42 protein-coding genes and 2 pseudogenes are annotated in these 50,123 nt (G+C 67.8%); 26 read left to right on the top strand and 18 right to left on the bottom strand.

Annotated features, from left to right (window positions below; all coding sequences use genetic code 11):
- A pseudogene (locus WS91_RS28950) lies at positions 1-159 on the bottom strand (ubiquinol oxidase subunit II); the annotation flags it as partial.
- A 399-nt stretch (positions 160-558) separates the two neighbouring features.
- On the opposite strand from WS91_RS28950, the gene WS91_RS28945 reads away from it, so the two are divergent.
- Positions 559-984, top strand: coding sequence for a bacteriohemerythrin (locus tag WS91_RS28945; RefSeq protein ID WP_038750756.1), 426 nt, complete (start codon positions 559-561; stop codon positions 982-984).
- Positions 985-1,135: 151 nt separating this feature from the next.
- On the opposite strand, the gene WS91_RS28940 is transcribed toward WS91_RS28945, so the two are convergent.
- The gene (locus tag WS91_RS28940) at positions 1,136-1,621 is read right to left on the bottom strand and encodes an RrF2 family transcriptional regulator (RefSeq protein WP_059647785.1); all 486 of its coding nucleotides are present in this window, start codon (positions 1,619-1,621) and stop codon (positions 1,136-1,138) included.
- A 191-nt stretch (positions 1,622-1,812) separates the two neighbouring features.
- Here WS91_RS28940 and WS91_RS28935 point away from each other — a divergent pair, with 191 nt between their 5' ends.
- Positions 1,813-2,109 carry a DUF2249 domain-containing protein gene (locus tag WS91_RS28935; protein WP_059671504.1) on the top strand — a complete coding sequence of 99 codons (297 nt, stop codon included), beginning with the start codon at positions 1,813-1,815 and terminating at the stop codon, positions 2,107-2,109.
- Between the two features lie 281 nt (positions 2,110-2,390).
- On the opposite strand, the gene sufT is transcribed toward WS91_RS28935, so the two are convergent.
- From sufT to WS91_RS28900, 7 genes are all read right to left on the bottom strand, one after another.
- Positions 2,391-2,939: a putative Fe-S cluster assembly protein SufT gene (gene sufT, locus WS91_RS28930; protein ID WP_059671503.1), complete on the bottom strand. Its 549-nt coding sequence runs from the start codon at positions 2,937-2,939 to the stop codon at positions 2,391-2,393.
- Entirely contained in the window at positions 2,936-3,427 is a 492-nt protein-coding gene (gene sufU / locus WS91_RS28925; RefSeq protein ID WP_059671502.1) for a Fe-S cluster assembly sulfur transfer protein SufU, read from the bottom strand. Before sufU ends, sufT begins: the two co-directional genes overlap by 4 nt.
- Positions 3,424-4,662 carry an aminotransferase class V-fold PLP-dependent enzyme gene (locus WS91_RS28920; protein WP_059671501.1) on the bottom strand — a complete coding sequence of 413 codons (1,239 nt, stop codon included), beginning with the start codon at positions 4,660-4,662 and terminating at the stop codon, positions 3,424-3,426. Before WS91_RS28920 ends, sufU begins: the two co-directional genes overlap by 4 nt.
- A complete protein-coding gene (locus WS91_RS28915) occupies positions 4,655-5,908 on the bottom strand; it encodes a SufD family Fe-S cluster assembly protein (protein WP_059671500.1) in 1,254 nt (417 codons plus the stop codon). The genes WS91_RS28920 and WS91_RS28915 overlap by 8 nt, the downstream gene beginning before the upstream one ends.
- Positions 5,909-5,912: 4 nt before the next feature.
- Entirely contained in the window at positions 5,913-6,683 is a 771-nt protein-coding gene (gene sufC / locus WS91_RS28910; protein WP_059584182.1) for a Fe-S cluster assembly ATPase SufC, read from the bottom strand.
- Positions 6,684-6,712: 29 nt separating this feature from the next.
- Complete coding sequence (gene sufB, locus WS91_RS28905; protein ID WP_059671506.1) at positions 6,713-8,167, bottom strand: Fe-S cluster assembly protein SufB; 1,455 nt, start codon at positions 8,165-8,167, stop codon at positions 6,713-6,715.
- A gap of 467 nt (positions 8,168-8,634) precedes the next feature.
- Positions 8,635-9,831 (bottom strand): NnrS family protein, encoded by a 1,197-nt coding sequence (locus tag WS91_RS28900; protein ID WP_059671499.1) that lies wholly within the window; start codon positions 9,829-9,831, stop codon positions 8,635-8,637.
- Between the two features lie 566 nt (positions 9,832-10,397).
- Here WS91_RS28900 and WS91_RS28895 point away from each other — a divergent pair.
- From WS91_RS28895 to WS91_RS28885, 3 genes and pseudogenes are all read left to right on the top strand, one after another.
- A pseudogene (locus WS91_RS28895) lies at positions 10,398-12,330 on the top strand (methyl-accepting chemotaxis protein).
- A gap of 148 nt (positions 12,331-12,478) precedes the next feature.
- The gene (hemN, locus tag WS91_RS28890) at positions 12,479-13,930 is read left to right on the top strand and encodes an oxygen-independent coproporphyrinogen III oxidase (RefSeq protein WP_059671498.1); all 1,452 of its coding nucleotides are present in this window, start codon (positions 12,479-12,481) and stop codon (positions 13,928-13,930) included.
- 11 nt (positions 13,931-13,941) lie between these two features.
- Positions 13,942-14,631 carry a Crp/Fnr family transcriptional regulator gene (locus WS91_RS28885; protein ID WP_059584174.1) on the top strand — a complete coding sequence of 230 codons (690 nt, stop codon included), beginning with the start codon at positions 13,942-13,944 and terminating at the stop codon, positions 14,629-14,631.
- Here the strand turns inward: WS91_RS28885 and WS91_RS28880 are convergent.
- The gene (locus WS91_RS28880) at positions 14,608-15,927 is read right to left on the bottom strand and encodes a hypothetical protein (RefSeq protein ID WP_059671497.1); all 1,320 of its coding nucleotides are present in this window, start codon (positions 15,925-15,927) and stop codon (positions 14,608-14,610) included. The genes WS91_RS28885 and WS91_RS28880 overlap by 24 nt on opposite strands.
- 234 nt (positions 15,928-16,161) lie before the next feature.
- Between WS91_RS28880 and WS91_RS28875 the strand changes: the two genes are divergently transcribed.
- From WS91_RS28875 to WS91_RS28855, 5 genes are all read left to right on the top strand, one after another.
- A complete protein-coding gene (locus WS91_RS28875; RefSeq protein WP_059584170.1) occupies positions 16,162-17,373 on the top strand; it encodes an NAD(P)H-dependent flavin oxidoreductase in 1,212 nt (403 codons plus the stop codon).
- 88 nt (positions 17,374-17,461) lie between these two features.
- Positions 17,462-18,496, top strand: a complete 1,035-nt coding sequence (gene ubiU, locus WS91_RS28870; RefSeq protein ID WP_059584168.1) for a ubiquinone anaerobic biosynthesis protein UbiU — start codon at positions 17,462-17,464, stop codon at positions 18,494-18,496.
- Between the two features lie 40 nt (positions 18,497-18,536).
- On the top strand, positions 18,537-19,424 hold the full coding sequence (locus tag WS91_RS28865; protein ID WP_059584165.1) for a U32 family peptidase: 888 nt from the start codon (positions 18,537-18,539) through the stop codon (positions 19,422-19,424).
- Between the two features lie 56 nt (positions 19,425-19,480).
- Positions 19,481-19,960, top strand: a complete 480-nt coding sequence (gene ubiT, locus WS91_RS28860; RefSeq protein WP_038750709.1) for a ubiquinone anaerobic biosynthesis accessory factor UbiT — start codon at positions 19,481-19,483, stop codon at positions 19,958-19,960.
- Positions 19,961-20,000: 40 nt separating this feature from the next.
- Positions 20,001-20,450 (top strand): putative zinc-binding protein, encoded by a 450-nt coding sequence (locus tag WS91_RS28855; protein ID WP_059671496.1) that lies wholly within the window; start codon positions 20,001-20,003, stop codon positions 20,448-20,450.
- Between the two features lie 200 nt (positions 20,451-20,650).
- On the opposite strand, the gene WS91_RS28850 is transcribed toward WS91_RS28855, so the two are convergent.
- The 8 genes from WS91_RS28850 to WS91_RS28815 all read right to left on the bottom strand — a co-directional run bounded on the left by WS91_RS28850 (position 20,651) and on the right by WS91_RS28815 (position 31,159).
- Positions 20,651-21,370: an anaerobic ribonucleoside-triphosphate reductase activating protein gene (locus WS91_RS28850; protein WP_038750704.1), complete on the bottom strand. Its 720-nt coding sequence runs from the start codon at positions 21,368-21,370 to the stop codon at positions 20,651-20,653.
- A gap of 16 nt (positions 21,371-21,386) precedes the next feature.
- The gene (nrdD, locus tag WS91_RS37825) at positions 21,387-21,599 is read right to left on the bottom strand and encodes an anaerobic ribonucleoside-triphosphate reductase (RefSeq protein WP_081989811.1); all 213 of its coding nucleotides are present in this window, start codon (positions 21,597-21,599) and stop codon (positions 21,387-21,389) included.
- A gap of 2 nt (positions 21,600-21,601) precedes the next feature.
- Positions 21,602-23,353 carry a ribonucleoside triphosphate reductase gene (locus WS91_RS28840; protein ID WP_059671505.1) on the bottom strand — a complete coding sequence of 584 codons (1,752 nt, stop codon included), beginning with the start codon at positions 23,351-23,353 and terminating at the stop codon, positions 21,602-21,604.
- Positions 23,354-23,959: 606 nt separating this feature from the next.
- Positions 23,960-25,183, bottom strand: coding sequence for an NnrS family protein (locus tag WS91_RS28835; RefSeq protein ID WP_059584160.1), 1,224 nt, complete (start codon positions 25,181-25,183; stop codon positions 23,960-23,962).
- A gap of 144 nt (positions 25,184-25,327) precedes the next feature.
- Positions 25,328-26,467: a hypothetical protein gene (locus WS91_RS28830; protein WP_059584159.1), complete on the bottom strand. Its 1,140-nt coding sequence runs from the start codon at positions 26,465-26,467 to the stop codon at positions 25,328-25,330.
- Positions 26,468-26,500: 33 nt separating this feature from the next.
- Positions 26,501-26,839: a metal-sulfur cluster assembly factor gene (locus WS91_RS28825; RefSeq protein ID WP_038750694.1), complete on the bottom strand. Its 339-nt coding sequence runs from the start codon at positions 26,837-26,839 to the stop codon at positions 26,501-26,503.
- Between the two features lie 75 nt (positions 26,840-26,914).
- A complete protein-coding gene (locus WS91_RS28820; RefSeq protein ID WP_038750692.1) occupies positions 26,915-29,203 on the bottom strand; it encodes a nitric-oxide reductase large subunit in 2,289 nt (762 codons plus the stop codon).
- A 792-nt stretch (positions 29,204-29,995) separates the two neighbouring features.
- Complete coding sequence (locus WS91_RS28815) at positions 29,996-31,159, bottom strand: alkane 1-monooxygenase (RefSeq protein ID WP_059671495.1); 1,164 nt, start codon at positions 31,157-31,159, stop codon at positions 29,996-29,998.
- Positions 31,160-31,579: 420 nt separating this feature from the next.
- Between WS91_RS28815 and WS91_RS28810 the strand changes: the two genes are divergently transcribed.
- From WS91_RS28810 to WS91_RS28725, 16 genes are all read left to right on the top strand, one after another.
- Positions 31,580-33,040: a cryptochrome/photolyase family protein gene (locus WS91_RS28810; protein WP_059584153.1), complete on the top strand. Its 1,461-nt coding sequence runs from the start codon at positions 31,580-31,582 to the stop codon at positions 33,038-33,040.
- 130 nt (positions 33,041-33,170) lie between these two features.
- Positions 33,171-33,821, top strand: a complete 651-nt coding sequence (gene cysC, locus WS91_RS28805) for an adenylyl-sulfate kinase (protein WP_038750684.1) — start codon at positions 33,171-33,173, stop codon at positions 33,819-33,821.
- A 30-nt stretch (positions 33,822-33,851) separates the two neighbouring features.
- Positions 33,852-34,349 carry a hypothetical protein gene (locus tag WS91_RS36500; protein ID WP_156432546.1) on the top strand — a complete coding sequence of 166 codons (498 nt, stop codon included), beginning with the start codon at positions 33,852-33,854 and terminating at the stop codon, positions 34,347-34,349.
- 299 nt (positions 34,350-34,648) lie between these two features.
- Entirely contained in the window at positions 34,649-35,362 is a 714-nt protein-coding gene (locus tag WS91_RS28800; protein WP_038750681.1) for an autoinducer binding domain-containing protein, read from the top strand.
- A gap of 1,016 nt (positions 35,363-36,378) precedes the next feature.
- Positions 36,379-37,422 (top strand): alpha/beta hydrolase family protein, encoded by a 1,044-nt coding sequence (locus WS91_RS28790; RefSeq protein ID WP_059584198.1) that lies wholly within the window; start codon positions 36,379-36,381, stop codon positions 37,420-37,422.
- 95 nt (positions 37,423-37,517) lie between these two features.
- The gene (locus WS91_RS28785; protein WP_059671494.1) at positions 37,518-38,315 is read left to right on the top strand and encodes a 4'-phosphopantetheinyl transferase family protein; all 798 of its coding nucleotides are present in this window, start codon (positions 37,518-37,520) and stop codon (positions 38,313-38,315) included.
- Between the two features lie 737 nt (positions 38,316-39,052).
- On the top strand, positions 39,053-40,576 hold the full coding sequence (hutH, locus tag WS91_RS28780) for a histidine ammonia-lyase (protein WP_038750674.1): 1,524 nt from the start codon (positions 39,053-39,055) through the stop codon (positions 40,574-40,576).
- A gap of 4 nt (positions 40,577-40,580) precedes the next feature.
- Positions 40,581-41,276, top strand: coding sequence for a histidine utilization repressor (gene hutC / locus WS91_RS28775; RefSeq protein WP_059671493.1), 696 nt, complete (start codon positions 40,581-40,583; stop codon positions 41,274-41,276).
- A 41-nt stretch (positions 41,277-41,317) separates the two neighbouring features.
- Positions 41,318-43,006, top strand: a complete 1,689-nt coding sequence (gene hutU, locus WS91_RS28770; RefSeq protein WP_059647749.1) for a urocanate hydratase — start codon at positions 41,318-41,320, stop codon at positions 43,004-43,006.
- Entirely contained in the window at positions 43,006-43,638 is a 633-nt protein-coding gene (locus tag WS91_RS28765; RefSeq protein WP_059647747.1) for a HutD/Ves family protein, read from the top strand. The genes hutU and WS91_RS28765 overlap by 1 nt, the downstream gene beginning before the upstream one ends.
- Before the next feature lie 4 nt (positions 43,639-43,642).
- Positions 43,643-44,866: an imidazolonepropionase gene (gene hutI, locus WS91_RS28760; protein ID WP_059647745.1), complete on the top strand. Its 1,224-nt coding sequence runs from the start codon at positions 43,643-43,645 to the stop codon at positions 44,864-44,866.
- Positions 44,867-44,878: 12 nt separating this feature from the next.
- Positions 44,879-46,261 carry a formimidoylglutamate deiminase gene (locus WS91_RS28755; RefSeq protein ID WP_082717402.1) on the top strand — a complete coding sequence of 461 codons (1,383 nt, stop codon included), beginning with the start codon at positions 44,879-44,881 and terminating at the stop codon, positions 46,259-46,261.
- Between the two features lie 289 nt (positions 46,262-46,550).
- Complete coding sequence (hutG, locus tag WS91_RS28745; RefSeq protein ID WP_038750658.1) at positions 46,551-47,354, top strand: N-formylglutamate deformylase; 804 nt, start codon at positions 46,551-46,553, stop codon at positions 47,352-47,354.
- A 507-nt stretch (positions 47,355-47,861) separates the two neighbouring features.
- Positions 47,862-48,065, top strand: a complete 204-nt coding sequence (locus WS91_RS37010) for a hypothetical protein (RefSeq protein WP_038750655.1) — start codon at positions 47,862-47,864, stop codon at positions 48,063-48,065.
- A gap of 302 nt (positions 48,066-48,367) precedes the next feature.
- The gene (locus tag WS91_RS28730; RefSeq protein WP_059584135.1) at positions 48,368-49,162 is read left to right on the top strand and encodes a gamma-glutamyl-gamma-aminobutyrate hydrolase family protein; all 795 of its coding nucleotides are present in this window, start codon (positions 48,368-48,370) and stop codon (positions 49,160-49,162) included.
- Between the two features lie 32 nt (positions 49,163-49,194).
- A partial coding sequence (locus WS91_RS28725) for a glutamine synthetase family protein (protein WP_197422293.1) occupies positions 49,195-50,123 on the top strand: 929 nt, incomplete at its 3' end.

Below are 50,123 nucleotides of genomic sequence, written 5' to 3'. Positions count from 1 at the left end.
GATCAGCATCGCCCACGTCGACGTGGCGATCAACGCCTTCTCCGCGGCGCCGATCGCGCCCTTCGGATCGAGCACGTGCAGCTCGCTGCATCCGGAAAGACCCGCGACGAGTCCTAATCGCAGGATCGCGGACGCTCTACTCGTTATTCTTCGGATCATTGAATTTGCCTAAGTTTGTGATGAAGCAGGCCTAGCGAGACGCCGAAACGCATTCGTCGCACTCGATGCGACAACCAGTCGCTTTGGCGGCGGAATGTAGCGGAATTTCGCGGGTTGCATGTTGACGATTCGCAAACAACGCATGGGGCGAGGTCTTGATGCATGTTCAGACGAGCCCGATGCACGGCCCAAAATGGGTTGGAAAGACAGTGGCGGAAAAATGAAAGCCGACACGCCGCGCGCCGGCTTTGCGCGTATGGGCGAGGCCGTATGCTCCGAAAAGCTTGTGTTGAATCAACGTGAACGAAGATCGGCGAGCGAAGGGCGAGGGCGGCATGTACCTTCGAAGACGCGATCCGTCAGGTCGCCTATCGAATCACGAACTACACCGCCTTTCCGATGCAAGATCCTTCACCCAACCTGAAGCCCGAGCTGAAGCTCGACGATCCGTTCGTCGATGCCGTTCACACGGAATTCGTCCAGTTGCTCGACGCAGCCGCGCGCGCGGACGACGCGCACTTCCTGCAGGCGTTCGACGTCTGGATCGATCACTGCCGTCAGCACTTCGAACGAGAAGAGCGCTGGATGGCGAGCACGAAGTTCGGGCCGCAGTACTGCCATGCGGCCGATCACGACGAAGTGCTGAAAGTGGCGGCGTCCGTGCGCGACAAGATCGCGCGCGACGCGCAGTTCGAACTGGGCCGCCGGCTGCTGGCGGAAGTATCGGATTGGTTCGATCATCACGTCCGCACGATGGACTCGATGATGGTCGCCCACCTGAAGATGCTCAACTTCGCGATGCTCGACGAGCGGACCGAAGTCTGACGCGGCTTCGCCGCTGTCGGCCGGGCGCCGGCGGCGGCGCGGAAGCGACTGCGGAAGAGGGCGCGGCCGATTCAGCCGCGCGACGATCGACTGCCGCATTCGTGAGAAGCGGGCGCGCGGCGGCGCCCGTTCGCGTGCGAACGCGAACCCGTCATCGCGTTCGCGCGGCCGCTTTCGCCGGCATCGCGATCGCGAATTCGTGCATCTTCTCGGCCGCGCTCAATCCATTCTTCGGTGGCGGGCCGACGAGATCCGCGAGCGTCGCGCCGTCCAGTTCCTTGAAATATGCGCGCAAGGCGCGGTCGAGCAGCCGCTCGAGCCGGCACTTCGCCGCGAGCATGCACGTATTCGTGTTCCGGTCGAAGCACTCGACGAGCCGAAAGTCCGTTTCGGATGCGCGAATCACGTCGCCGATGCCGATACGCTCGGGCGGCAGCGCGAGACGCACGCCGCCGCCCCGGCCGCGCGTCGTCTCGAGCGTGCCTTGGCGCGCGAGGCTGTTGACGATCTTCGTCAGGTGATTCTTCGACACGTGGTGGCGCTCGGCGAGCTCCGCGATCGTGATGAGGCGATCCGGATTCGACGCGCAATACATCAGCACGCGCAGCGTGTAGTCCGTGTATTCAGAGAGTCGCATACGTGGCAAAAAGATGCATATTCAATGTTGCTATCGAGGGTGGCGCGCTATAAGATGCGCAATACATGCACTTTATATAGCTAACGGCTGCATGTTGCAAGCCGGGCAATCGCCGACGGCACTTCCCGGCGGGTGGCGGGCGTTCCACACGGGTCGCGCGCCGCGTCTTTCTCCTTTTCAAGGGCTATGCCATGAGCGAGCAGTACGCATCCGTCATCGACGTTCGTAGGATTCCTCATCACAAGCGCCATGCACTGATCTTCGGCACCTTCGATGCGTTGCCCGGCGGTGAAGCGCTGCAACTGATCAACGATCACGATCCGAAGCCGCTCTATTACCAGTTGGAGCAACTCGCGGCCGATTCGTTCGAATGGACGTACCTGGAGGCGGGACCGTCGCAGTGGCGCGTGCAGATCGCGAAGCGCGACGGCGCGCTCGGGCACGATGCGGGCGACAGCTGCTGCTCGGGCGGCGGCTGCGGCGGTTGAATCGCACGGCTTGACGCGGCGCGACGCAACATGGCGCGGTGTCCGCGCTTGGCGTCGCGTCGCTCCGCATGAACGGCGGCGGGCGGGAATGCGCGGCGGGCGTCGTTCGCCGGATGTCCGCACGGATGTTCGCACGGATGTTCGGCGCGTCGCGTCATGTCGCGCCGCGTTACGTCGGCGCGGACAGCGTCCGCGAAAGGAAACGCCCGCAAGCGCGGGCGTCACGGCGCTTTCGGCCGGCTTTGACAGCTCATGCTTCGCCGCGTCGCAGCGCCGTTTCTTCAAAGACCGAGCGCGAGCATCGCCGTCTCCGACATCCGCGACCGATCCCACGGCGGATCGAACACCATGTCCACGTTGACCTCGCCGACGAACGGCAGCGCGAGCACCTTGTCGGCGACTTCGTCGGCGAGCGCTTCTCCCATTCCGCAGCCGGGCGCGGTCAGCGTCATCCTGATCGATACCTTCAAGCGATCGTGCTCGGCGGGCTCGATCATGCAGGCGTAGATGAGGCCGAGCTCGACGATGTCGACTGGAATCTCCGGGTCGTAACAGGTCTTCATGGTCCGCCAGACGAACGCTTGCGCCTCGTCGTGCGAGACGGGGCCGTCCGGCGCTTCGATCTCGTCGGGCGGTGGCCGGCCGATCGCGTCCGCATCCGCGCCGCGCAGCCGCACCATTTGGCCGCCGACGACGAGCGTGAAGTTCGTGCCGAGCGCCTGCGTGACGTCGGCGACCGTGCCCGCGGGCAGGTCGAGCGGCGCGCCGGACGGCACGCATTCGACGGCAACCGGCCGTTGCAGGACGACCGTTTCTTTCGGACGTCTCATGATGCGTGCGCCTCGTGTTCGGACGCATCGGTCGCGCGCGTGTCGAGCGCGTGCGCGAGCGCGTGCCAACCGAGCAGCGCGCATTTGATCCGGCTCGGATAGCGCCGCACGGCGACGAGGCTCGCGAGCTTGCCGAGATGGGCCTCGTCGTGCTCGGCCTGGCCGGTGAGCACCGCGCGGAATCGCTGCTGGAGCTGCCGCGCGGCTTCGACGTCGCGGCCGATCACGGCCTCGGTCATCATCGACGCGGACGCGATGCAGATCGCGCAGCCGTGGCCTTCGAAGCGGATGTCGCCGATCCGGCCGCCTTCGATGCGCAACTGCACCTTCAGATCGTCGCCGCATTGCGGATTGTGCCCACGCGCCTCGTGCGTCGGATCGGCGAGCTTGCCGAAGTGACGCGGCGCGCGCTTGTGCTCGACCACGAGTTCCTGATAGAGCGTGTTTCGCGCGTCGGCGGGCGCAGCGAGGGAGAGTGTCGAATTCATCGCAATACCTCGAGTGCATGCGCGACGCCGGCCACGAGTCGTTCGACCTCGTCGTGCGTGTTGTACAGCGCAAACGATGCGCGTGTCGTCGGCCCGCAGCCGAGCCGCTCGAGGAGCGGCTGCGCGCAGTGATAGCCCGTGCGCAACGCGACGCCGCGCTCGTCGAGCAACGTGCCGATGTCGTGCGGATGCGCGCCGTCGGCGACGAACGACACGATCGCCGACGACGTGTGCGCGGCGAGCACGGTCACGCCGTCGAGCGCCGCGAGGCCCGCTGCCGCGTGGTCGCGCAGCGCGCGCACGTGAGCGTCGATCGCCTCTCGGCCGATTTCGTCGATATAGTCGGCGGCGGCCGCCATTCCGATCGCGCCCGCGACGTTCGGCGTGCCGCCTTCGAGCCTCGCGGGCAATGCGTCGAACGTCGCGTCGGTTTCGCCGACCCAGCTCACCATGTCGCCGCCGAAGCGCAGCGGCACGAGCCGATCGAGCGCCTCCCGGCGGCCGACGAGCGCGCCGGTGCCCATCGGCCCGTACATCTTGTGGCCGGAAAATGCGGCGAAGTCGCACGCGAGCGTCGACAGGTCCGGCACTTCGTGACTCATTGCCTGCGCGGCGTCGAGCACCGTCAGCGCGCCTGCCGCGTGCGCGGCGGCGAGCAGCGCTTCGTAGGGCGGCCGCTCGCCGGTCGCGTTCGAGCAGGCCGTCACCGAGAACACGCGCGTGCGCGGCGTCAGCAATCGTTCGAGATCCTTCACGTGCAGGCGGCCCTCAGGGTCCGGGGGCAGGATTCGCAGCCGCGCGCCGCAGCGGCGCGCGGCCATCTGCCACGGCACGAGATTCGCATGATGCTCGAGAGCGCTGACGACGATCTCGTCGCCTTCCTGCAGCACGGCCCGCGTATGGCCCGCGAGCGACAGGCCGTGTGCGACGAGATTCAGCGCGTCGGTCGTGCCCGACGTGAAGACGAGCAGATGATCGGCGCGCCCGCCGACGAAACGCGTCAGCGTGTCGCGCGCCCGCTCGTAGGCGTCGGTCGCGCGCTGGCTCAGCGTGTGGACGCCGCGGTGAATGTTGGCGCGATCGCGCTCGTCGAAGCGGCGCATCGCGTCGAGAACGGGCCGCGGCATGTGCGTCGTCGCCGCGTTGTCGAGATAGGCGAGCGGCGCGCCGTTGACGCGCTGCGCGAGTGCGGGAAACGCGTTCACCATCGTCGCCGAGCGCAGCATGTCACCCATGGCGAACCTCCGTTGCCGCCGTTGTTTCCGCCTGTTCGGCCAGATGCCGTTCGACCTCGCGTGCGACGAGCGTATCGCCGCCGAGCGTCTCCAGCATGCCGGGCGCGTCGATGCCGCGCGCGAGCGCCGAGCGCGCCATGCCCGCGATGATCAACGCCCGCGCATCGCGTCGATCGAGGCCGCGCTGGCATGCGTAGAAGAGCGCGTCTTCGGGCAATGCGCCCCACGTCGCGCCGTGCGCCGCCTGCACGTCGTCGTGATGGATCTCGAGATGCGGCCGCAGCACGACGCGCGGTTCGCCGCTCGTCGGAATGCCGCTCAGGCGCTGCCGGAGATCGGCACCCGATGCGCCCGCCGCAATCGACGAGAACGCGTTTGCGACGATCTGCGCGTTGCCGCTCGCGAGCGCGAGCGAATCGATCGCGCTCTTCGTGCGCGGCGCCGCGTGCGTTGCGCGCATCTGCTGTTCGAGCTTCGCGTGCGCGGATGCGAACAGCACGCCGGAGGCGCGGGCGAGCGCATGCTCGCCGCGCAGATCGAGCACCGTGCGTTGCAGGTGGTACTCGCTGCTCGCCGCGAGCAGCGATTGCCGATATTGCGCGCCGCACTCGAGCTGCACGTGTACGTGATGCGCGATGCGGTCGAGCGCGCGAGGCGTCGCGACGCGCAAATGATAGAGCGACGCGCCGGCGCCGAGCCGGATATGCGCCCGCAGGTTCTGCGTGATCGGGCCGTTGCGGCCCGCGGCTTCGTGCCCGTGCGATTCGATCAGCACGCAGCGCGCGCCGGGCATCACGTCGATCACGACGAGCGGCGCTTCGACGCTCGCGTGCGGCTGCAACCGCAACTGAAGCATCACGGGCGGGCATTGCGCTGAACCGCTGCCGATGCGCAGACGCAGGCCGGATTCGCACAGCGCGCGATGCGCCCAGAAGAACGGCGCGGCGTCGCCTTCGCCGGACGTCGGCAGATCCGCGAACAATGCGGCGCGCTCGGCGGGATCGGCCGTGCCCAGCCAGCGTGCGTCGACATGCCCGAGCGAGCCGGAGCCGACGGGCGCAAGCAGCCAGCCGGCGCGCGCCGGCGCGCTCGGCGCGGCCGATCGCGTGCGGCGAGCGTCGTCGCCGAGCCAGGCGTCGGCGGCGGGCGGCGGAAGATGGCGAAACGATTCGGCGCGGCGCGGGACCCAGCCGCGTTCAGAGAGCCGCGCTCGCGCGGCGATCCGTTCGGTGTCGGTGGTCGTCATCGCGTCAGGCCTCCGCGAGTGCGTTCGTGCGAACGAAGCCCTTCGCCGCGATATCCCGCGCCAGACCGAGATCGCCGGATTCGACGATGCGCCCGCGATCGAGCAGCAACACGGTATCGGGCGCGAGCGATTCGATCATCTGCAGGTAATGCGACACGATCACGAACGCGGTGCCTTGCTCACGCAGCCGGCCGATCAGGTCGATCGCCGCGCGCACGCCGTCGACGTCCATGCCCGAGTCGATCTCGTCGAGCATCGCGAGCCGAGGTCGCAGCAGCGCGAGTTGCAGCAGCTCGTTGCGCTTGCGCTCGCCGCCCGAGAAACCTTCGTTCATCGAACGGTTGAGCATCGAATCGGACAGGCCGACGCGCGTAGCGGCCGCGCGCGCGTCGCCGAGAAAATCGACGGCGTCGAGCGCCGTGTCGCCGCGCGCTTCGCGCACCGCATTGAGCGCGGTGCGCACGAAGAGATTGTTCTTCACGCCGGGAATATCGGGCGGCGCCTGGAACGACAGGAACAGGCCGGCGCGCGCGCGCTGCTGCACCGTCATCGCGAGCAGGTCATGCCCGTCGAAGCGCACGTGGCCGCGCGCGACGCGATAGGCCGGGTGGCCCGCGAGCGTCATGCCGAGCGTGCTCTTGCCGCTGCCGTTCGCGCCCATCAGCACGACGAGCGCGCCCGCCGGCACGGTAAGCGACACCGACTCCAGCACGCGGCGCTCCGCGACGTCGACGCTCAGATCGAATACCTGCAGCAAGGGTTCGGATCGATTCATGGTGGTTCCTCGGTTCTTCATGTGTGGGATCAGCCGACGGCGCCTTCGAGCGATACCGCGAGCAGCGCTTTCGCTTCGAGCGCGAATTCCATCGGCAGCGCTTCGAGCACGGCCTGACAGAAACCGCCGACGATGAGCGCCGTGGCCTCCTGCGGATCGATGCCGCGTTGCTGGCAATAGAAGAGACGGTCTTCGGAGATGCGCGTCGTCGTCGCTTCGTGCTCGACGACGGCGTCGCCGCGCGCGCTCTCGACGTACGGGAACGTGTGCGCGCCGCACTGCGGTCCGATCAGCAGCGAATCGCACTGCGTGTGATTGCGGGCGCCTTCGGCCGTGCGCGCCACGCGCACGAGGCCGCGGTAGCTGTTCTGCGCGCGGCCGGCGCTGATGCCCTTCGACACGATTCGGCTGCGCGTATTGCGGCCGAGATGGATCATCTTCGTGCCGGTGTCGGCCTGCTGGCAGTGATTCGACACGGCGATCGAATGGAATTCGCCTCTCGATTCGTCTCCGCGCAGCACGACGCTCGGATATTTCCACGTGATCGCGGACCCGGTTTCGATCTGCGTCCACGCGATGCGCGAGCGCGCGCCCGCGCACAGCCCGCGCTTCGTCACGAAGTTGTAGATGCCGCCGACGCCGTTCGCGTCGCCCGGATACCAGTTCTGCACGGTCGAATATTTGATGGACGCGTCGTCGTGCGCGACGAGTTCGACGACGGCCGCGTGCAGTTGATGCTCGTCGCGCTGAGGCGCGGTGCAGCCTTCGAGATAGCTGACGTGGCTGCCGGGCTCGGCGATGATCAACGTGCGCTCGAACTGACCGGTGTTCCGCGCATTGATCCGGAAGTACGACGACAGCTCCATCGGGCAGCGCACGCCCTGCGGCACATAGACGAACGAGCCGTCGGAGAACACGGCCGAATTCAGCGCCGCGTAGAAGTTGTCGGCGGGCGGCACGACGGTGCCGAGATAGCGCTCGATCAGCTCCGGATGGTGTTCGACCGCATGCGAGAACGAGCAGAAAATCACGCCCACTTCGGCGAGCTGTTCGCGAAAGGTCGTGCCGACCGACACGGAATCGAACACCGCGTCGACCGCGACGCCGGCGAGCCGGGCGCGCTCGTGCAGCGGCACGTTGAGCTTCTCGTAAGTCTCGAGCAGCTTCGGATCGACGTCGCCGAGGCTCTTCGGCCGGTCTTTCAGCGATTTCGGCGCCGAATAGTACGACTGCGCCTGGAAATTGATCGGCGCGATGCGTAGCTTGCCCCAGTCGGGCGGCGTCATCGCGAGCCAGCGCTCGAATGCGGCGAGCCGCCACTCCAGCAGGAACGCCGGCTCGCGCTTGCGGCGCGAAATCTCGCGAACGACGTTTTCGTCGAGGCCGGGCGGCAGCGCATCGGATTCGATGTCGGTCACGAATCCTTGCCGGTAGGGTTGTTCGAGCGCTCGGGCGAGCGGCGTGGGTGGGGCGACGTTGAGCATGGGCGAATCCGTGTAGAGCAGGGCGGTCACGACGGTGCGATGCGAAGCGCTGCGCATCGCGCGACTCGGATCGGTCGATCATCCTAATTGTTGTATATGGTATGCATCTATGTGGTGGGCCGCAAGCGAAGGCGTGGAGACCCTGCTTCGAGTCGTGTCTTTGCGAGCTGTGCGCGCGAACGCGAAGGCAGCGGCGTGTCCGCGCGTGCCGCGAGCCGAGCCGATGTGATGGTGCGGCGCGCGATGGCAAGCAACGAAATACGCGTTCGAGTGACGAGGCGATTCGCCGGATGCCGCGATGCAAGCGGATAGCGAAAAAGTATTTCGGAGTCCGTCTCGATCCGGGCGCGCGTTCCGCGATGATCTGTCGAGGCGCGACGCGGCGGTCGTCGCGGTATTTTCCGAAAACGTGCAGTCTTGCCCGCGTCTCACGTGCGCCGCGAACCCAACGGTGACGCGCGTCCGGTTCAGCCCGCCTTGCCGTCGATGCGCGGCGAAGTCAGGTAGCCCGTGTAGCGCATTGCATAGACGGCGAACGCCGCCACCCAGCACGCGCCCGCCGCATCGATCCAGACGCTCGTCATGTCGGGCGCGACCCAGGGCCCGAACACGCGCACGAGCGTCGCGGCGATCAGCAGCCAATAGCATGCGATTTCGTTCGGTCCCGCACGCAGCGGCCGGCCGGTATGGCCGAGCGCGGTGCGCGTGATCATCGCAACGATCGCGCAGCCGATTACGCCGACCGTCAGCGCGTGAATCGCGAGCGAGTGCGGCGCGACGTCGAGCGCGGCGAGCGCGAGCATCGCGAAGCCGAGCGGCACCCACGCATACGCGACGTGCAAGATCCACAGGATCGGCCGCGCGCCGACGCGCCACGAGCGCCAGCCGACGATGCGCGTCGCGTGCAGCGCGGCCGCCGCGAACGCGACGGCGGCGACGAGCGCGCCGGGCAGCGCAATCGCATCCGCGCAGAGCGCGAGCACGGTGACCGGCGCGGCGAGCGTCTCGACGAATTTCCAGCGCTTGACCGCGAACCCGGGAATCGCGTTCATCGTGAACGTCGGCACGATGCGGCCGGCAATCACGACGACGAACAGCAACACGAGACCGATGGCCGAATACGCGGCTTGCAGCGCGAGATCGAGGCGTCCGTGGGCGGCCCACCAGTGAAAGAGCGCGTTGAGCGCGCCGAGCAGAAAGAGCGCGACAGTCAGGAACACGTTGCGATGGTTGCGTGCGGCGAGCAGCACGCGCAGCAGGATGAGCGCGGTGATCGGCAGGAACGCGGAGTCGACGGCGGCGGCGAGCGGTTCGGGGCCCGCCCAGACGAGCAGGCGTCCCGCCGCCCATAGCAGCCAAAGGGCGGCGAGCTGCGCGCCGTGCGGCGTATCGCGCGAGGTCCATGCTCGGATCGCCGTCAGCAGAAAGCCGACGACGATCGCGGCCGAGAACCCGAACACCATCTCGTGGACATGCCACGCAAGGCCGCTCATCGCGGGCGACCGGCCGGCCACTGGAAACCCGTGCAGCGACGCGAGCCAGAGCGCGATCGACACGATCCCGAAATAAGCGCCGCCGAGATAAAACGGCCTGAACCCGAGCCGCAGCACCGGCAGGCCGGTGGGCTGCCGAGAAGGTTGATGGGTCGCGAGCGGGATCTTCACGTTGGCTCTCCGGTTAAGATGCATACATTATGTATCTTAATGCGTGAATCGATGCGGGTCCAACGCTCGTGCGCGACCGCGGGTCGCGATGCCGCGGCGGCGGCGAACGAGCCGGCCGGCCCACCGACGAACGGCCGCGTGGCGCGGTGCTCCCGCATGGATGATGCGTCGCGCGCGTACGGAGATTCTTGATCGAATGCGTTGCGGGTATCCGACATCGGGCGCGATTTTGATCTGCGTCAGGAAATGTTCAGGAAAGCCGAGCATTGCCGAGCATGCGACACAGCGACGCACGAATTCGGAGGCGCCGCGTTCGATGCGTACAAATGACGCAGCGTGCGCGAACGTCGAATCATGCGTGCGCGAGCTGCACGTATTGCGCAAACGGCTGCGTCGGTGTGCGCAATACGTGCAGCTCGCGCAATTTGCGCGATGTGGCGAAGATTTTGATGGCGATGTCTGACGATTGATTTTGCTTAAGTTCGCTTAAGTGTCGGGTCGAACGATCCGTATACGGCGGAAACGAGGCCGAAACGGTCGTCTCATCACATCGAAAAGGGGCAGGAATGAGCAAGCAAATATTTGGACCTGGAATGCGCTTGATGGCGCGCATGAAGTTGCCCAGGAAGCTCGCGATTCTCGCCGCGCTGTTCATCGTGCCGCTCGTTGCGGCGCTCTACGCGACGCTCGCCGTCGCGTTGCATGCTTATGCGACGACGCAAAGCGAACGCGACGGCATCTCGATCCTCGAAACGACGCAGGATCTGTTGAAGGCCGTGCAGGTGCGGCGCGGCGCGGGCGCTTCGGTGCTCGCGGGCAACGAAGCGATGCGCGGGAAATTCGACGCGGCGAGCGCGAGCGCGGAGCGTCTCGTCGCGGCATTGAAGCAGCAGGTGCGCGACACCGGCCGATTCGATGTCGTTGCGCCGATCGACGCGCTCGCGAGCCAGTACGCGAAGGCGGCGACGGGCGGGCTCGGCACATCCGCCGCGGCGCTGTTCGATTCGCACACCGACGTCATCCATTCGATCTTTCTGTTCGAGAAGGATCTGGCGGTCGCCTCGCAGCTTGGTGTCGATCCGGACGCATCGAACTATCACCTGATCGACTCGGTGCTGTTCGTGCTGCCGGGCACGGCCGAGACCGTCGGCGTGTTGCGCGGCAAGGGCTCGGCCGCGCTGAGCAGCGGCGCGCTCGGCGACGCCGACAAGCGCGAGCTCGCGGTGCGCGCGAGCGGCCTGGCCGAGCAGATGAGCGTGATTCGGCATCACCTCGAACGCGTGAACGGCACGCGCGGCGCCGGCGGCGGCGCGCAGACGCCGGGCGGCATCGATCTCGGCTCGGTCGCGGCATTTCAGCGCACGGCGGCCTCGCTCGCGGGCGGCGATGCGTCGATCGACGCGAAGACGTACTTTGGCCAAGGCAGCGATGCGATCGACGCACTGTACCGCGCGCATGGCGCGCTCGCGCAGCAGTTGCGCGAGCGGCTCGCGGCGCGCGCGCACGCCGAGCAGATGAAGGTGACCGCGATCATGACGCTGAGCGTCGCGCTCGTCGCGTGCGCGCTCTATCTGTTCGTCGCGTTCGCGATGTCGACGCATGACGACGTCGCGCAATTGTCTTCCTGCATGCATGCGGTGGGCGACGGAGATCTGCGCCGGCGCCTCGCGGTGAGCGGCAAGGACGAGTTCGCGTTCATCAAGCGCGGCTTCAACGCGCTGCTCGACGTATGGGCGCAGACGCTGACCGAGACGCGGCGCGTCGCCGATTCCGTGATGGTCGGCAGCCAGCAGATCGCGGCGGGCAATCTCGATCTGTCGGGCCGCACCGAAACGCAGGCGGCGTCGCTCGAGGAAACGGCGGCGAGCATGGAGGAACTGACGTCGACGGTGCGCCACAACGCATCGAACGCTTCGCACGCGAGCACGCTGAGCGCGCAGGCGTCCGAGCGCGCGGCCGACAGGCCGGATCGTGGGGCATGCGGTGTCGCTGATGACGCAGATCCACGACAGCTCGAACAAGATGGCGGACATCGTGTCGGTGATCGAGGGCATTGCGTTCCAGACCAACATCCTCGCGCTGAACGCGGCCGTCGAGGCGGCGCGAGCGGGCGAGCAGGGCAAGGGGTTCGCGGTGGTCGCGGGCGAAGTGCGCGCGCTCGCGCATCGCAGCGCGAGCGCCGCGAAGGACGTGAAGGAACTGATTCACGAATCGATCCGGCACGTGACCGACGGCTCGTCGCTGTTCAGGCGCGCGGACGACGCGATTCGCAGCGTGAACGCATCGATTCGCAGCGTGGATACCGTCGTGAGCGAAATCGCGAAGGCATCCGAGCAGCAAAGCGAAGGGATCGAACAGGTCAACGCGGCGATCACGCAGATGGACGAAGTGACGCAGCGTAACGCGGCGCTCGTCGAGGAATCGGCGGCGGCGAGCGCGTCGCTGCGCGAGCAGGCCGAGCACATGGGACAACTCGTAGGGCGCTTCGTGCTCGCGTAGCGGGCGAACAGCCCTTCAGCGTATACGCGCGCCGCGCCGCGAGCGGCACGTGCGCGACGTCGGAGGTTGACTTGCATCAAGTCCGTTCGCACTGCACGCCCGACAATGAAACGCCGGCATTTTGCGCGGCATGCCAGGGTATAAGCAGATGGACATCACGAAGCATACGAACGAAGGCGCGGATACCGCCGCGCCCGCTCCCCAACACGCCGCGCCCGCGTTCGCGGACGTTCAGATCTCCGAAGCGCTGATCCGGCGCTTCGACCGCCAGGGGCCGCGCTATACGTCGTACCCGACGGCCGACCGGTTCTCCGACGCATTCGACGAAGACGCCTACCGCGAATATCTGTCGCGACGCGCGACGGCCGAGCGCAATCCGCCGCTGTCCGTCTATCTGCACCTGCCGTTTTGCGAATCGCTCTGTTACTTCTGCGCGTGCAACAAGATCATCACGCAGGACCATAGCCGGACGAACGCGTACGTCGACTATCTGATCCGCGAGATGGACCTCGTCGCTCGGCATCTCGGCCGCGATCGCCTGACGACGCAGTTGCATCTCGGCGGCGGCACGCCGACGTTCTTCGCGACCGACGAGCTCGCGCGCCTGATGCGCGCGCTGCGCGGCCACTTCGAATTCGCGCCGCAAGCGGAGCTCGGCGTCGAGATCGATCCGCGCACGGTCAATGAGCGGACGCTGCAGTCGCTCGCGTCGCTCGGCTTCAACCGGACGAGCTTCGGCGTTCAGGATTTCGACCCGTCCGTCCAGGAGGCGGTGCACCGGGTCCAGCCGCTGCCGATGGTCGAGCGCGCGCTCGCCGCGAGCCGCGAGGCCGGCTTCGAATCGGTCAACATCGACCTGATTTACGGGTTGCCGCGGCAGACGCCCGCGAGTTTCGCGCGCACGCTCGACGAGGTGATCCGGCTGTCGCCCGATCGCATCGCGGTGTACAACTACGCGCATCTGCCGAGCCGTTTCAAGGCGCAGCGCCTGATCGTCGAATCGGAGCTGCCGCCCGCCGAGGACCGGCTGAGCATCTTCATCGAATCGACGCAACGGCTGCTCGACGCCGGATACGTGTACATCGGGCTCGATCACTTCGCGAAACCCGGCGACGAGCTTAGCAACGCATTGCGCGAGGGCAGCCTCCATCGCAATTTCCAGGGCTACACGACGCAGGCCGAATGCGACCTGATCGGCTTCGGCGTTTCCGCGATCGGCAAGGTCGGCGCGTCGTACAGCCAGTCCACGCGCTCGCTGAAGACGTATTACCGCCATCTCGACGCGGGACGCCTGCCGATCGAGCGCGGCTTCGCGCTGACGCCCGACGATCTGCTGCGGCGCGAAGTCATCATGACGGTGATGTGCAGCACGCCCGTCGATTTCGCGGCGATCGGCCGCAGGCACGGCATCGATTTCACGCAGTATTTCGGGCCCGAGCTGGCGCGGCTCGAGCCCTATCGCGACGCCGGCCTGCTGGCGATCGAAGCGGACCGGATCGCCGTTACGCCGAAGGGGCGCATGTTCGTGCGCGCGATCGGCATGGTGTTCGACGGCTATCTCGGCCGGCCGGCCGCGGCGTCCTATTCGAAGCTGATCTAGAAGGTGGCGTGATGAAAGAAAGCAAGATCCCGGTGCAGGACTTCCTTGCACGGTTGCCGCTCTTCAGCGGGCTTTCGCGCGGCGAGCTCGACAATCTCGCGCGGGGCACGATGCGCGCGCAGGTGTCGCGCGGGCAGACAGTGTTCAGCCGCGGTGACCCGTGCGGCGGCTTTCATATGATCGTCTACGGTCAGATCAAGCTGAGTTCGTTTTCGCCGCTCGGCATCGAGAAGATCGTGCGTCTGCTCGGGCCGGGAGACAGCTTCGGCGAAGCGGTGATGTTCATGGACAAGCCGTACGCGGTGACGGCGAAGACGCTCTCCGACGCGCTACTCCTGCACGTGACGAAGGCCGCCGTGACCGACGAGCTCGATCACAACCCGGCGTTCGCGCGCAGGATGCTCGCGAGCCTCAGCATGCGGCTGCATCAGCTCGTCGTCGACGTCGAGACGTATTCGCTGCGCTCGGGCACGCAGCGCGTGATCAGCTATCTGCTCGAGCAGAACGACGCACCCGCGGAATCCGGCCTGCAGATCCGGCTCGAGACGGGCAAGAAGGCGATCGCGTCGCGGCTGAATCTCACGCCCGAGCACTTCTCGCGCGTGCTGCGCGATCTCTGCATGCGCGAGCTTGTCGTCGTCAACGGCCGCGACATCTTCATCCCCGACGTCGATCGGCTACGCTCCGAGATGCAGTACTGACGACGCGACGCGTCGCTTGACCTGTGCGTAGCGCCGCCATGCGCCGAGCATGTTGACGGCGAGCCAGCCTGCCGACACGCCGAGCGCGACGGCGGCCGGCCGCGCGAATGCGCCCGGCGCGACGCTCGCGGCGACGAGCAGCAGCAAGGCGGCGACATGCGCGAAGAACTGCTTGCGGGCGATGCGCTCCGGCAGCATGTCCTTGACCTTCGGCATGGCGGGGATCGCCGTGTCGCTCGCCTTTTGCGCGTGATACCACAGCAGGAACGGAATGATCTTGTAGAGCATGCCGTTGATCGCCGACCATGCGCCGCCGATCGTCAGCAACACGCCCGTCGTGATTGCAACGTCGCGGCCGCCGACGCTTGCGTTCACGATCCAGAGCACGCTCGCGCCTGCGACGCTCGCTGTCGCGGTGCGCCAGAATAGCGTCGTGGTGTCGGCTTCGGGGCGCTTGCGGGTCCACAGCAGGTAAAACGTGAGCGTGGCGTACGCCGCGTACGTCACGTATAGCGCGACGCGAATCACGCCGGCCACGAAACCGAAGCGGCCGGCCGATCCGACGGCGACGATCGACGCCGCAACGAGCCACGCGAACACGCATGGACCCAGCCAGCGCGTGACGATGCGCGGATAGGGCTCGGTGGCCTGAAACATCGGAATCAACTGAAATGAGATGCCGATCGTCAGTAGCCCGACCCATCCGGCCAGCCCCCAGGCCGCGTGCAGATCGACGAGATCGATCGAGAAGAAGGGTAGATGCCCGCCGAGCGCGAACGCAAGCGATGTGCCGAGCGCGACGGTGGCCGCAAGCGCGAGCAGCGCGATGCGCACGGTGCGCAGCACGCTCGCGGCGCCGGCGGGCATGCGTCGCCGGTGCCGCGCGAAGCCGATCGCGCAGACGAGCAGGAACCCCAGGAACGCGGCGCCGAGCAGCAGCGCGGCAGGGGCGAACAGCGCGGGGGCCCGGCACGCGAACGCGGCCGCGAGCAGCAGCGTGCCGAGCACCAGGCACGCGTGGATCGCGGTCGCGCTTGCGACGGGCGACGCAATCCGAATGCCCGCCGCGACCGACATGATCTGGATCATCGCGCCGATCATCGTCGACGCGAGCATGCCGAGTGCGACGAGGTGCGTGAGCGCGAGCGCATACGGCGACCAGCGCGACGCGAACGCGTCCGGTCCCGCCCACAGCAGCACGCCGGCCGCGGCGATCGCGAAGAGCGGCGCGCTTGCGAAAAAGCGCAGCGGCGCGCTCAGCGCGGGAGAATTGTCGAGTTCGAGTTTGCGCTGCATGGCGGGAAGCATGTCGGCTGAGAAAGGCGTCGCGAATGCGCACGAAGGGCGCGCTCGGCGCCGCCGCAATGGCACGGCGCGGCGCCGCGCCGCAGCCATGTTTCGGTATTCTGATCATAACCCCGGATTGGTCGTCGACCCGGGCAGAGACCTTGACGCGGATTAAGGCGACGGAAACGGGTTCGGCCGCACACTTACGCACCGGGCGTAAGCCGCCCCTTTCAGGAATTTGCCGTGTCCGTCGCCAAAACCGTATTCAAGAATCTCGTAATCAAGGGCAGGTCGCTGCTGCCGATTGTGCAAGGCGGGATGGGCGTCGGCGTGTCCGCGCACCGGCTTGCCGGCACCGTCGCGTCGCTCGGCGCGTGCGGCACGATCTCGAGCGTCGACCTGCGTCGGCATCATCCGGACCTGATGGCGCGCACCGGCCGCTCGCGCGATCGCGCGCTCATCGATGCGGCGAATCTCGAGGCGCTCGATCGCGAGATTCGCGCGGCGAAGTCGCTCGCGAACGGCTGCGGGCTCGTCGCCGTCAACGTGATGCGCGCGTTGTCCGAATACGCGTCCTACGTGCGCCAGTCGTGCGAGAGCGGCGCGGATGCGGTCGTCGTCGGCGCGGGCCTGCCGCTCGATTTGCCCGAGCTCGCCGCTGGTTTTCCCGATGTCGCGCTGATTCCGATCCTGTCGGACGCGCGCGGCATCGGGCTCGTGCTGAAGAAGTGGATGCGCAAGAATCGCCTGCCCGACGCCGTCGTCATCGAGAACCCGCGCTACGCGGCGGGCCATCTCGGCGCGCCGACGACCGACAGCCTGAACAATCCGAATTTCGCGTTTCCCGCAGTGCTCGAAGGTACGTTCGATCTGTTCAAGGAGCTCGGCATCGAGCGCGAGCGCATTCCGCTCATCGCGGCGGGCGGCATTCACAGCCACGAGCAAGTGCGGCAATTGTTCGCGCTCGGCGCGAGCGCGGTGCAGCTCGGCACGCCGTTCGCGGTGACGGAAGAGGGCGATGCGCATCCGAACTTCAAGAAAGTGCTCTTGGAAGCGAGGCCCGACGACATCGTCACGTTCATGAGCGTCGCGGGCCTGCCGGCGCGCGCGGTGCGCACGCCGTGGCTCGCGAACTATCTGGAGCGGGAAAAGAAGCTGCAGCGCGCGGCGAAGCCGCGCAAATGCCTCGTCGGCTTCGATTGCCTGCAGCAATGCGGGCTGCGCGACGGCATCGCGAAGCACGGCCAGTTCTGCATCGATACGCGGCTCGCGTTCGCGCTCGCGGGCGACATCAAGCGCGGCCTGTTCTTCCGCGGCTCCGAGATTTTGCCGTTCGGCCACGAGATCCGTTCGGTGCGCGAGCTGATCGACTATCTGTTGACGGGCGTGAAGCGCGCGGCCGCCGCGGTCGTCTCGCCTGAGCCGGCTTGCGTGCCGCTGCCCGCGCTCGGCTGAAGGCGCTTCGCTTCGGGCGACGCCCGTTCTCGCCGCTCGACGGCATGCCGCGAGCGGTTTTTCGTTTCCTTGATGGAGCCGTCATGCCATGACGCAAAGCAGTCACATCGCGACAGGCGCCGTGCCGATCGAACTCGTGTGTCCGGCGGGCAGCCTGCCCGCGCTGAAGGCCGCGGTCGACAACGGTGCGAACTGCGTGTATCTCGGTTTTCGCGACGCGACGAACGCGCGCAACTTCGCCGGCCTGAACTTCGACGCGCAGGCGATCGACGCCGGCATTCGCTACGCGCACGAGCGCGGTTGCAAGGTGCTCGTCGCGCTCAACACGTATCCGCAGCCGGACGGCTGGACGGCCTGGCGTGAAGCGGTGGGCCGCGCGGCCGACGCGGGCGTCGACGCGATCATCGTCGCCGATCCGGGGCTCATGCGCTTCGCGCACGAACGCTATCCGGCGCTGCGGCTGCACCTGTCGGTGCAGGGCTCTGCGACGAACTACGAGGCGATCAATTTCTATCACGAGCATTTCGGCATCGCGCGCGCGGTGCTGCCGCGCGTGCTGTCGCTCACGCAGGTCGAGCAGGTGGCCGAGAACACGCCGGTCGAAATCGAAGTGTTCGGCTTCGGCAGCCTGTGCGTGATGGTCGAGGGGCGCTGCGCGCTGTCGTCGTACGCGACGGGCGAATCGCCGAACACGCGCGGCGTGTGCTCGCCGGCGAAGGCGGTGCGCTGGCAGAAAACGCCGGACGGCCTCGAATCGCGGCTCAACGGCGTGCTGATCGATCGCTACGAAGACGGCGAGAACGCCGGTTATCCGACGCTCTGCAAGGGCCGCTTCACCGTCGCGGACGAAAGCTACTACGCGATCGAGGAGCCGACGAGCCTGAATACGCTGGAGCTGCTGCCGAAGCTGATGCAGATCGGCATACGCGCGATCAAGATCGAGGGGCGCCAGCGCAGCCCCGCATACGTCGCGCAGGTGACGCGCGTGTGGCGCGACGCGATCGATCAGTGCGCGGCGAACCTTGCGCGCTACTACGTGAAGCCCGCATGGATGACGGAATTGAACAAGGTCGCGGAAGGGCAGCAGCATACGCTCGGCGCTTATCACCGGCCGTGGAAATGACACGCACGACGGCGCACGCCTGAATGCGGGAGCGAGGATCATGAAAATTGCTTTGGGGCCGGTGCAGTACTACTGGCCGCGCGTCGCGACGATGCAGTTCTATCAGGCGATGTCGGAGACGCCCGTCGACATCGTCTATCTCGGCGAAACCGTTTGCTCGCGCCGCCACGAACTGCGCGCAGCGGACTGGCTCGAGATTGCCGACATGCTGGCCGAGGCGGGCAAGGAGGTCGTGCTGTCGACGCAGGTGCTGCTCGAATCGGGCCGCGATCTGAAGGCGATGCGCGAGATCGTCGAGAACGGCCGCTATCTGGTCGAGGCGAACGACATGGGCGCCGTGCGCTGCAGCGCGCGGCGCGCGTTCGTCGCCGGGCCGTGGCTCAACGTCTACAACCCGCCGACGCTCGCGATGCTCGCGGAACTCGGCGCGCGGCGCTGGGTGATGCCGCCCGAGATGAGCGAGGCGGGCCTCGCGAGCATGCAGGCCGAGCGTGCCGAGCATCTGGAAACCGAAGTGTTCGCGTACGGGCGCATTCCGCTCGCGTTTTCCGCGCGCTGCTTCACCGCGCGGAACCGCAATTTTCCGAAGGACAACTGCCAGTACGTATGCATGGAGCATCCGGACGGCTTGCCGCTGCACACGCGCGAAGGCGAGCCGTTTCTCGTGCTCAACGGCATCTCGACGCAATCCGCGCGCGTCTACAACCTGATCGACGAGATCGACGCGCTGCGTGCGCTGAACGTCGACGTCGTGAGGCTCAGCCCGCAATCGCAGCACATGGGCGACGTGATCGATGCGTTCCACGGCGTGCTGAGCGGCCGCACGAATGCGCGCGACGCGCTCGCGGCGCTGCACGAGCGGATGCCGGAAGCGTCGTGCAACGGCTATTGGCACGGCAAGCCGGGCCTCGAGCGCGTCGTGCGCTGAAGCCGTCGGCGCGGCCTGTGCCGCGCCGCTTCCGATTGGTTTGTGAGGATTCCGTGATGAATGCCGCGATCTATCAATTGCCGCCCATGGTCGGCAAGCTGCTGTCGAAACTGCCCGCGTATCCGGGGGCGTTGCTGTTCGCGGGCGGGATCAATCTCGTGCTGCGCAAGCATTTGCCCGCGGAGACGCTCGCGCTGCTGGAGGATCGCCCGCTGCGCATCGAAGTGAAGGACGCGGGCGTCGCGTTCGATTTCGTCTGCCGGCGCGGCGCGTTTTCCGCGCTGTCCGGCCGACGCGACGTCGACTTGACGATCGGCGCGACCGCATACGATTTCTATCTGCTGTCGCAACGCCGCGAAGATCCGGACACGCTGTTCTTCAGCCGGCGCCTGACGATGGAAGGCGACACCGAGCTCGGGTTGCTCGTGAAGAATTCGCTCGACGCGATCGATCTGTCGGCGTTCTCGTTCGATCAGTGGCTGCCGGCGCGGCTGTTCCGTTCGCGGCCGATCGAGCGCGGCGGAATGCCGGACTGATAGGCGCGCAATCCGGGGAGCGCTCGTTCAGGAGAGCGGAATGAAGAACGAAACGAAGACGCTGCCGATCGTCTATTCGTGCTCGGGATGTTCGAACGTCGCGCAACTCGCGAATCACGTCGCGGTGCGGCTCGACCGTAGCGGCGACGCGGAGATGTCGTGCATCGCGGGCGTCGGCGGCGACGTGCCGTCGCTGTTGAAGCTCGCGCATTCGGGCCGGCCGATTATCGCGATCGACGGTTGCCCGCTCGTGTGCGCGAAAAAAAGCCTCGGGCGGCACGGGATCGCGCCGGACGCGCATGTGCAACTCGGCGAGCACGGCGTCAGGAAGCGCTTTCACGAGGACTTCGACCCGGCCGACGCGAAGCGCATTCTTGCGCTCGCGCGCGACGAAGCGTTGCGGCTCGCGCGATGCGGGCGCGAGCACGCGCATGACGGCGCCGCGCGCGTCGACGAGCGCGCAGATGCCGCACTGCAAGACAAGGTGTGATTTCGTTCGGGAGCATCGCGGGCGGCTTGTCGGCATCCGGTTCGCTCGGCAATCGAGCGGTGGGATCGACGCATGCGTCGCATGCGGCGAAAGCGCGCTCGGAGTCGTCGTTGCAGAGTGCATCTTGCGCTCGGGGGCACATTTGATTTCACCGCTCGCGCGCACGCGATCGCATGGACGCAGATCGCATGCGCGCCGATTCAACCGCGTCGAACCGCGAAATTCGCGAACAGGCGATCGAGCCTGCCGAGCAATGCATCGCTCGGATAGCCGATGACCGGCGTGGCATTCAGCGTGCTGTCGCCGCATCCCTGCGCGCGAAACACTTGCAGCACGTAATTCTCGACGCCGAGATCGGCGAGTTCATGGGCGAGCCGCAGCAGCGCGGGCTCCGGCAGCAGGTCGGGATGCGCGGTCGTCCGGCATTCGTACGCGACGCCGCTTGCGAGCACCGCTTCGAGGCTCCGCCGCGCGTGGCCACCGCTCGTACGCACGTGCGTCGTGTGCGCGTAGTCGTCGAACGGCGCCTTCACGTCGAGCCCGATCCAGTCGAGCGACGGCAGCAGGTGCGCGAGCCGCCGCGGATGCGTTCCCGCGCTGTGCATGCCGACCTTGAAGCCGAGCCGCCTCACGTCGTCGATCGACGCGGCGAGCGCCGGATCGATCGACGGCTCGCCGCCGCTGAACACCACGGCGTCGATCAGGCCGACGCGGCGCGCGAGGAACGCGAGCAGCGCGTCCCATTCGATCGCGGCGGGTTGCGAGCGCGCCTGCAGATGCGGGTTGTGACAATATCCGCATCGCCATGGGCAGCCCTGCACGAACACGACCGCGGCGAACCGGCCGGGATAATCGGTCGCGGTGAACGGGACGAGCCCGCCCACCTTGAGCGGATGACGCCGGGCGAGGGCGAGGTTCATCGCGCGGGCCGTGCGCTTACGCCGCGGCGCGCAACGCGACGTCGCTCGACTCGCGTTCGCGGAAGTACTTGCGCTCGTGGAATTCGCCTTTCTTGCCGACGTTGAACGACGACATAGGGCGGTGGTAGCCCATCACGCGAGTCCAGATCTCGCACGGCTGGCGCTCGTCGTCGGACAGCGCGATCGCGGCGAGGGCGGCTTGGTCGTTGGTTTTCAGTGTCGTCATGATGTTCAGGCTTCCATCGGTTGGGATTGAGACAACTTGCGACGCAGCAGCGCTTCGTCGCACTTCGGGCAAAACGGGTGGCTGCCGGCGAGATAGCCGTGCGTCGGGCAGATCGAGAACGTCGGCGTGACGGTCAGATACGGCAGCGAGAAACGGGTGAGCGCGCGCTTGACGAGCGTGCGGCACGCGTCGGCCGACGAAAGCGGCTCGGTCATGTACAAATGCAGCACCGTGCCGCCCGTGTATTTGCGCTGCAGGTCGTCCTGCCGCTCGAGCGCCTCGAACGGATCGTCGGTGAAGTCGACCGGCAGTTGCGACGAGTTCGTGTAGTACGGCATCTGCGGCGTGCCCGCCTGCAGAATGTCCGGATAGCGGCGGCGGTCTTCCTTCGCGAAGCGATACGTCGTGCCTTCGGCGGGCGTCGCCTCGAGGTTGTACATGTGGCCGGTTTCCTCCTGGTACTCGACGATGCGCGCGCGCACGTGATCGAGCAGGCGCAGCGCGAACGCGTGGCCCCAGTCGGTCGTCAGGTCATGCGCATCGTGGGTGAAATTGCGGATCATCTCGTTGATGCCGTTGACGCCGAGCGTCGAGAAATGATTGCGCAGCGTGCCGAGATAGCGCTTCGTATACGGGAAGAGGCCGTTGTCCATGTGACGCTGGATCACCTCGCGCTTGATCTCGAGGCTGTCCTTGCCGTAGTCGAGCAGCTCGTCGAGCCGCGCGAGCAGCGCGCGCTCGTCGCCCGCGTGCAGATGGCCGAGCCGCGCGCAATTCACGGTGACGACGCCGATCGAGCCCGTCTGCTCGGCCGAGCCGAAGAGCCCGTTGCCGCGCTTCATCAGCTCGCGCAGGTCGAGCTGAAGACGGCAGCACATCGAGCGGATCATGTTCGGCTTCAACTCCGAATTGATGAAGTTCTGGAAGTACGGCAGGCCGTAGCGCGCGGTCATCTCGAACAGGCGCTCGGCGTTCGGGCTGTGCCAGTCGAAATCGGCCGTGATGTTGTAGGTCGGAATCGGGAACGTGAACACGCGGCCCGCCGCATCGCCTGCCTGCATCACTTCGATGTACGCACGGTTGATCATGTCCATTTCGGCCTGTAGATCGCCGTAAGCGAACGGCGTCTCCTCGCCGGCGATCACAGGCACCTGCTCGCGCAGGTCCTCCGGGCAGATCCAGTCGAACGTCAGGTTCGTGAACGGCGTCTGCGTGCCCCAGCGCGACGGCACGTTCAGGTTGTAGATCAGTTCCTGGACGTACTGCCGGACTTCGGCGTAGGTGAGCGCGTCGCGGCGCACGAACGGCGCCATGTACGTGTCGAACGAGCTGAACGCCTGCGCGCCCGCCCATTCGTTTTGCAAGGTGCCGAGAAAATTCACGATCTGGCCGACCGCGCTCGACATGTGCTTCGGCGGGCCCGACTCGACCTTGCCGGGCACGCCGTTCAGGCCTTCGGCGAGCAGCGTGCGCAGCGACCAGCCCGCGCAATAGCCGGACAGCATGTCGAGATCGTGGATGTGCAGGTCCGCGTTGCGGTGCGCTTCGCCGATCTCGCCCGGATACACGTGGCTCAGCCAGTAATTCGCGATCACCTTGCCGGACACGTTCAGGATCAGGCCGCCGAGCGAATAGCCCTGGTTCGCGTTTGCGTTGACGCGCCAGTCCTGCCGTTGCAGGTATTCGTTGATCGACGATTCGACGTCGATCAGCGGCTTGTCGCGCGACGCCGGATTCGACGCGGCGTGGGGGAGCATGGTCTCGGACAACGTGGGCCTCTCTCGTTGGTGGCACAAAATCTGGTGACGGGATGAATGCTAAATACCAGATGTTGTATGGGTCAACGGCGATTCCGCGAAGTTTGGTGTGTGCTTGACGGCGATTAAGCCGGGGTGAATTAGGGGTGCGACATGGGCGGTCGGGCCGCGCGGATTGCCGGCGCGACGGGCGAGCGCGTGGCGGGATGCGTCGCGCTGAGGTGAACGACGGACACGAGCGGGCGCGCGGCGCAAGCATGCCGTGAAGATCGGGCGCGCGCGATGTGCGATGGCTCCGCATCCGGATGCGTGCGGAGCGCGAACTGCGAATCGCGGGTGTTTCGCGCGCGTCATTGCCGGCGTGCGTGACGATTCGTCCGCGACGGCGCGCCATGTTCGGGCATGGTGTGCGTTTCGCGCGCGCGGGGCGAACGCGTCACTGCATCATTGCCGACGTCGGATCGCTGCATGCGCGACGGCGGCGCGACGACCAACCCGTCGGTCCTTATTCGATCGAACGTGCGTGCTTCGCATGACGACTGCCGGCGAGAGCCTTCGCCGGAAGCAACCGCGTACGACGCGCGTCGCCGCGCGGCAACGCTTGGCTTAGCTGCCGGAGCTCGTGTCCGATCCGGGCGCGGCCATGGCCGGCGACATCAAGAACACGGCATAGCGGGCGAGATAGACGAGCAGCGCGGCGCTCCAGCCGATTCCCGCGACGACGAGCCACTGCGCCGTCGCGGCGGGAACGAGCCAGGGGCCGAGGACGCGCGCGAGCGTCGCGACGATCAGGAGCCCGTAGCAGATGCGTTCGACGGCGCTTGCGGCAAGCTCGCGTCCGGTATGCTCGAGCGCGGTGCGCGTGATCATCCCGACGATCGCGCAGCCGATCGCGCCCGTCGTGAACGTATGCAGCGCGAGCGAATGCGCGACGAGCCCATGCGCGCTCAAAGCCGTCAGCGCGAAGCCGGCGGCGATCGACGCATAGGCGACATGCAGGATCGACAGCATCGGCCGTCGCCCGGTCGCCCAGAAGCGCCAGCCGGCGAGCCGCGCCGCATGCAGCGCGGCGGCCGTCCACGCGAGCGCGGCGATCGCCGGCGCCGGCGCGCCGGCCGCATCGGCGACGAGCGCGGCGAGCGTGACCGACATCACCGACGATTCGACGATCCGCCACTGCCTGACGGGCAGTTCCGGCAGCGCGGCCGTCGTGATCGACGGGATGATGCGTCCGCCGATGATGACGATGAAGAGCACGAGCAGCCCCGCGGCGAGATCGGCGCAGCGCAGCGCCCAGTCGGCGTGTCCGAGCCGAATCCACAGGTGAAAGAGTGCGTTGAGCGCGGCGAGCATGCCGAGCGCGACGGGCAGGAAGATGCCATGCCGATTTTTCGCGCCGATCAACGCACGGATGAGCGCATACGCGATCGCCGGCAGAAACGCGACGTCGACGGCGGCCGCGAGCCAGCCGGGCCCCGTCCACATCAGCACGCGGCCGGCGAGCCACAGCAGCCACAGCGCGACGAGCGACGGGCCTTGCGCGGGATTCGTCGACGTCCACGTGCGCACCGACGTCAGCAGGAAGCCGGACACGATCGCGCCGCCGAAGCCGAAGATCATTTCGTGCGCATGCCAGAAGAGGCCGCTCGTCGGCGGCGTGTGGCCCGCCCAGTCGTGGCCCGCGAGCGCGCCTAGCCACGCGAGCATCGCGATCGCGCCGAAGCATGCGCCGCCTAGGTAGAAGGGCCGGAAGCCGGTCGACCACAGCGAGGCGCGGCGGCCGTCGGGCTGCGAGCGCGCGTTGCGCTCGGTCGAGCGGGCGAGCAGCATGACGTTCCCCTTTTCGATATGTTGCTTTCTACATGCATCATAAAGAAGAAACGCGCGCATGCGCTGCGACAAGATTGCACGGTCGCGGCCTTGTTCGCGCGCAAGGCTGCGGCGTCGGGCCGTTGACGCCGCGCGCGCGGCGGGCTAGATGGAGCGCTCGGCGCCGTCGCGGCGCGTCTTCGCGCGCGAGCGGCGCGCGAGCGCGACGCCGATCGCGAGTGTCGCAGCGAAGCTTGCGATCGCGACGGCGGCGGCTTCGCCGCCCGCGCGCCGCAATGCGAACGCATCGAGGAGCCCGCCCGCGACGCGCAGTGCGACGGCCGCGTGCAGCAGCGCGAGCGGCGCATAGAAGAACGGCCGGTACGCGACGCGCAGCCGCGCGACGGCCGGCACGATGATCGGCATGTGCCCGAGGATCATCGAGAACACGAAGCCGAGCGTGAGCGCGTGCAGCGCGGCGTCGTGCGCCGGATGGCCGGGGGCGAGCGCGCCGTCCAGGCCGAGCGCGCCGCTCACGGCGAGCCAGCCGTAGCCCGATAGCAGGCAGACGGCGATGAAGCGCGTGAGGCCGCGCCGGCGCACCGTGCGGCGCGCGATGTCGTAGCGGATCAGCCACAGGGCGAGCAGCAGTTCGCCCGCGCCGAACAGCCGCAGTGCGGGCAGCGGCTGCCAGGGCGTGAGCGCGGCGGCCGCGGGCAGCAGCGCGGCGATGCCGCAGAAGCACGCGCTCGCGCCGCGCGGCAGCGGGCGTACGCGCGTGAGTTCGAGCCGCTCGGCGGCGATCGTCAGGATCAGGAACGCGAGCCACCAGGCGACGGCCGAAAACGGATCGCCCGTCAGCAGCCAGACGACGTTGCCCGCCCACCAGCATGCGACGCTCGCGGCGAGCACCCACAGGAACAGCGCGGCTTGCCGTCGCAGCACCGCGGCGCCGACGGCGAGCGCGACGCTCGCCGCGCCGACCAGCAGCATGGCGGCGAACGCAGGCGGCGCGCCCGCGAGCAATGCGACGCCGGCCGCGACGGCCGCCGCCGGCGCGAGATACGCCCAGCGCGTGCCGAGCGCGACCGCGCGCTCGATGCCGATGACCGCGCCGAAAAACACGGGGATCATCAGCACGCCGTGCCACGCGAGCTTCGACACGGCGTGCGCGGGGGCGGCCGCGCCGAGCCGCGCGAGGCCCGTCGCGACGCCGCACGCGAGCAACGCGACGATGACGGCGCCCGCAGCGGCGCGAACGATCGGGCGGGCGGGCGAAGCGGTCGGCAGCATGGCGGTCGGCATCGCGTCGGGATCGCGTCGAAGTCGTCGGGCGCGCTAGGCGATCGGCCAGCCCATCTGCTCGCGGGCGGCGTCGCTCATCATCTTGGGCGCCCATGGCGGCTCCCAGACGAGATCGACGTCCACTGCCAGCACATCGGACGTGATCTCGCCGAGCGTCGCCTGCACGTCGTCGATCACGACGCCCGCCATCGGACAGGCGGGCGACGTCATCGTCATCGTCACGACGATGCGCTCGCCGGTACGCTCGATCCGGTAGACGAGACCGAGGTCGACGATGTTGACGCCGATCTCCGGATCGATGACGGCCCGCAGCGCGTCGCGCAGCGCGAGCTCGTCCGGCGTTTCGTTTCGGGTTGCTGAGGAATCGGACATGGTAGTCCTCGAACGGAGAGGGGAGGGGAGCGGGCCGGCCGCGCGTCGTGCGCGGCCGGCCCGAGGTTGCGATGCTTACGTGCGTTGCGCGGCCTGACCGACTGTGCGCTCGTCGGGCTGCGACGGCGCGGGACGGCGCAGCAGGCGAAGCGCGAACCAGCCGAGATACAGCACGCCGAACGCGAACACGACGTCGCCCGGCACGCGCAGCCATACGAGCGCGTTCATGATCGGCGCGTGCACGACCTCCGGCGAGCGCGCGTACCAGAGGCCCTTCGTCACGCTCGCGTACGCTTCATAGATGCCCGACGGCAGGATCGACATGAACACCATCATGAAGAGGCCGACGTTCAGCAGCCAGAACGCGGGCTTGAGCAGGCCGTCGCTCCACGCGTTGCGGGCGGACATGCCGCGCAGGCAGAACAGCATCAGGCCGATGCCGAGCATCCCGTACACGCCGAACAGCGCGGCGTGGCCGTGCGCGGGCGTCATGTTCAGGCCTTGCACGTAGTAGAGCGAGATCGGCGGGTTGATCGAGAAGCCGAGCAGCCCCGCGCCGACGGTGTTCCACACGCCGACGGCAACGAAGCAGAGGATCGCCCACTTGTACGACTGGACCCACGGCGCGGCTTGCGACTTGCGATACGTCTGCCAGCCTTCGAGGCCGATGAGCGCGAGCGGCACCACTTCGCATGCGGAGAACACGGCGCCCACGGCGATGATCGACGTCGTCGTGCCGGTGAAGTACAGATGGTGCAGCGTGCCGAGAATGCCGCCGAACAGGAACACGATCGTTTCCATCACGATCGCGCGATTCGCGCTTTCGAAGCGGATGAGGCCGAGGCGCGCGAAGATGAGGGCGATCACCGCGGTCGCGAACACTTCGAAGAAGCCCTCGACCCACAGGTGCACGAGCCACCATCTCCAGTACTCGATCATCGAGTAGTGCGTGTTTTGCCCCCACGCGAGCGACGACGCATAGAAGAGCCCGATGCACGCGGCGGACAGGAACACCATGCCGATCAGGCCGCGGCCTTCGGTCGCCTTGTTCCGCAGCGCGGGCATCAGCGCGCGCCCCATCAGGAACAGCCAGAACAGCAGGCCGACGAAGAGCAGGATCTGCCAGACGCGGCCCATGCTCGTGTACGCGAGCCCCTGGTTGCCGATCCAGAACGAGAAGTTGGTGCCGAGATGCTTGAGCGTGCCGAGCCAGCCCGTGACGGTCGAGCCGACGACGATGAAGATCAGCGCCCAGAACAGCACGTCGACGCCGAGCTTCTGCAGCTTCGGCTCCTGGCCCGAGAGCAACGGCGAGATGTAGAGGCCCGTCGCGAGCCAAGCGGTCGCGATCCAGAGCACGCCGAACTGCGTATGGATCGTGCGGCTCACGATCCACGGCATCACGTCCGCGAGCGGAATGCCGAAGAAGCTGTGGCCTTCGACCGCGTAGTGCGCGGTGATCGCGCCCATGAAGACCTGCGTGAGCAGCAGGCCGATCACGACGTAGAAATACTTCTTCGTCGCACGCATCGACGGCGTCGCCTTCACGTTGAAGAGCGGATCGTTCGTCGGCACGGCGAGCGGCGCGTCGTGTTCGCCGTGCGCGGTGTGATACCAGATCATGCCGGCGATCGCGCCGAGCAGGATGACCACGCTCGCGATCGACCACATGCCGTTCGCGGCCGTCGGCGTGTTGCCGACGAGCGGCTCGTGCGGCCAGTTGTTCGTGTACGTGACGTTCGTTTCGCCCGGGCGGTCGGTCGTCGCCGACCACGCGGACCAGAAGAAGAACGACGCGAGCGCGGTGCGATCGGCTGCGCCCGGCACCGAGCCCGATGTCATCGCGTATTGCTCGCGCAGCGTGTCGAGCGACGGATCGGCGCCGAACAATGCTTCGTAGTGCTCGGCAACGCGCAGCACCGCGGCCGCGCGTGCGTCCGACAGCGTGATGCGATCGCTCGCGGCGTCGTAGCGGTTCGCGCGCATTTCATGCTTCAGGCGTGCATCGAGCAGCCCTTGCTGTTCGACGGACAGCTTCGCGTAAGGCGCGCCGAATTGCTGGCGCGCCCATGCGTCGCGCAGCTCGAGCGCCTCGCGGTGCAGCCAGTCCGCCGACCAGTCCGGCGCGACATAGCTGCCGTGGCCCCAGACGGTGCCGAGCTGCTGGCCGCCCGACGCGAGCCATACTTGTTGACCGCGCCTGATCTGCTCGCCAGTGAAAATGACGCGCCCATTTTCGCTGACGACCGCGTTCGGAATCGGCGGTGCGGTGAGATAGATGTCTCTGCCGAGCCATAGCAGGACGGCGAATGACGTGAGGCAGACGAGCCCGAGCCATGTCCATAGACGACGTGTGGAGCGCATGACCTCTCTCCTTTCAAGAGGGTGGGATGTGGAGAAAACGTTCAATGCGACGGCGGCGCAACGGGCCGTCGATTAAACATGTACAAAGAATGTATGTTTAAGGGGATGGTATGAGACGGCCACGCGCTTGTAAAGGCTCGATGCCGCGACAGGGCGGCGCGACGGCGTTACGCCACGCGCGCGGCCGGTCGCGAAGGCGCGCCGATATTGGGTCGCGGGGCGTGGCGGGAAAGACGGCGTGTCAATTGGTCGCGGCCCGGTGCGATGCCGCCGCGCGGGTTGGGCACGGCTCGGCGAGCGCGCGCGACGCCGGCAATATGCGGCGCGGATGAGCCGCGCGTCGCGCAGTTCGGAAGACGCGATTCAGTCGGAACGGGCGCGACGCGATCCGATCATAGTCGGCGCGATGCGATGGGCGAGATGTGTTGCCGGATGCCGGCGAAGAAGCGGCAGCCGGCTATGCGAAGAAGGGGGAAAAGCGCAGGAGCGATGCGATGGCGCGCGAACGAAAGCGCCGCAGCGTGATGTCCGCTTGACGAAAATCAAGCGATATCCGATTCGGGCGACGGGCACGCGGCCGCGCATGTGATCCATCTTGCAGCCGCACGCCGCACGCCGCACGCCACACGACACACGACACACGACACACGACACACGACACACGACACTCACCGCTCACCGCTCACCGCTCGACGCTCGACGCTCGACGCTCACCGCACGACGCTCACCGCACGACGCTCACCGCTCGACGGGCCGCCGTGCGTGACGGCGGCCCGAGTCGTCGCGGAATCGTCATGTGTTCGCGATCGCGAGATCCGCGAGCACCTTCTGCCGGATCGACGGCTTGATGTTCGATTGCGCCATGTTCGCGCCGTAATGCGCGACCACGCGCGGATTCATCACGCTGAACCACAGCGGCGGCACGTAGGCGAGCAGGATCATCGCCGCGTAGCCGGCGGGCAGTTGCGGCGAATCGTCGAAGTGCCGCAGCGCCTGATACGAGCGCGTCGGATTCGCGTGATGATCGGCGTGGCGCTGCAACTGATAGAGGAACAGATTCGTCACGACGTGATTGCTGTTCCACGAATGCTGCGGCGTGCAACGTTCGTAGCGCCCGGTCGGCAACTGCTTGCGGCCGAGCCCGTAGTGCTCGACGTAGTTCACGACCTCGAGCAGGGACGCGCCGTAGGCCGCCTGGATCAGCAGGAACGGAATCACCTTCGCGCCGCCGAACGCGATCGCGGCGCCCCACATCGCGACCGTCATCGCCCACGCCTGCAGCACTTCGTTGCGCCATGTCCAGACCGAGCGGCCGCCGCGTGCGAGACGCTCCCGTTCGAGCCGCCACGCGGATGCGACGCTGCCGGTCACGGTGCGCGGCAGGAACACCCAGAACGATTCGCCGTAGCGCGCGCTCGCCGGATCGTTCGGCGTCGCGACGCGCACGTGATGGCCGCGATTGTGCTCGACGAAGAAGTGGCCGTACGCAACGGGCGCGAGCGTGATCTTCGCGAGCCAGCGCTCGAAGGGGCTCGTCTTGTGGCCGAGCTCGTGCGCGGTGTTGATCGAGATGCCCGTCGCCGCGCCGAGCGACAGCGCGAAGCCGAGATAGTCGTACCACGCGAGCGATTTCGTCGCGACGATCCATATCGCGCCCGCGAAGGCGACGTAGACGATGAAGGTCGCGAGATAGACGACGTAGCGGTAGTAGCGATCGCTTTCGAGCTGCGACACGACGGATTCGGGTGGATTCTCGCTGTCGACGCCGATCAGCAGGTCGAGCACCGGGATGACGCCGAACGCGAACAGCGGCCCGAACCACCAGAAAATGTGCCAGCCGGTCCACAGCGCGAGGAGCGCGGCGAGGAGCGGCAGCGTGATCGTCAGCGCGCCGAGCAGCCACCCATAGCGTTTCGTGTCGGTCCAGGCCGCCGAAGCCGGTTGCGGAATTGCCATTGTCTCCCTCCAAGTTGGGTACCGATTTTGTTGTGCTCCGATTTAATACGTGCGCAAGCGATTACCATTCGCGCCGACGAGTTCATGCCCGTTGCGCTGATTTATACGTGCTCAATTATCGTTCAGCCAAACATTCGGATTAGGGCGCGACCTCCAAACGACGGCTCGGCCGGCGCGCGCCGCCGCGTCGCTAGCGTCGGGCCGTGATTCAAACGTCCGCGTATTCCGCAATTGCTGAACAAATAACGGATAAAACCGAGGGTAATTCCGTATATTGAGGGGCGACGCAGGGATCATGAAAGATCGATACTGAACGAGATTGCCCCGCAAGGCGAGCGGGATTCGCCGATTCCGCGCCGCGAGGGGCTCGATGCGATTCGAATTGACGATCTTTCGTTTTTCTTTCTGCGGGCCTATCCATTGTCAGCATTCGCTCCGAGCGCTTGCGCCGTCGTCTGGTTTCGCGACGATCTGCGCGTGTCCGATCATCCCGCGCTCGCGTGCGCCGCCGAGTCGGGACGTCCGGTGATCGGCGTCTACGTGTTCGACGAGCGCGCCGGCGCGCGACCGCTGGGCGGCGCGGCGCGCTGGTGGCTGCACGGATCGCTGCGCGCGCTCGACGCCGCGCTCGCCGAGCTGGGCAGCCGGCTCGTGCTGCTGCGCGGCGACGCGGCCGACGCGATCGCTTCGTTCGTCGCGGCGCTCGGCGCGAGCGCGGTCTATTGGAACCGCCGTTATGCGCTCGCCGAGCGCGCGCTCGACAATGCGGTGCAGACGTTGCTCGAAGCGCGCGGCGTCACGGTCGAGACGTTCAACGCGAGCCTGCTGTTCGAGCCGGGCGACGTCGTCGCCGAGTCAGGCCATCCGTATCAGGTGTTCGGCGCATACTGGCGCGCGGCGCTGCGGCGCGGCGTGCATGCGGCGCCGCTCGCCGCGCCGCTGCGCTTGAGCGGCTGCGCGCCGCCGCACGGGATCGCGCAGCGGCAGGTCACGCTCGATGCGCTCGCGCTTTTGCCGACGCGCCCGGATTGGACGGGCGGCTTGCGCGACGCGTGGCGCTGCGGCGAGGACGCCGCGCACCGCCTGCTGCGCGCGTTCGTCGACAGCCGGCTCGGCGGCTACGCGACCGAGCGCGACCGGCCGGGCATCGCGTCGACGAGCCGCCTGTCGCCGTACGTGCGCTTCGGCAACCTGTCCGTGCGGCAGATCTGGCATGCGGCGGTCGATGCGCACGCGTACGGCGCGGCGACGCAGGCGGATCTCGACAAGTTTCTCGGCGAGCTCGGCTGGCGGGAGTTCTGCTACGGACAACTGTACCGCTTCCCGGATCTGCCGCGCCGCAACCTGCGCCACAATCTCGACGGGATGCCGTGGCGCGACGATCCCGCGGCGCTCGCCGCATGGCGGCGCGGCGCCACGGGCTATCCGTTCGTCGACGCGGGCATGCGCGAGCTATGGACGACGGGCTGGATGCATAACCGCGCGCGAATGGTGTGCGCGTCGTTCCTCGTCAAGCATCTGCTGATCGACTGGCGGGAAGGCGAAGCGTGGTTCTGGGACACGCTCGTCGATGCGGACGCCGCGTCGAACGCGGCGAACTGGCAGTGGGTTGCGGGCTGCGGCGCGGACGCCGCGCCTTATTTCCGGATCTTCAATCCGGTCGTGCAGGGCAAGAAGTTCGACCCGGACGGCGCGTACGTGCGGCGCTGGGTGCCCGAGCTCGCCGGCTTGCCGTCGAGCGCGATCCACGAGCCTTGGCTCGCGCCGCCCGCGCAGCTCGAGGCGGCGCGCGTGCGGCTCGGCGACACCTATGCGCTGCCGATCGTCGCGCACCACGCCGCGCGTCGGCGCGCGCTCGACGCGATTGGGGCGACCCGATGAATCCTGCGGTGGTACGTTTAATTTTTCGTAATTAATATGGCGGAAATATTACAGAAAGTTCACTTTTTTGATCCTTATCAGTTGTTAAACTCTTCGAGAGTGTCAGGAAGAGTTTGACAGAGGCTAGCGCATGGATATGAATGGCGGCTTTCCGCCGGAGGCGGTCGCCCCGGTCGTTTGGATGACGGGCTTGCCGGGGGCCGGCAAGACGACGACGGCGAACGTGTTGCTGAACCGGCTGCTCGAGAGCGGCGCGAAGGCGATCGTGCTCGACGGCGATGCGCTGCGCACCGGCCTGTGCTCCGATCTCGGTTTTTCGGACGCCGACCGGATGGAGAACATCCGCCGCTTCGCGCACGTCGCGAAGCTGTTTCAGCACGAGGGCTATATCGTGATCGTCGCGACGATTTCGCCGCTGCAGGCGCATCGCGATCTCGCCCGCTCGATCGTCGGGACGGGCTTTTTCGAGACTTACGTGTCGACGCCGCTCGAAGTGTGCCGCGCGCGCGATCCGAAGGGCATGTACGCGCGCGCCGAGCAAGGGCGGCTGATGCAGTTCACGGGCGTGTCGGGCGCTTACGAGCCGCCCGTCGCACCCGATATCTCGATCGACACGTCGAACTGCAGCGTCGCGCTTTCGCTCGCCGACGTCATGGCGCAACTCATGCGGGTGACCGTGCTGCCCGCGAAGCTCGGCGCGTCCGCTCAAGTGTCCGCTGCACTCGCTGTACCCGCTGCACTCGCCGCGCCGGCTATCGTCGGCAGCCAACTGATCGATTAACGACGCGTCGAGCTTGCTCGCCGTCGCGCAATGGGCGGTGTGGGGCATGCGTCGCGTGCCCGCGTAGGTAGCCGCGCGCTCGCGCGTTGTTCTTCCGATTTGTCTCTGCATATTGCGCTTGCGGCATGCCGCAAGCGCGGCTTCGCTCTTCGCGCGCTCGGCCGCATCGCACCGCGGCGCGCGCTGCGTATCGCGACGAGGGCGCCGTCGCGCGCAGGAGCGCCGCTTGCGCGGATCGCCGGGCCCGGATGGGCGTTCATCGTCGGTCGCGCGGCAAGCGGCGTGCGTCATTTATCCGATGACGCACGCCGGTCACTCATTGCATTGCATTGCATCGCGATGCGCGCATCGTTTCCTTTCTTTCGACATGGGCGGTGTCGTGCGCGCAATGCGTCCGTCGCGCTCGTGGATTTGAAGAACGAGATATCGGGCAAGCCTCGCGCAACGCATGCATCGCCGCATTCCGACGAGGCTCCGTCATTCATCCGTCATTCGCTTCGCAGCGGCTCCAGCAAGGGCTTTTTTTGAGATGCGCGCGCAACGCGCGTGAATAATCCACACAAGCATTGAGCGATCCCTTCGTCTATTCGAGCAGCGTATGGCCCCGTTTTGGCGAATGAAAAAATCTCATTTGCCCGAAGGTTGCCGCGCATGTGTAATTCGAATCGAATTGCACCAAAACGCAAACCGCACAAGCACAAATAAATACACGCTGATCATTCGGGCCGGTTGATCTTGCCTCGCATTGCCGCACCGGATGCGGCGCGTCGCACCGCTGCGCGAGAAACTTCGGCCTGTCCGAACATGGAGATCCGATGAGGGCGGCGATGGGGAATTGGGCAGAGGATCTGCTCGCGGGGCTGGACGGAGCGCGATCCGAGGAAGAGGCGTTTCGAAGCATCGAAATCGCCGCCACGGCCCTCGATTTCGAATACTGCGCGTATGGGCTGCGCGTGCCGTGGCCGGTGTCCAGGCCGCGAATCGAGACGCGCAGCAATTTTCCCGAGCAATGGAAGCGCCGCTATGCGGAGGCGGGCTTTCTCGATGTCGATCCGATCCTTGCGCACGGGCGCCGGTCGCAGCAGCCGATCGTCCTGAACGAGACGCTGTTTGCGTCCGCGCATCAAATGTGGGTCGAGGCGCAGTCGTTCGGGCTGAAGTTCGGCTGGGCGCAGTCGAACTTCGACGCGTATGGCGGCATGGGCATGCTCGCGCTCGTGCGCACGCGCGAGCCGGTGACGGAGGCGGAGCTCGATGCGAAGGAATACCGGATGCGCTGGCTCGTGCGCACCGCGCACGCCGCGCTCGGCCACCTGATGCTGCCGAAGCTGATGGCCGATCCGGAGCGCGGGCTGACCGAGCGCGAGGTCGAGGTGCTCAAGTGGGCGGCGGACGGCAAGACGTCGGGCGAAATCTCGAAGATTCTCGCGATCTCCGTCGATACGGTGAACTTCCACGTAAAGAACGCGATCCTGAAGCTCAGGACCGCGAACAAGACGGCCGCCGTCGTGCGCGCGGCGATGCTCGGGTTGCTGAGCTGAACCCGGCTCGGCCGAACCGGGCTCGGCGGCTCGGGCGGGTGACGCCGGGGGCCGGATTCTTCGAGTCGCGCGGCGGCACATGAGGGCGGCGAGAAGCGGGGGCGTCGAGAAGCAAGGGGGCAGCCGCATCGCCGGCCGATTTCCGTTGCGGCGAGTGGGCGGCGGTTGGCGCAATGCGGGCGCGCCGGCGTCGACGCGCGCATGATGGACTACCGCGAACGCTTAGCCGGAACGTCGCGAATCGCCGTGGCGCGGCGCTACATTTTCACTTGCTCGCGCATCGCGGCGTCGGTCCTCGCATTCGCCTGACGGGCATCGATGCGACGACGTCGTTTCGCGCGCCGTCGCGCCGTCTTCATCGCCGTTTCCCCGGAGAGCGTGCGCCGACGGATCGATGCGCCGCCGCGGCGCGGAATCGGGCGCGATTCCGGCGATCATCTTCGATGCAAGCTAAGTGTTGAACGGCGAGCCGGCGCGTTCGCACGGCGTCGCCGTCGCTTGTGCTCGACCGGGGCAGGATGCACCGCTTCATGGCGTGTCGTGTCACGTCACGTCACGTCGAGTTGCGTTGCATCGCGCCGCACTTCGCGTGTGGGCCGCTCGCCATCATTTTCCGGCGCGGCGTGTGTCCGCTGCCGCTTTTTCGTAAATCGAGTAACGTATCGTTGCTGTTTCGCCGTGTCATTCGGCCGCGCGCGTGTCGCCCGCACGCCGCGCCGATGTGAATCGGACGGCGTATCCGTGCGATGTTCGCGCGGCCGCATGCGAGGCGGCGAAACGCGGAACCTGAGTAGAAGCTGAGCGGAACCCGAGCAGACGGCGGCGCACGCGCCGCGCCGACGCGCGCCGATCCTGCGCGACGTCGTCGCGCCGCCGCCCGATTTCGGCGAGCGATCTCCCGGACGTTCGTCCGCCGACCCTGCGAAAGCCGAGAAAAAATGGCCGCCGCAGGCGAGCTTCGCGCCGCGGCGGCGCACGGTTCCGAATCGACGAAAACGACCATGACAGGAGACGACATGCCGGACCAGCAGCGGCCCGACGCCATTCCGCCTGAACCCTTCGTCGCGCCGGCCGCCGACGGCTTCCTCGTGCGCGGCTTTGCGTGGCGGCACCGTGGCCCCGCAGCCGGCCGGCCGGTGACGGTCGTCAATTGCGCGACCTCGGTGCGCTGCCGCTATTACTTCCGCTTTGCCGCGTATCTGTTCAGCCACGGCAGCGACGTGCTCGTCTACGACTATCGCGGCATCGGCGAGTCGCGGCCCGCGTCGCTCGCCGGCTTTCGTGCGACCTGGCTCGACTGGGGGCGTCTCGATTGCGACGCGGTCCTGCAATACGCGTCGCGCGCGTTTGGGGGCCAGCCGGTCGACGTCGTCGCGCACAGCGTCGGCGGTGTCACGCTCGGGCTCGCCAATTCGAATGCGCTCGTGCGCCGCGTGCTCACGGTCGGCTCGCAATATGCGTACTGGCGTGATTACGCGGGCTCGCATCGGCTGCGGATGCTGATCAAATGGCATGTCGCGATGCCGATTCTCGCGCGCCTGTTCGGCTACGTTCCCGCGAAGCGGCTCGGCTGGATGGAGGACACGCCGCGCGGCGTCGCGCTGTCGTGGAGCCGCAGCCGGCCGCGCTTCGAGGACGCGTTCGCGCGCGCGCCGATCGCGGAGACGGCCGACGCGCGGCGCGATCTCGTCGAGCGTTTCGCGCGGCTGACCGCGCCGACGCTCGCCATCGGCCTGTCGGACGACGAGTTCGGCAGCGTCGAGGCGGTCGAGCGCCTGCTCGGCTATTACGCGCACAGCGCGGTCACGCATCTGCGGATCGCGCCCGAGCAGATCGGCGCGGCGTCGGTCGGGCATTTCGCGTTCTTCCACAGCCGCTTCGAAAAGACGCTCTGGCCGATCGCGCTCGGCTGGCTCCAGACGGGCGAACTCGCGCCCGATACGCCGGGCGACGTCTATCGGCAACCGTCCGCGCCCGAGCGCGGCCGCGCGGCGCGCGACGAGGACAAGGGCAAGGACGAGGACGAGGACGTGAAGGGCGGGCGGACGGCCACCGGCTGAGCGGCGCGCGCCGGCTGCGGCCGGCGCGGCTCGGCGCACGAAGATCCGTTACCATCGAACGCTTTCCATTGTCTGCACGACGTGCCCCGCCGCCGATGCGCCAGCCGACCGACGCCGCCTTGCCTTTCACGCTCGACGACGCCTGCCGCGCCGTCGAGCTGTCGCCGCCCGCGGCGGCGCAACGCGCCGGCGTGCGGCTCGTGCGGCTCGACTTCGATTTCGATGCGCCGCGCGGCGCGCGCGCGATGGATTGGCTGAGCGACGACGAGCGCGAGCGCGCCAGCCGCTTCGTTCGCGCGGACGACGCGCTGCGCAGCGCGTCGACGCGCGCCGCGTTGCGCGGCGTGATCGGCGCGGCGCTCGGCGTGCCGCCCGCCGAGTTGCGGATCGTCGCCGATGCATGGGGACGGCCGCGGCTCGCGCCGGCGCACGCGGCGCTCGCGCCGACGCTCGACTTCAACGTGTCGCATTCCGGCGCGCATGCGCTGATCGCGTGGAGCCGCGCCGCGCGCGTCGGCGTCGACATCGAGGCGGGGCGGGCGGGCGTCGACTGGAGCTCGCTCGGCCGCGCGGTGTTCGCGCCCGCGGACGCGGCGGCGATCGCCATGTTGCCCGCTGGCGAGCGCGAAGCGGCGTTCTATCGCGTGTGGGCGGCGAAGGAGGCGTTCCTGAAAGCGCTCGGCACGGGGATCGGCGGCGGCCTGACCGCGTTTTCGGTGCTCGGCGGCGCGTTGCCGCCGGCGGGCGGGAACGGCGGCGCGCCCGTCGTCGGCATCGTCGAGCCGAACTCGCCCGCGAGCGGCGTGGCGGCGTTCGAGGCGGCATGGCTCGACGCGCCCGCGGGCTATGCCGCGTGCGTCGCCTGGCGGCGTGCGGGCGGCGGCACGTTTTAGCGGCGGGCGAGCCGTTTCGAGGCGGCGCGTCAGTCACGCCGCGCGGCGCTTCGTTTCGTTTCGTTCGAGGCGTTCGGAACGAACGGCCGCCGGCGCTCGAGCGTCCGTGCATCGACGCGATCGGTTGATCGTCTTGCCGCCTGATCGACTCATCTCGTCGGCGCTTCATGGCCTCATCGCTGCTCCGCGCCCGCCGATTCCCCCTTGAGGCTTCACATGTCCGTCGCAGCGGCGGCAATGCGGGTTTCGGCGGCTGCGCGCGATCGTCGCCAGCGGAGCCGATCTCCGCGCGGTTGGGCGCGGGCGTCGCGCGAACGTGCGTCGCCCACGCCCGGCCACCGGAGCGATCGCAACGCCGGACGATCGGAAGCCGACGGAAATCGAGATCCATCCGAGGAGTCGGGGCCGCCAAATCCGGGAGGCGATGATTCGGGATCGGAACTTGGCGAAACGCCTTCGAAATCCTGCTTCGCGTGGCGAAAGGCGCGGCGCGCGACGCCATCGTCGTTCGAGCGCGCGCCCAAAGCGCGAAGCGCTGCGAAATCCGGCCGGCCACTTCCATTGTCGCGCTCGTCGACCCGCCCGGGCGGCCTCCGCCGCTGCGCCCCGATCCGGCTTCGCCCGCCCGCCGGACTAGGGGAAACTCCTAGCCCGGATTTTTGAAAAACAAGTTGTCTATACAACATCGAGTCACTACACTCAGCTCATCCCGAAACTTGTATAGACAGGACCCCTTCATGATCACGCTGACCCCAGGCCGCCTGACTCTCCCGCAACTGCGCCGGATCGCCCGCGAGAACGTGCAGATCACGCTCGATCCCGCGAGTTTCGCCGCGATCGACCGGGGCGCGCAAGCCGTCGCCGACATCGCCGCGAAGGGCGAGCCGGCCTACGGCATCAATACGGGCTTCGGACGCCTCGCGAGCACGCACATCCCGCACGATCAGCTCGAGCTGCTGCAGAGGAATCTGGTGCTCTCGCATGCGGTCGGCGTCGGTGAGCCGATGTCGCGTCCCGTCGTGCGCCTCCTGATGGCGCTCAAGCTGTCGAGCCTCGGCCGCGGTCACTCGGGCATTCGCCGCGTCGTGATGGACGCGCTCGTCAAGCTGTTCAACGCCGACGTGCTGCCGCTCATCCCGGTCAAGGGCTCGGTCGGCGCGTCGGGCGATCTCTCGCCGCTCGCGCACATGTCGGCGGCGCTGCTCGGCATCGGCGAAGTGTTCATCCGCGGCGAGCGCGCGAGCGCCGTCGACGGGCTGCGCGTCGCGGGCCTCGCGCCGCTCACGCTCGAAGCGAAGGAGGGCCTCGCGCTGCTGAACGGCACGCAGGCGTCCACCGCGCTCGCGCTCGACAACCTGTTCGCGATCGAAGACCTGTACCGCACGGCGCTCGTGTCGGGCGCGCTGTCGGTCGACGCGGCGGCGGGCTCGGTGAAGCCGTTCGACGCGCGCATTCACGAGCTGCGCGGCCATCGCGGCCAGGTCGACGCGGCGGCCGCGTACCGGTCGCTGCTCGACGGCTCGGCGATCAACGTGTCGCACCGCGACTGCGGCAAGGTGCAGGACCCGTACAGCCTGCGCTGCCAGCCGCAGGTGATGGGCGCGTGCCTCGACCAGATTCGCCACGCGGCCGGCGTGCTGCTCATCGAAGCGAACGCGGTGTCGGACAACCCGCTGATCTTCCCGGATACGGGCGAAGTGCTGTCGGGCGGCAACTTCCACGCGGAGCCCGTCGCGTTCGCGGCCGACAACCTCGCGATCGCCGCGGCCGAGATCGGCGCGCTCGCCGAGCGCCGCATCGCGCTGCTCATCGACGCGACGCTCTCCGGCCTGCCGCCTTTCCTCGTGAAGGACGGCGGCGTGAACTCGGGCTTCATGATCGCGCACGTGACGGCCGCCGCGCTCGCGTCGGAGAACAAGACGCTCGCGCATCCGGCATCGGTCGATTCGCTGCCGACTTCGGCGAACCAGGAGGACCACGTGTCGATGGCGACGTTCGCCGCGCGCAAGCTCGCGGACATCGCGGAGAACGTCGCGAACATCCTCGCGATCGAGCTGCTCGCCGCCGCGCAGGGCGTCGATCTGCGCGCGCCGCACGAAACGAGCCCGGCGCTGCAGCACGCGATGAAGACGATCCGCGCGGACGTCGCGCACTACGATCTCGACCATTACTTCGCGCCGGACATCGCGGTGGTCGCGCAGCGCGTGCGCGAGCGCGCGTTCGCGACGCTGAGCCCGCTCGCGTTCGAATCGGAACAATAAGACGATGAGCACGCCCGCCTATCAGGAAATCAAGGACTTCATCCTCGATCGCATTCACGCCGGCGAATGGGCGGAAGGCGATCAGGTGCCGTCCGAGAACGAGCTCGCGCGCGAGTTCAAGGTTGCGCGAATGACGGTCAACCGCGCGCTGCGCGAGCTCACGGCCGAGCAGGTGCTCACGCGCATCCAGGGGGCGGGCACCTTCGTCGCGCGGCCGAAGTACGAGTCGACGCTCGTCGCGATCCGCAGCATCTCCGACGAAATCGCCGCGCGCGGCCACCGGCACCATGCGCGCGTGCTCGATCTCGTCACGATGAAGGCCGACGACGCGCTCGCCGACGAAATGCAGGTGCCGCTCAACACGAAGCTTTTCCGCTCGGTGATGCTGCATTACGAGAACGACGAGCCGGTGCAGCTCGAAGAGCGTTGGGTCAATCCGGCCGTCGCCGCGGATTACGCGGAGCAGGATTTCTCGGCGATCACGCCGAACCAGTACCTGATGCGCGTCGCGCCGCTGCAGCGCGTCGAGTACCGGATCGAGGCGGCGATGCCCGATCGCGTGATGCGCGAGGAGCTCGGGATGAGCGAGACCGAGCCGTGCCTCGTGCTGCATCGGCGCACGTGGTCGCAAGGCGTCGTCGCGTCGGTCGTGAACCTCTGGCATCCGGGCAGCCGCTATCGCTTCACCGGCCATTTCTGAACGCTTAACGAAACTCACTTTCCTTTCCGGGAGCAGTCGTCATGAACCACCCGAAACACATCGATCCGCGTCTCGATCCGACCCGCGTGATCCGTGCGCCGCGCGGCAGCGAGAAGGTTTGCAAGAACTGGCTCGCCGAAGCCGCGTACCGGATGATCCAGAACAACCTCGATCCGGAGGTCGCCGAGCATCCGCACGCGCTCGTCGTGTACGGCGGCATCGGCCGCGCGGCGCGCAACTGGGATTGCTACGATCAGATCCTCGCGTCGCTTGCGGACCTGAATGACGACGAGACGCTGCTCGTGCAGTCGGGCAAGCCGGTCGGCGTGTTCCGCACGCACGAGAACGCGCCGCGCGTGCTGATCGCGAATTCGAACCTCGTGCCGCACTGGGCGACGTGGGATCACTTCAACGAGCTCGACCGCAAGGGCCTGATGATGTACGGCCAGATGACGGCGGGCAGCTGGATCTACATCGGCAGCCAGGGCATCGTGCAGGGCACGTACGAGACGTTCTTCGCGGTCGCGAACCAGCACTTCAACGGCGATCCCAAGGGCCGCTGGGTCCTGACGGGCGGCCTGGGCGGCATGGGCGGCGCGCAGCCGCTCGCCGCGACGATGGCGGGCTTCTCGATGATCGCGGTCGAATGCGACGAATCGCGAATCGACTTTCGCCTGAAGACGCGCTACGTCGACAAGAAGGCGAAGACGCTCGACGAAGCGCTCGCGATGATCGACGAGGCGAAGCGCGCGGGCAAGCCGGTATCGGTGGGCCTGCTCGGCAACGCGGCCGACGTGTTCTCGGAGATGGTCGCGCGCGGCATCACGCCGGACTGCGTGACCGACCAGACGAGCGCGCACGATCCGATCAACGGCTATCTGCCGCAGGGCTGGAGCGTCGAGCAGTGGCGCGAAGCGCAGAAGGTCGATCCGCAGAGCATCGTGCGCGCGGCGAAGCAGTCGATGGCCGCGCAGGTGCGCGCGATGCTCGCGCTGCAGGAGCGCGGCGCGGCGACGCTCGACTACGGCAACAACATCCGCCAGATGGCGCTGGAGATGGGCGTCGAGAACGCGTTCGATTTCCCGGGCTTCGTGCCCGCGTACATCCGGCCGCTCTTCTGCGAAGGCAAGGGGCCGTTCCGCTGGGTCGCGCTGTCGGGCGATCCCGAGGACATCTACAAGACCGATGCGAAGGTCAAGGAACTCATTCCCGACGATCCGCACCTGCACAACTGGCTCGACATGGCGCGCGAGCGGATCGCGTTCCAGGGGCTGCCCGCGCGGATCTGCTGGGTCGGCGTGAAGGATCGCTACCGTCTCGGCCAGGCGTTCAACGAGATGGTGAGGACGGGCGAGCTGAAGGCGCCGATCGTGATCGGGCGCGACCACCTCGACACCGGCTCGGTCGCGAGCCCGAACCGCGAGACGGAAGCGATGAAGGACGGCTCGGACGCGGTCAGCGACTGGCCGCTGCTGAACGCGCTGCTGAACACGGCGGGCGGCGCGTCGTGGGTGTCGCTGCATCACGGCGGCGGCGTCGGCATGGGCTTCTCGCAGCATGCGGGCGTCGTGATCGTCGCCGACGGCACCGACGCCGCGCACGAGCGCCTCGGCCGCGTGCTGTTCAACGATCCGGCCACGGGCGTGATGCGCCATGCGGACGCCGGCTACGAGCTCGCGCAGCGCACCGCGACGGAAGCGGGCCTGAAGCTGCCGATGCTCGGCCGCTGATGCGGATGGTGTCGTCTACGATGCAAGCGACGCTGATACGTGCGGACTCGCTCGTCGCGTCGCCGTGGAAGAACGGCGGCGGCGTGACGCGCGAGATCGCCGCGCACCCGTCGGGCGAGCGCGCCGCGGGCGGCGCGTTCGATGCGTTCGCGTGGCGCGTGAGCGTCGCGGACGTCGCGCAGGCGGGGCCGTTCTCGCGCTTCGCCGGCGTCGACCGGACGCTCGTGCTGCTCGCGGGCGCGGGCATGACGCTCGTCGACGCCGACGGCGCGCGGCACGAGCTGCGCGCGCCGCTCGAGCGCGCCGCGTTCGCGGGGGAAGCCGAGCTCGCGGCCGAGCTGCACGACGGCCCGACGCGCGACTTCAACCTGATGACGCGGCGCGACGCCGCGCGCGGCCGCGTCGACGTCTGGCACGCCGGCGCGGCGCATGCGCTGCATGCGGACACCGTGCTGCTGTTCTGCGCGAGCGGCGCGAGCGTCGTCGATCTCGGCGACGGCGCGCCGATCGCGCTGCGCCCGTTCGACACGCTGCGCATCGACGATCCCGCGAACGGCGAGCTGCGATGCGCGATTCGCGGCGGCGGCGCGTTGCTCGCGGTCGGCGTGACGCTTCTTCACGACAAGGCTTGAGCGGATGAAATCGATTCTCTGGCACAACTTGAAGCTGTGCGCGCACGGCGACCCGAACGACACGATCGCGGACGCCGCGATCGCGGTGAACGGCGACGGCACGGTCGCATGGATCGGGCGCGCGAGCGACGTGCCGGCCGGCTACGTGCACTGGCCGCGCGAGGACTTGCGCAGCGCGTGGGTGACGCCCGGCCTCGTCGATTGCCACACGCATCTCGTCTACGGCGGCCAGCGCGCGGACGAGTTCGCGCAGCGCCTCGCGGGCGCGAGCTACGAAGAAATCGCGCGGCGCGGCGGCGGGATCGTGTCGACGGTGCGCGCGACGCGCGAAGCGGGCGAGGCGACGCTCTTCGAGCAGGCGGCCGCGCGGCTGCGGCCGCTGCTCGCGGAAGGCGTTACCGCGATCGAGATCAAGTCCGGCTACGGGCTCGAGTTCGCGAGCGAGCGCCGAATGCTGCGCGTCGCGCGGCAGCTCGGCGAGCGCTTCCCGGTGAGCGTCTACACGACCTTCCTCGGCGCGCACGCGCTGCCGCCCGAGTACACCGGCCGCGCCGACGAATACATCGACGAGGTCTGCGAGCGGATGCTGCCCGAGCTCGCCGACGAGGGGCTCGTCGACGCGGTCGACGTGTTCTGCGAGCGGATCGGCTTCACGCTCGCGCAGAGCGAGCGGGTGTTCGAAGCGGCCGCGCGGCGCGGGCTGCCCGTCAAGATGCACGCGGAGCAACTGTCGAACGGCGGCGGCACCGCGCTCGCCGCACGCTATCGCGCGCTGTCCGCGGATCATCTCGAATATCTGGACGAGGCGGGCGTCGCGGCGATGCGCGCATCCGGCACGACCGCCGTGCTGCTGCCGGGCGCCTATTACTTCATTCGCGAGACGAAACTGCCGCCGATCGATCTGCTGCGCCGCCACGGCGTGCCGATCGCGCTCGCGACCGATCACAACCCGGGCACGTCGCCGCTCACGTCGCTGCTGCTCACGGTGAACATGGGCTGCACGCTCTTCAAGCTGACAGTGCAAGAGGCGCTGCTCGGCGTCACGCGCCACGCGGCGTCGGCGCTCGGCGCAGGCGATCTGCACGGCTCGCTCGCGCCCGGGCGGCAGGCGGATTTCGCGGTGTGGTCGGTGTCGACGCTCGCGGAGCTCGCGTACTGGTTCGGCCGGCCGTTGTGCGAGCGTGTCGTGAAGGGCGGGGTGACGGTGTTCGCGCGCGATGCGCGCTGACGGAAGACAGGCATGACGATGACCGATTCGATGTTGTTTGCCGAGCACGCATACCTGCCCGGCGGCTGGCAGCGCGACGTGCTGCTGCGCTGGGACGCGACGGGCGCGCTCGTCGACGTGAGCGCGAACGCGCCGGCGCCCGCGGGCGTCGCGCACGCGAACGGGCCGCTCTTGCCCGGCATGCCGAACCTGCATTCGCACGCGTTCCAGCGCGCGATGGCGGGGCTCACCGAATATCGCGCGAATCCGTCCGACACGTTCTGGAGCTGGCGCGACCTGATGTACCGCTTCGCGCTGAAGATCACGCCCGACGCGCTCGCTGCGGTCGCGCGCTGGCTCTATGTCGAGATGCTGAAGAGCGGCTATACGTCGGTGTGCGAGTTTCATTACGTTCACCATGCGCCGGACGGCGCGCGCTATCCGCGGCTCGCGGAGCTGGCGGCGCGCGTCGTCGGCGCGGCGCGGGATGCGGGCATCGGCATCACGATGCTGCCCGTCGCGTACCAGTACAGCGGCTTCGGCGAACGCGCGCCGCGCGACGATCAGCGCCGCTTCATCAACACGCCCGATGCGCTTCTCGCGCTCCTCGATGCGCTGCGCGGCGAGCTGCCCGAGCACGGCGGGCTGCGCTACGGGATCGCGCCGCATTCGCTGCGCGCGGTGTCGGAGGGGGGGCTGCGCGAATTGCTCGGCGCACTGCCGGCCGATGCGCCGGTGCACATCCACATCGCCGAGCAGACCGCGGAAGTCGACGATTGCGTGCGCGCATACGGCGCGCGGCCGGTGCAATGGCTGCTCGATCGCTTCGACGTAAACGCGCGCTGGTGCCTCGTCCATGCGACGCATCTCGACGCGGTGGAGACGCGTGCGCTCGCGCGCAGCGGCGCGATCGCGGGCCTGTGTCCGACGACCGAGGCCAACCTCGGCGACGGCATCTTTCCGGCGCTCGACTATCTCGCGGCGGGCGGCGCGATCGGCATCGGTTCGGACAGCCACGCGAGCGTCGACTGGCGCGCCGAGCTGCGGCTCTTCGAATACGGGCAGCGTCTCGTGCGGCGCGAGCGCAACGTGCTCGCCGATTCGGCGCATACTCACGTGGCTGACCGTCTGTTCGCGGCGTCGCTCGCGGGCGGCGCGCGCGCGGCCGGCCGGCCGGTCGGCGCGCTCGAGGCGGGCCGGCGCGCCGACTGGATCGTGCTCGATCCCACGCATCCGTCGATCGCCGAGCATGGCAGCGACACGTGGCTGTCGGGTGCGGTGTTCGCCGAGCACGGCGACACGCCGGTGCTCGACGTGTATGTCGGCGGCGAGCAGGTGGTGAGTGCGCGCCGTCATCGTGACGAGGCATCCGCGTACGCCGGGTATCGCGCGGCGCTCGCGCAACTGCTGCGCTGAAGCGCGACCGGCTTGCGCAAGCGACGGATGATACGAAGATGCGCCGGCGCGGCCGCCGCGCGATGCGGTCAGCATGCCTGCGGCATCCGGCATCCGGCATCCGGCATCCGGCATCCGGCATCCGGCATCCGGCGCGAGGGCGGGGTGCCGCGCGCGCCGCAATGAAAATCATGCAAGCCGAGCGCTTCGCGCGCGCAGCGGCGCAGCCGGCCGCCACGTGCGAGCCGCGCGGCGCGCGGCGGGGAGCGCGCCGCACGAAGCGCGGCATCATCAACGAGGTCGAACGATCATGAACACCGCATCGTATCCGCCGGTATTCACGCTGCATCGCGGCACGCTGCCGCTGCTCGTGTCGATACCGCACGCGGGCACCCGCATTCCCGACGAAATCGCCGAGACGATGACGCCCGTCGCGCGCCACGTCGACGATTGCGACTGGCATCTCGAGCGTCTGTACGATTTCGCGAAGACGCTCGGCGCGTCGGTGATCGTGCCGTTGCACGCGCGCTATGTCGTCGATCTGAACCGTCCGCCCGACGACGCGAATCTCTATCCGGGCCAGGATACGACGGGCCTCGTGCCCGTCGATACGTTCGACAAGTCGCCGCTCTACGCGGAAGGCGACGAGCCGACCGTCACCGAGATCGCGCGCCGTCGCGAGCGCTACTGGAGGCCGTATCACGATGCGCTCGCAGGCGAGCTCGAGCGCCTGAAGGGCGCGCACGGCCGCGTGCTGCTGTGGGAAGCGCATTCGATCCGCTCGCAGGTGCCGCGCTTTTTCGAAGGCCGGCTGCCGGACTTCAACTTCGGCACGTCGAACGGCGCGAGCGCGGCGCCGGGTCTCGCCGACAAGCTGGCCGCGCTCGTCGACAAGCACGGCGGCTACACGTCGATCGCGAACGGGCGCTTCAAGGGCGGCTACATCACGCGTCACTACGGCGCGCCGGAGCACGGCGTGCAGGCGGTGCAGCTCGAGCTCGTGCAAGCGACCTACATGGACGAAACGCGGCCTTATTCGTACGACGAAGCAAAGGCGCGGCGGATCGTGCCGCTGCTCGAGGCGCTCGCGAGGGCCGCACTCGAGCATCGCTGACCTCGTTGTAGGGCAGCCTCCATTCGCGGCGCTTCGCGCTGGGCGATGCGCCGCGGATTGCGTCGCGCATTCGTTTGCGATGCGAAACGAATGCGGGTTTCGCTCGTGGTTCGCTCGTTCGCCGCGCGAAGCGAGCATGGGAGGCGGGAATCGTTCGGATACCGATCCGACTACGAGCCGACGCCGCGCAATGCGCGCGTCCATCGACGGTTATCGTCGAATATTTTAAGCAATACATCCGCCGTGAATTAAGGGAAAACCCTAGATCCGTATTTTTGAAACGGAATTGACGGCATTTCCAGATACGATAAGCTGATTGTCAGCTAGCCGTCACATCGATCACGGTGGCGTTTTCCCGCGCCGCCGCCACTCGCGAACGGGCTGCTGCGACGTTCGCGACGATCGACCGGCTGGCCGGGCGGCGGCGCATGCCGAGTCGCATCGCCGCTTGCCGCGTTCAATACTTTAAACAGTCAGTCGAGTGTAATCGTGAGAGTCCAAGGCCCCTTGGTCAGGCGGGATCGAAGTCGGCGCGCGAGCCTTCCGCACGCCGTCGACGCCGCCGACGTTGGCTGCGGCAAGTATCTCGCTAGCCCAAGCCTGTCCATCTTCGCCACCGTGTCCCGGCGCTCCGTGCGCCGTCACAACGCGGTCGCCGCGCGCGCCTACACGGCGGTTCACGACGACGGCGTCGCATCGCTGTTGCCCTAGCGCCTCTTCTCGTCGCTCCTCGTCGCTCGCCGGTTCGTCGTCGCTGCGCATTGCCGTCGCGTTGCCGAGCCGCATGCGAACGGGCGGCGCGCGCATCGCATCGCGCGCGGGCCGCGCGTTGCGTGACCGCGCCGCGCGCGAATCCGTCGAGCCCACGCCACGCACGCCGCCGCGCATCGGGCGCGCGCGTACGTGCATGCATGCCGCTGTGCGCGGCGTCGTTTCCGTTTTTCTCGACGAACGCGATGCGTCGCGCGTGCTGCGCGCGCGTTTGTCGCGCCTGTCGAATCGGAGGAAGCGCGATGGATGAACATTTCGTCGCCGGGCGGCGGCCCGTCGTCGGCGTTTGCGCGGATCGCAAGACGGTCGGCCTGCATGTCGCGCATGTCGCCGGCGAGAAATACCTGAGCGCCGTCGTCGCCGGCGCGGACGCGCTCGCGATCGTGCTGCCCGCGCTCGGCGCGCGGCAGCGCGCGGACGAACTGCTCGCGCTCATCGACGGCTTGCTGCTGACGGGCAGCTATTCGAACGTCGAGCCCGAGCGCTACGGCGGCCCGGCGAGCGCGCCCGGCACGCTGCACGACGCGGCGCGCGACGCGACGACGCTGCCGCTCGTGCGCGCGGCGATCGACGCCGGCGTGCCGGTGCTCGCGATCTGCCGCGGCATGCAGGAGTTGAACGTCGCGTACGGCGGCACGCTGCACCAGGCCGTGCACGCGCAAAGCGGCCGCGCCGATCATCGCGAGAACCTGTCCGCTCCGGTCGACGTGCAATACGGCTCCGCGCATCCGGTCCGGCTCGAGCCGGGCGGATTGCTGCATCGGCTTGCGCACGGCGCGGAAAGCGTCGACGTCAACTCGCTGCACGCGCAGGGGATCGAGCGGCTCGGCGGCGGGCTGACCGTCGAAGCGCGCGCGCCCGACGGGCTCGTCGAGGCGATCGGCGTGCGCGACGCGCGCGCGTTCGCGCTCGGCGTGCAGTGGCATCCGGAATGGCGGTTCGACGGCAATCCGCTGTCGCGAGAAATCTTTGCGGCGTTCGGCGCGGCGTGCCGCGCCCGAATGCGCAGGACGGCCGAACGCGCGACGCGCGCGTGAAGGCCGTCGACGCTTATCGAAGAGAGGCTCACATGCAAGACATCGATGATTTTTTGAGGCAACACCGGATCACCGAAGTGGAAGCGATCATTCCCGACATGGCGGGGATCGCGCGCGGCAAGATCATCCCGCGCAACAAGTTCGAAACGGGCGAATCGATGCGGCTGCCGCAAGCGGTGATGGTGCAGACCGTTACCGGCGACTACCCGGAAGACGGCACGCTCACCGGCGTGACCGATCCCGACATGGTGTGCGTGCCCGACGCGTCGACGATCTGCCTGATTCCGTGGGCGGTCGATCCGACCGCGCAGGTGATTCACGATTGCGTGCATTTCGACGGCTCGCCCGTCGAGATCTCGCCGCGCTACGTGTTGCGGCGCGTGCTCGACCTGTATCGCGCGAAGGGATGGAAGCCCGTCGTCGCGCCGGAGCTCGAGTTCTATCTCGTCGACATGAACAAGGACCCGGATCTGCCGCTGCGTCCGCCCGTCGGACGCACGGGGCGCGCGGAGACGGGGCGGCAGTCGTATTCGATCGAAGCGGTCAACGAGTTCGATCCGCTCTTCGAGGACATCTACGAATACTGCGAGCTGCAGGGGCTCGACATCGACACGCTGATTCACGAAGTCGGCGCCGCGCAGATGGAGATCAACTTCCTGCACGGCGATGCGCTGTCGCTCGCCGACCAGGTGTTCCTGTTCAAGCGCACGGTGCGCGAAGCGGCGCTGCGCCACAACATGTACGCGACGTTCATGGCGAAGCCGATGGAGAACGAGCCGGGCTCGGCGATGCACATCCATCAGAGCGTCGTCGACCTCGAGACGGGCCGCAATCTCTTCATCGGCGCGGGCGGCGAAGTGATGCCGATGTTTCGCGCGTACCTTGCCGGGCTGCAGAAGTACACGCCCGCGCTGATGCCGATCTTCGCGCCGTACATCAACTCGTATCGCCGGCTGTCGCG

The sequence above is a fragment of the Burkholderia sp. MSMB1498 genome, from assembly GCF_001526245.1.
Lineage (GTDB): Bacteria > Pseudomonadota > Gammaproteobacteria > Burkholderiales > Burkholderiaceae > Burkholderia > Burkholderia savannae.
Note: the sequence above shows the minus strand (reverse complement) of the source record. Positions and strands in the feature narration are given on the sequence as shown.

What these genes read in the sequence shown, in the direction of transcription:
- WS91_RS28945 (WP_038750756.1), top strand. Translation starts at nt 559, where the DNA reads ATGCAAGATCCTTCACCCAACCTGAAGCCCGAGCTGAAGCTCGACGAT.
- WS91_RS28940 (WP_059647785.1), bottom strand. Translation starts at nt 1,621, where the DNA reads ATGCGACTCTCTGAATACACGGACTACACGCTGCGCGTGCTGATGTAT.
- WS91_RS28935 (WP_059671504.1), top strand. Translation starts at nt 1,813, where the DNA reads ATGAGCGAGCAGTACGCATCCGTCATCGACGTTCGTAGGATTCCTCAT.
- sufT (WP_059671503.1), bottom strand. Translation starts at nt 2,939, where the DNA reads ATGAGACGTCCGAAAGAAACGGTCGTCCTGCAACGGCCGGTTGCCGTC.
- sufU (WP_059671502.1), bottom strand. Translation starts at nt 3,427, where the DNA reads ATGAATTCGACACTCTCCCTCGCTGCGCCCGCCGACGCGCGAAACACG.
- WS91_RS28920 (WP_059671501.1), bottom strand. Translation starts at nt 4,662, where the DNA reads ATGGGTGACATGCTGCGCTCGGCGACGATGGTGAACGCGTTTCCCGCA.
- WS91_RS28915 (WP_059671500.1), bottom strand. Translation starts at nt 5,908, where the DNA reads ATGACGACCACCGACACCGAACGGATCGCCGCGCGAGCGCGGCTCTCT.
- sufC (WP_059584182.1), bottom strand. Translation starts at nt 6,683, where the DNA reads ATGAATCGATCCGAACCCTTGCTGCAGGTATTCGATCTGAGCGTCGAC.
- sufB (WP_059671506.1), bottom strand. Translation starts at nt 8,167, where the DNA reads ATGCTCAACGTCGCCCCACCCACGCCGCTCGCCCGAGCGCTCGAACAA.
- hemN (WP_059671498.1), top strand. Translation starts at nt 12,479, where the DNA reads ATGGACATCACGAAGCATACGAACGAAGGCGCGGATACCGCCGCGCCC.
- WS91_RS28885 (WP_059584174.1), top strand. Translation starts at nt 13,942, where the DNA reads ATGAAAGAAAGCAAGATCCCGGTGCAGGACTTCCTTGCACGGTTGCCG.
- WS91_RS28880 (WP_059671497.1), bottom strand. Translation starts at nt 15,927, where the DNA reads ATGCAGCGCAAACTCGAACTCGACAATTCTCCCGCGCTGAGCGCGCCG.
- ubiU (WP_059584168.1), top strand. Translation starts at nt 17,462, where the DNA reads ATGACGCAAAGCAGTCACATCGCGACAGGCGCCGTGCCGATCGAACTC.
- WS91_RS28865 (WP_059584165.1), top strand. Translation starts at nt 18,537, where the DNA reads ATGAAAATTGCTTTGGGGCCGGTGCAGTACTACTGGCCGCGCGTCGCG.
- ubiT (WP_038750709.1), top strand. Translation starts at nt 19,481, where the DNA reads ATGAATGCCGCGATCTATCAATTGCCGCCCATGGTCGGCAAGCTGCTG.
- WS91_RS28855 (WP_059671496.1), top strand. Translation starts at nt 20,001, where the DNA reads ATGAAGAACGAAACGAAGACGCTGCCGATCGTCTATTCGTGCTCGGGA.
- WS91_RS28850 (WP_038750704.1), bottom strand. Translation starts at nt 21,370, where the DNA reads ATGAACCTCGCCCTCGCCCGGCGTCATCCGCTCAAGGTGGGCGGGCTC.
- WS91_RS28840 (WP_059671505.1), bottom strand. Translation starts at nt 23,353, where the DNA reads ATGCTCCCCCACGCCGCGTCGAATCCGGCGTCGCGCGACAAGCCGCTG.
- WS91_RS28835 (WP_059584160.1), bottom strand. Translation starts at nt 25,183, where the DNA reads ATGCTGCTCGCCCGCTCGACCGAGCGCAACGCGCGCTCGCAGCCCGAC.
- WS91_RS28830 (WP_059584159.1), bottom strand. Translation starts at nt 26,467, where the DNA reads ATGCCGACCGCCATGCTGCCGACCGCTTCGCCCGCCCGCCCGATCGTT.
- WS91_RS28825 (WP_038750694.1), bottom strand. Translation starts at nt 26,839, where the DNA reads ATGTCCGATTCCTCAGCAACCCGAAACGAAACGCCGGACGAGCTCGCG.
- WS91_RS28820 (WP_038750692.1), bottom strand. Translation starts at nt 29,203, where the DNA reads ATGCGCTCCACACGTCGTCTATGGACATGGCTCGGGCTCGTCTGCCTC.
- WS91_RS28815 (WP_059671495.1), bottom strand. Translation starts at nt 31,159, where the DNA reads ATGGCAATTCCGCAACCGGCTTCGGCGGCCTGGACCGACACGAAACGC.
- cysC (WP_038750684.1), top strand. Translation starts at nt 33,171, where the DNA reads ATGGATATGAATGGCGGCTTTCCGCCGGAGGCGGTCGCCCCGGTCGTT.
- WS91_RS36500 (WP_156432546.1), top strand. Translation starts at nt 33,852, where the DNA reads ATGGGCGGTGTGGGGCATGCGTCGCGTGCCCGCGTAGGTAGCCGCGCG.
- WS91_RS28800 (WP_038750681.1), top strand. Translation starts at nt 34,649, where the DNA reads ATGGGGAATTGGGCAGAGGATCTGCTCGCGGGGCTGGACGGAGCGCGA.
- WS91_RS28790 (WP_059584198.1), top strand. Translation starts at nt 36,379, where the DNA reads ATGCCGGACCAGCAGCGGCCCGACGCCATTCCGCCTGAACCCTTCGTC.
- WS91_RS28785 (WP_059671494.1), top strand. Translation starts at nt 37,518, where the DNA reads ATGCGCCAGCCGACCGACGCCGCCTTGCCTTTCACGCTCGACGACGCC.
- hutH (WP_038750674.1), top strand. Translation starts at nt 39,053, where the DNA reads ATGATCACGCTGACCCCAGGCCGCCTGACTCTCCCGCAACTGCGCCGG.
- hutC (WP_059671493.1), top strand. Translation starts at nt 40,581, where the DNA reads ATGAGCACGCCCGCCTATCAGGAAATCAAGGACTTCATCCTCGATCGC.
- hutU (WP_059647749.1), top strand. Translation starts at nt 41,318, where the DNA reads ATGAACCACCCGAAACACATCGATCCGCGTCTCGATCCGACCCGCGTG.
- WS91_RS28765 (WP_059647747.1), top strand. Translation starts at nt 43,006, where the DNA reads ATGCGGATGGTGTCGTCTACGATGCAAGCGACGCTGATACGTGCGGAC.
- hutI (WP_059647745.1), top strand. Translation starts at nt 43,643, where the DNA reads ATGAAATCGATTCTCTGGCACAACTTGAAGCTGTGCGCGCACGGCGAC.
- WS91_RS28755 (WP_082717402.1), top strand. Translation starts at nt 44,879, where the DNA reads ATGACGATGACCGATTCGATGTTGTTTGCCGAGCACGCATACCTGCCC.
- hutG (WP_038750658.1), top strand. Translation starts at nt 46,551, where the DNA reads ATGAACACCGCATCGTATCCGCCGGTATTCACGCTGCATCGCGGCACG.
- WS91_RS28730 (WP_059584135.1), top strand. Translation starts at nt 48,368, where the DNA reads ATGGATGAACATTTCGTCGCCGGGCGGCGGCCCGTCGTCGGCGTTTGC.